Origin of the sequence: Bacillus cereus group sp. N11 (assembly GCF_016483605.1) — a bacterium.
In the GTDB taxonomy this organism is placed as follows: Bacteria; Bacillota; Bacilli; order Bacillales; family Bacillaceae_G; genus Bacillus_A; species Bacillus_A toyonensis.
In genome coordinates this window covers 1-57,322 of record NZ_JAEHBN010000014.1, presented here as the reverse complement: position 1 = coordinate 57,322, position 57,322 = coordinate 1, and the positions used below count along the sequence as shown (strand labels likewise).

Genomic DNA, 57,322 nt, shown 5'->3' with positions numbered 1-57,322 from the left:
CCTGTATATCCAAACCATTGTGAGAATATGTTAAACCAGTTTTCATCCATATTCTCTGCATCAAACGTATGAACACCTTGTCCACGCTTACCATCAAATAAATGGAATGCTCCTGTCTTCTCATTTTGAGCAATTTCAAATGATTGTCTAGCACCTAATACTCCGTAACCAAATCCTGTAATGTTATCTACAGCATTATATTTCTCAATCACATTTCCATTTGTTGCATCAACAAAGTAATGCCAATAGCCTGGAGCTGGTTTTGAAATCGATGCCTTAACTAAGTATGCAAGATAGTAGTTTCCATCTTTTTCATACACAAATAAATCTTTTTTCACACCATCATAATTTTTTACTTTACCAACTTCTTTTTCAATATCTGCCTTTGCAATTGTTTCTGCTTGTTCTGCACTAATACTTGCAAAGGTAGGAATATTTTTATCCTCTAAATTCGGAATAACTTGTCCGAAGAATGCTTTTACATTATTCTCTTTATCTAGTGTAACAGTTTGGTCTGAACCATACACAGGAATGTTATTATGTTTCTCAACTAACTTCACATGTGTCGTACCAGATTCAGCATCTTTTTCTTCCCCAACGACATTGAAATGTTTATCAATGTTTCCTGCTAATTTAAACATATCTTTCTTACTTTCTAAATATTGAAAGACCGTCTCTTTTTTATCTAGTCCTTCCGGTGCTTTCCATTCTTCACCTATGTATGCAGGTGTTTTAAATTCTTGATGATATTGAATTTTTTGTTCTTCCGCTTTCGTTGTCGTTGCTCCAAACGTTCCAAATCCCCCGGCGATAACAGTTAACGCTAATGCTGATGAAATGACTTGCTTTTTCACTATAACATTCCCCATTCCCATAAAGATTTTTGACACTTTTATAAAATTCTGAATTTTTAACCCGATACCTCTTCCGAAAATTTGAGAAACATTTTTCAGATAATTCCACACAAAAAGAGGACACCCTATCAGGTGTCCTCTTTTTTATAAACATTTTGTTATTTTTTTAGCTCAATTGCTAAATAGTGTGATTGCTCTTTCGCTTGAATATGAATATCTTCTTCTACTGCTTCTGCCGCATCGCGCATAACAAGTATCTCACCATTTATCACACTACTTCCTTCAATTTGTACAAGGTACAATTGACGGCCTTCTTTCACAGGAAAATGAATTTCTTTTCCTGCCTCTAACGATAAAGAATATAAATTCGCATCTTGGTGAATTTGAATTGGCGCATCACCTTCCACTGGGGAAACCATATGGAACCACTCATTATCACGTTTACTCCAATCAAATTTAAACTCACCATAGTTTGGTTTATGATCAGCACGGTCTGGTAAAATCCAAATTTGTAATAAACGCAATGTTTCATTTCCTAAATTATGTTCACTATGAAATACACCAGTACCAGCACTCATATATTGAACATGTCCACGCTCAATTGTTCCTCTATTCCCCATGCTATCTTCATGTGTTAAGGCACCATCTACAACGTAAGAAATGATTTCCATATCGCGGTGCGGATGCATATCAAACCCAGTTTGTGCAGCTACTAAATCATCGTTAATAACACGTAACGCTCCAAAACTCATATTATTTGGATTGTAATAATTAGCAAAGGAAAAATGAAAATGTGTATTTAACCAACCGTGATTTGCTCTACCCATATTTTTATGATCAACTTTTCTAAACATATCCTTCACCTCATATTATCTCGAATTCAAGATTTACTTTAAAATTGTTTCTTACTGTAATTTTTTTAGTAATTTTAATAATTGATTTTGTTCTTCTATATTTAATTTATGAAACTGCTCCGCTTGGAACGTTTCCTGGGGCGGGACGATCTCCTCATATAAAGCTCTTCCCGTTTCTGTTAACGAAATATATTTCGTAGTACCTTCTTGTTCACGCCCAATCCAGTCCAGCTGCTCCATTTTATTTAAAAGCTGCGTGACATTTCCTTTCGTAACAAATAGCTTCTTCCCAAGCTCTTGCTGCGTTAAACGATTATGTCCTCCAACTTGAGCTAGTACATCAAACTGAGCGGCAGATACATTCCATTTTTTCAAATGCTGATTCGTCTCACGAATACTCTTGTTATAAAAACGTGATAAACGAAACCATAATAGTAGTCCTAATCTATCTTCTGTTTTCATTTCATCACCTCGCTCGTTTCATACTATTAGTTTAGAACTAAACTTTATAGAAGTCAATTACTTATTTTTAGTAAGTGACAAAGAAAGCATAGCGCTATTTCTCCACTATGCTTACATCAATTTTCTATTTTTATATTCATCTAATTTCCTCTCCGCGAACTTCCTCGCATCTTTCTCAATCCATCTCTCTTCATACGATTCACTTCCAACATACAATACTTCTCTCTTATGCTGCATCGCATGGCGAAATTCATGCAGTAGTGTTTTAAGCACTTGCTCATACTCATCCCACATACAAACGAAAATTAATTGTTTTTCTTTATGATAAAAACCACCTACGGGGAATAAAAACTCCTCTTCCTCTTCCCCTAATGATAGAAGTACATGATTTGCATCACACGTATCACAAAAAATAACTGGCGTTTTACATACTTCAATAAGAGAAAATAAATCCTCTCTAATCCTTTTGACATCCCAAGGAAGCTCCGAATCCAACACATACCAATTCTCCACCTGTTGATATACATTTTGAAACTGGAGTTCCATTTCTTTTTATTCCCCTTTCCAAGCTCTCTTTTTCTATATGTATGCCACAATATGGTAAATATTAAACATACTCTTTCCCCCTTTGAAAAATGACAATAAAAAGAACCTATATTAGTATAGGTTCTTTTCCATAATTACTTTTTTTTCATAATTTTTTTTAGTACAAAATAACCAATTGCGCAAACAATAGCAGCAAGTGCAAAATATTTCACATATGGCCCAGCTACTTTATTAATACTTTCCCACTCTGTTCCTAATTTAAAACCTAAATATACAAACACAATTGACCACGGAATAACAGCTAATGTAGTTAGCGTAATAAACTTAGCATGTGACATTTTCGCAATACCCGCTGGTATGGAAATAGCATGACGCACAACAGGAATAAAACGTGCCGTAAAGATAACGCCAGTTCCGTAACGATTAAACCAATCTTCTGCATAATCAATATGCTTCTTCTGAATTAAAATATATTTTCCATATCGCTCAAGAACAGGTCTTCCTCCGTATCGACCAATCCAATAAATAAATAGTTGTGCGATTACACCGCCAATTGTCCCGAACGCAACAGCTCCCCAAAATGTAATGCTTCCTGTTGATACTAAATAGCCTGCATAAGACAATACGATTTCACTCGGAATAACTTCTAACATCAATCCAAGCATAATTCCCCAATAACCAAGTCCTTCTAGAAAAACTAAAACTGAATGAATCAACTCTCCTAACATCATTTACCTCTCTTTACTGTTTTCTTTACCAAAAATAAAAGTACAAGCAGTAAGTATCTTGTACTTTTATTTTTTAAAATTTAGTTAGTCTTCGTATCCCACTTAAAGATTTTATTTAAAAATTTATATACATTCTTTGACTCTTTTGTCAGAAGTGGACCTAAGATGGATAGTATAAGCACGTATAGTGCTGAGAATGGTTTTAACACTGACATTAAACCACCAGCGATACCGATATTAGCCATAATGATGGAGAATTCTCCCCTTGAAACGATTGTTAATCCAATATTTGTAGAAGCTTTATGAGATAATCCAGCTTGTCTTCCTGCAATCATCCCTGCTACAAAGTTACCGATTATCGTAAGAAGTACCGCACCTAGCGTTAACCATATTGCTCCGCCTAACGAGAACGGATCGATACTTAACCCGAAGCTGAAGAAGAAAATTGCTCCGAAAAAGTCTCTAAATGGAACAACAAGATGTTCAATTCGATCACTATGCTCTGTCTCAGAGAAAACTAATCCTAAAAGAAGTGCTCCGATTGCTTCTGCAACGTGAATTGTTTCTGAAAAACCAGCGATGAAGAATAACGAAGCAAATACTACAATAATAAAGATTTCATCTGAACTAATATGGAGCAATTTATTTAATAACGGCGTTGCTTTTCTAGCCACAATAAAGAATAGAAGCATATATCCTAAAGCAATTCCAATTGAAGTAAGAGCACCTAAGAAGGAAGCATGATCCCCAAGTACTAAACCAGAAACGACTGATAAATATACAGCAAGGAATATATCTTCAAACATAATAATTCCTAAAATTAGTTCGGTTTCATTATTACCAGTTCTTCTTAAATCCACTAATACTTTCGCAACGATGGCACTAGAAGAAATCGTAATAATACCCGCAATAATTAAGATTTCTAGTAATGGGAATCCCATGATAAACCCGTATAATAATCCAAGTGAAAAGTTAATTAGAATATAGATTGTTCCACCAATCGCAATAGAACGTCCGGATTTAATTAGTTTCTTCATCGAAAATTCTAGCCCTAGATAGAAGAGAAGGAACAGAACGCCAATTCTTCCAAGGAAGGATATTACACTTGCACTTTCAATAAATTTGAGATCGATTACACCTATTGTCGGCGCGTGCGGCCCTACTAACATGCCAAGAACAATTAGAAAAGGAATTACTGAGAACTTAAACTTTCCAGCGATTACTGCCGCAATTGCCACTAGAACTAAAGCTGTACCAACTTCAAAAATTAAAGTATCCATCTAGTCAGTCCCCCTATTCGAAAGTAACTCATTAATAATTTTTTTAATTTCTTCTCTCTCACCTGAAACTACTAGCATATCGCCTTCTTCAATTACTGTTTCTGGTCCTGGATTAAATAGCTTTTTCATATTCTTTTTCATAACTGCAATTATCGTTACGCTATACGTTTTTCTTATTTCAAGATCACCAATTGTTTTTCCGATTGCTGGAGCTGCATTCTCCACTTTAAACCACTCAATCGCTAAACCTTCAAAGACCATCTCAACATTTTCTAATGCCCTAGGCTTATATACCATTCCACCTAATATTGCTGCAACTTGTCTTGCTTCTGAGTCACGTAATGAAATACTAGAAATACTTTCTTCATGATCTGAATCAAAATGATACATTTCTCTACGTCCGTCATCATGAATCACAATCACCATTTTTTCGTTACCTTTCGTAACGATTTGAAATTTATACCCAATACCTGGAAGTTCACTTTCTCTAATATTCATATTTAGCTCCTCCTCAACAATTTTATTTGAATTTTCTGTTTTTCAGTCTTTTGTTCATCCAACCAATTTTAGAAATTCTAACCACTCCGGATACTTATGATTTGGAAATCTTTTATTGTAATAATAAGTGGCCCCTAGAAAAATACTTGAAGATGTAATGATAAAAAATACATTGCTTCTCATTTTTAAACTCTCAAGGCTTACTTTCAATAAAGTTTCTTCTTTCAAATTATCCCCACTTTCTCGCTTTACATTTAGTTTTTTAAAATGTAAATAATTCTAAAAATATTACGATGTAACATAATCATAACATAAAATACACTTAAGTAACATCATTTTTTAGAAAAATTGATTCTAGTATATTTTTTGCATATAATTTTCTTATTACAGAAAAAAGGAAGTGTATTATATGGTTGATATCTTTAGCAGATTCCTTGAGGTAACGAATAATATTTTATGGTCATATATTCTTATTGCAATGCTAATCGGCTTCGGTCTTTATTTCTCTTTCAAATTAAAATTTGTCCAAATTACTCATTTCAGTGAGATGGTCAGTTTAATTAGTAAAGGATTTAATCGAAAAGAAAAAAAGAAAGATAGCATCTCTCCATTCCAAGCATTTTGCTTAAGTGCAGCCGCTCGCATTGGTATCGGGAACTTAGCTGGTGTAGCATTAGCAATTTCAATGGGAGGACCTGGTGCAATATTTTGGATGTGGTTTATCGCGATTCTCGGAGCAGCTACTAGTTTTGTAGAATGTACGCTCGCGCAAATTTATAAAGTAAAAGATGGACGCAGGTTCCGTGGTGGCCCAGCATATTACATGGAAAAAGGATTAAACAAACGCTGGATGGGTGTCTGGTTTTCACTTCTTATTACAGTTGCGTACGGATTAATTTTCAATTCAGTACAAGCAAATACAGTAACAATAGCGTTTGAAAATGCTTTCGGATTAGAGCGAACGATCGTAGGAGCTCTACTAGCTTTACTAGTTGCAGTTATTATTTTTGGCGGTATTAAGAGCATTTCACGCATTACAGAAATGATTGTTCCCCCAATGGCAATTGTTTATATTGGTGTGGCTATTTTTGTCGTGATTAACAACTTCAATATGTTACCAAGCATTTTCATGGAAATCTTTAACGGTGCATTCGGTTTAGACCAAGCCATCGCTGGTGGTATTGGAGCAGCTATCAAGTTCGGAATCCAACGCGGTTTATTCGCGACAGAAGCAGGTATGGGGAGCTCTCCTAATGCAGCAGCAACATCTGATGTATCTCATCCTGTAAAACAAGGACTTGTTCAAGCATTAGGTGTTTTCGTAGATACATTCTTAGTATGTACATCAACAGCGTTTATCGTATTATGTTCTGGACTTTACAAAGGATCAAATTTAGAAGGTATTGAATTAACACAGCAAGCATTAAGTTCACAAATTGGACCGTGGGCAAGCACTTTCTTAGCGATTATTATTTTCCTCTTCGCTTTCAGCTCTTTACTAGGAAACTACTATTATGGTGAAACAAATATCGCATTCATTAAAGAAAGCAAAACATGGTTAATGATTTATCGCGTTGCAGTCGTCGGAATGGTGTTCTTCGGATCAATCGCTGCCCTTCAAACTGTTTGGAGTTTAGCTGATTTATTCATGGGACTAATGGTATTCACAAACTTAATTGCCATCTCATTCCTTAGCAAATTTGCCTATGCAGCATTATTAGACTACATTAAGCAAAAGAAACAAGGTAAAGATCCTGTCTTCCTTGCAAGTTCTATCCCTGGCTTACAGAATACAGAGTGTTGGGATGGGCAGGATGTAGAAGAAAAACAAAAGGCTGTTTAACAAACAAAGGCCCTATTACTTCACCGTAATAGGGCCTTTTATTTACAACAGTTCATAATTTGTTCAAATTAATTCCAGCAAAAGGGTTGATTTATACAAATTACTAGATTATAATAATTATAAATTAGTAATTGATATAACATAACAACTCAAAAGGAGATTGATCATAATGAACAAACAAGTAATCGAAGTATTAAACAAACAAGTAGCAGACTGGAGCGTTTTATTTACAAAATTACACAACTTCCATTGGTACGTAAAAGGACCTCAATTCTTCACATTACACGAGAAATTCGAAGAACTTTACACAGAATCAGCTACTCACATCGATGAAATTGCAGAACGCATTTTAGCAATTGGCGGCAAACCAGTAGCAACAATGAAAGAATACTTAGAACTATCTTCTATTCAAGAAGCAGCTTACGGAGAAACTGCAGAAGGGATGGTCGAGGCAATCATGAAAGACTACGAAATGATGCTAGTCGAACTGAAAAAAGGCATGGAAATCGCTCAAGACTCTGACGATGAAATGACATCTGACCTACTACTAGGCATCTACACAGAACTAGAAAAACACGCTTGGATGCTACGTGCGTTCTTGAATCAATAATAGATTAAAAGCGGAAGCGACTCTTTCAGAGTCGCTTTTTTATGTAATGGTTGCATTTAACGGTACACGAAATTATATCAACGATTTTTCAAATATATCGATCATAACTCGCAATATATCAACGATTTTTTCATTATATCGATCATTACAAGCAATATATCAACGATTCGACAAAGGATATCAATTTACCGACAAATCACGACAATATTAACACACCCCTCGCCCTACTTTTATCAATATATTACAATCTCATCTATGTTAAAATATAGGAAACACCTTTTAGTAAAATAGATCCAAAAAGCTTTTCCAAATTCATCATTTACTACTTAAATGGCGGGAGTGGTTCAGTTGAAAGACTACTTAATTAGAGCATTTTTTGCGTTAATAACAGTTGGAATCGTCTTACTTATAGCTAATATTTTCAATATACGTGTCGAGGTTAAAGACTATGCTTTCCTCGTTGTTGTAGCAATTGGTGGCGGCTGGGGTGGCTGGTACCTGTATAAAAAACAAAGTAATCAAAATGATAAAGGCATTCCAAAGTAATATGGAATGCCTTCTTTTATTTCCGTCTATAATAAATAACAAAATTCAAACCACTGATACAACCAATCGCTATAAACATACAAAACGATTGTCCATCTCCACCTAGACTATACTCATCAACGATAAATCCAGACATAAACAATGTTATCGCTGAAACACCAACACACAATATCGAAATAAACCAAAGCGAAAACTCATTAATCAGCTCTTTCTTCTGTCTTAAAACAATTAGCATAACAAGAATAGACGCTGCTAAAATACTTTTAAAAACAGGACGTAAATACACAAACTCCTCCATCTATTTCTCCTTTCCGAAAAACTATACATTCTAACATTAATATATTTAACTGAATTAAAAACACATGTCTTTTTACGATAAAAAAGACATGTGTTTCTATAAATCGCTATAAAAACGTACTATGATAATTGCTTCCACTTCGTCCCCAAGACAGGACGCTCGTAATTTTGGATTTCATGAATTAGTTTATCTGCCGTCTCAGCGGAAACAATTAACTCTTTATTCGATGGATTCATAAAGCCTTCTTCTGCTGCCCGTTCAACCATTTGCAAAATTGGTCCGTAAAAGTCTTTTATGTTCAATAAACCAACCGGCTTATTATGTATACCAATTTGTGACCAACATACTACTTCAAAGAGCTCTTCAAACGTTCCATATCCGCCTGGTAATGCAATGAAAGCATCCGCAAGCTCTGCCATTTTCGCCTTGCGCTCATGCATCGTTTCTACTTCAATTAATTCTGTTAATCCTGTATGTACGATTTCTCCTCGAAATAGACCACGCGGCATAACACCTGTTACACGTCCGCCTAAACGAAGAACTTCGTTTGCTACTTCTCCCATTAATCCAACGCATGAACCACCGTATACGAGCTCATAGTCGTTCTCAACAAACATTTTCCCTAACTGGATTGCCTGCTCTTTAAACTCTGGTCTCTCCCCTAAATTGGAACCTGCAAACACACAAATCTTTCTCATTCCTACACCCCGAAACTATATATTGTTATGATACAATTGACATTGTACAACATATTGAGGAGATGAGGAAGGAATGGATATCGTTGCATTTCAAAGATGGGTTGAGGAATTTTACGAAAAACGAAGCTGGTCACAGTATAATGCCTTTATTCGCTTAAATTTCTTAACTGAAGAAGTTGGAGAAGTTTCACGAGTTGTTCGCGCTATTGAAATCGGCCGCGATCGTCCTGATGAAGATGCGAAAACAGAAGAAGAGCTAAAACAAGAACTAAAAGAAGAACTTGGTGATGTACTATCTAACCTTATTATTCTTTCGCAAAAATATGATTTGGATTTACAAGACATTATGGACGCACACGTCACAAAGCTTTCGAAAAGGTTCGAAGCACTCAAATGAGAATATTATCAACTATGGTATAATATTCTTGTCACAATACTAAGGGGGATTTTATGTTATCTAAAAAATTGCATAACGCATTAAATGAACAAATGAACTTTGAATTTTACTCTGCCCACGCCTATATGGCAATGGCTGCTTACTGTACAGCTGAGAGCTATGATGGATTCGCTAACTTTTTCCTTGTACAAGCTGAAGAAGAGCGTTTCCACGCAATGAAGCTTTACAACTATATTAACGACCGCGGTGAGCGCGCTATTATTACTGGATTCGATAATCCAAATAACGAATACGAATCTGTATTGAACGCTTTTGAAGTCGCACTTGAGCACGAGCGTGAAGTAACGAAACGTATTTATCACTTATCTGATATTGCTTGGGATGAGCGTGAGCATGCAACAATTACATTCTTAAAATGGTTCGTTGATGAGCAAGTAGAAGAAGAAGCTTCATTCGATAGCATCATTCAAAAATTAAAACGTATTACAAGCGATTCAAACGCACTATTTATGCTAGATGCTGAATTAGAGAAACGTACATTTACGCCTCCAACTGAGTAGTATTTTAATCACCTTAATGAATGTATTAAGGTGATTTTTTTTATTTGCTTTCTATCTTAAAATCACCTTAAATTTCCTAGCATTTGACATAGAACTAGTTAATAAATGGTATTATTTTCAATATAAAGTGAAACTTTGATCCGTGGGGGGTTCGTTCATCCACCACGGATTATTAGTTGAACTAATCGGGTCTTTACAGGCAGTTGATCTCCCACCTAACCTCTTTGCCCCCGCCAAATTTTGAGGTGGGAGTCTTACTGCTCGTTAATGCGGGATAAAACAATATGTGAGGAGAGAAAAAATGAATCAACGTGTAGAAGCTGTTGATGCAATTCGTGGTTTCGCTTTATTTGGCATTTTACTTGTTAATATAACATTAATTCAATTCGGGTTATTCGCTAATGAAAAACCCACTTATATTTTCGGAAAACTCGATGAAAGTGCTAATTGGTTTATTCAATTTTTCGGCACACAAAATTTCATTTCCCTATTCTCTTTTTTATTTGGGCTTAGCATTATTTTGTTACAAAAAAGTATTATCGCAAAAGGAAAAAAGTTTTTCCCCACATATATAAGACGTATTAGCATTCTTTTACTACTAGGTTTCATTCACGGTACCTTTATTTGGTCCGGAGATATTTTATTTGCATACGGACTTATCGGGATTTTCTTAATGATGTTTATAAATAGAAAACCAAAAACATTATTGATTTGGGCAACTATTCTACTCGCACTCATTACACTTATGTCTTATCAAACTGATCCAAATACAAATATTAATGATTTTGCTCCTTATATTGAAAAAGAGCATAAAGTTCATGAAACTGGAAGCTATATGGATCATGTCAACTTTAGGTTAACTGAAAGTCCTTTCGATTATATTGGGATTAACGGTTTCTTCGGACTAGTTTTCATATCAATTTTCGCAATAATTTTTATGTCCCCACTTTTCTTACTCGGAATGTATGTAGGAAAAAAGGGCTGGCTATTTGAGATTGATAAACACATACCTTCTATCAAAAAGATTTGGCTTATCACTGGTATTTTCTCTTTTACAATTAAAATCTTAGCCGTGTTCGTAAAGCATCCAATTTTAATTATGTTACACGATGGCCTTACATCAGTAACCATGACATTCTTTTACGGAAGCACCATTATTTTATTATTCCATTACAAAAAAGCATCGCGCTTACTAACATATATGGCGAATATGGGGAAAATGTCGGTTAGTAATTACTTAGCTCAATCCATTATCACAACAACAATTTTTTACGCATACGGCTTTGACTTATTCGGTAAAATCGGATATTTCTTCGGTATTCTTTTGACCATTGGAATTTATACAATTCAATTATTCGTTAGCACCTATTGGCTACAGAAATACCGAATGGGCCCTATAGAATATGCGTGGAGAATGGGAACTTATTTAGAGAGACCACGATTTAAAAAAGACTTGGATAAAGCAAGTTAAACAAAAAAAGCAATGAGCCTACGCTCATTGCTTTTCTTAATTTATTAAAGCATAACCCCAACAATAATCGCTGATAATATACTTACTAACGTTGCACCGTATACAAGTTTTAGTCCGAATGATGATACAACATTTGCTTGTTTGCCATCGATACTCTTTGTTGCACCTGCGATAATTCCGATAGATGAGAAGTTCGCAAATGATACAAGGAAGATAGATAAAATACCTACTGTACGAGTTGATAAATCACCAGCTACTTTTCCAAGGTCAAGCATTGCAACGAATTCGTTCGTTACTAATTTTGTTGCCATAATTTGTCCCGCTGCTAGCATCTCTGATGTTGGAATACCCATTACGAATGCTAATGGTGAGAAGATATATCCTAAAATGCTTTGGAATGTGATTCCGAAAATTGAATCGAATACACCGTTAATTGCTGTAATTAATGCTACGAAACCGATTAACATCGCCGCTACTGTTACAGCGATAGAGAAACCAAGCATAATATATTCGCCTAACATTTCAAAGAATGTTTGTTTCTTATCTTCTTGTAATTCTAAAATATCGTCTTCTTCTTTCACTTCATATGGATTGATAATATGAACGATAATGAATCCACTAAATAAGTTTAATACAAGTGCTGTTACTACATATTTTGGATCAATCATTTTCATATAAGAACCGACGATTGACATTGATACTGTTGACATTGAAGATGCACAAAGTGTGTATAAACGATTTTTCGGTAATTTGCTTAATTGATCTTTTACTGTAATAAATACTTCACCTTGACCAACAATTGCAGCTGCTACCGCATTATATGATTCTAGTTTTCCTAAACCGTTAATTTTACTTAGTACGAAACCGACTGCACGAATGATAATCGGTAAAACTTTAATATGTTGCAAGATCCCAATTAATACCGCTAAGAAAATAATCGGTAATAATACTGTTAAGAAGAATGGTGCTTGTCCATCGTTCGCTAAACCACCAAATACGAAATTAACCCCAGCTTCCGCAAATTTTAAAATAGCGCCAAATCCATCTGCAATCCCTTTTACTAATACAAATCCGACCTTTGTATTTAATAAGAAATACGCAAGTACCAATTGAATGACAAGCATAAGTGCAATTGGCTTATATTTAATTTTCTTACGATCTGAACTTATAAGGAAACCTAGTACAAACACTACAAGTAAACCAACTAGAAACATTACTATTTTCATATGTGAATCCTCCACTTCTCCCACGAGTTATTGGTCGTATAACGTATAACGAATGACGTCTGACCATTGATGTTAAAAAAAATTTAAAACCCCTAAATACTATTCAACTGTTATCTAAAATCAGTAAGCGTTTACATAAATTGCAATTTATAAAAGGTAGCCTCTTCTCTCCTACCGTATTAAAAGTCTGAAATTGATACCACCTACAAATCAAATTGTAAGCGTTATCTAGAAGAAATGCAATATAAATTTTAAAAGATTTTCATATGTTAATATATTCCTAATTAATTGGTTTTTTTATGTAATTTAACCATAAAAAACGGCCCTAGCTATGAGCTAGAACCATCCTTTTTTATCCCGCATTAACTGGCAGTAAGATCCCACCTCAAAATGCAGCGAAAGCAAAGAAGTTAGGTGAGGGATCAACTGCCCGTAAATGCCCGATTGGTTCAACTAATAATCACTGGGGGATGAAGCCCCCCACTGATTAAAGTTTCACTTTATAGCATAACACCAACGATAATCGCTGATAATATACTTACTAATGTCGCACCATACACAAGGCGTAAACCGAATGATGATACAACATTTGATTGGTTTTCATCGATACCTTTCGTTGCACCTGCGATAATTCCAATTGATGAGAAGTTCGCAAATGATACAAGGAATACAGAAAGAATACCTACTGTACGAGCTGATAAATCACCAGCTACTTTGCCAAGATCAAGCATCGCAACAAACTCGTTTGATACTAATTTTGTTGCCATAATTTGTCCCGCTGTTACCATCTCTGCTTGCGGGATACCCATTACGAATGCTAATGGTGAGAAAATATATCCTAAAATAGCTTGGAATGTAATACCGAAAACTGAATCAAACAAGCTATTGATTGCTGTAATTAATGCTACGAAACCAAGTAACATTGCTGCTACCGTAATTGCAATCGTGAAACCAAGCATAATATATTCGCTTAACATTTCAAAGAATGATTGCTTTTTCTTATTTTCTAACTTCAGTGTATCTTCTTCTTCCGTAATATCGTACGGGTTAATAATATGAATAATAATGAAACCACTAAATAAATTTAATACAAGTGCTGTTACTACATATTTTGGCTCGATCATTTTCATATAAGAACCAACGATTGACATCGATACTGTTGACATTGAAGATGCACATAATGTATATAAACGATGTTTTGGGATTTTACTTAATTGATCTTTTACTGTAATAAATACTTCCGCTTGTCCAACAATTGCAGCTGCTACTGCATTATATGATTCTAATTTCCCTAAACCATTTACTTTACTTAACAAAGTACCAATAGCACGAATAAATATCGGTAAAATCTTAAAGTGTTGTAGAATTCCGATTAATACTGCGAAGAATACGATTGGTAATAATGCAGTTAAGAAGAATGAAACTTCTCCTTTATTAACAAGGCCACCAAATACGAAAACGATTCCAGCTTCCGCATACCCAAGAAGTGCGCCAAACCCATCTGAAATTCCTTTTACTAAAATATAACCCACTTGCGTATTTAATAAGAAATACGATAATGCTAACTGAATTACAAGCATGAGTGCGATTGGTTTATACTTAATCTTCTTTCGATCGGCACTTATAAGAAAACCTAGTACGAATACAACGAGTAATCCTACAAGAAACATAACAAACTTCATTAATAAAATCCTCCATTTAACTCTTCATTAACGTTGAACGTCTGACCATTCAAAACAAGAAATAATCCGAACTTTCCATTTCTCCACCAAAACACTTTACTGGATATGAAAAATCATAAAACCTCTTGTATCAAAGGCATTTTCCATTCTATCATAAATCCCAACTCATATCCGCACTTTTCTAAAAAAAATTACATTTTAATATAAAACCCTCATTAATGTTCGTCTTTTGCCCCTTTCTCCTATTTTATAGCTACACAAAAAACGAGCATCAAATTTCACTGATGCTCGTTCCATCTTTTATCCGCTATTTGCCGGGCAGTAAAACTCCCACTGATTAAAGTTTCACTTTATTATACAGCTTTTTCTTTCTCTGCTACTTCCGGCTTATCCCAACACTCTGTATTGTTCAACCCTGGAATAGACTCCGCATAAAAGACTGGATCTTTTCCTTGTTTCTTTTGCTTTACGTAATCTGATAACGCTGCGAAGGCGTACTTTGAAAGGAATACAATTGCCACTAAGTTAATAACAGCCATAATCCCCATAAATAAATCTGCTAAGTCCCAAACGATTTGAATTGTTGCTACAGACCCTAACATAACCATACCAAGTACAGCAATGCGGTATGCCGTTAATAACACTTTACTTCCATTTAAGAACTCAATATTTGTTTCACCATAGTAATAGTTACCTACTAATGAGCTGAATGCAAACAAGAAGATTGCAACCGCTACAAATACAGATGCCCACGGTCCGATATGTTGGCTTAACGCTTGTTGCGTTAATTGAATTCCATTTAAATCAGCTGCACCAGGTACATCAGATAATAAAATGATGAACGCTGTACAACTACAAATTAATAATGTATCTGTAAATACCCCTAAAGTTTGAATGAAACCTTGTTTAACTGGGTGCGTTACGTTCGCAGTCGCTGCTGCGTTCGGTGCACTACCCATACCAGCTTCATTTGAGAATAATCCACGTTTTACTCCTAGTAAAATCGCAGCTCCTAGTCCCCCACCAACTACTTCTTTAATTCCGAATGCATGTAAGAAGATTTCTTTAAATACATACGGAATTGCCGTAATGTTTGTTACAACAACGAATAATGCAACTGCTACATATATAATTGCCATTACCGGAACAATCATTTCAACTGCACGTGCAATTCGCTTAACCCCACCGAAAATAATAATTGCAAGTAAACCAGCCATAAACAGACCTACAAGTCTACTATCCATTTTAAATGCGCCATCAAAAGCTGCCGCTACTGTGTTTGACTGCACTGCATTAAAAATCAATCCGAAACTCACTGTTATTAGAACAGAGAAAACAACACCTAACCAGCGTTTCTTTAAACCCTTTTCCATATAATACGCTGGGCCCCCACGGAATGCGTTCCCATCTTTTACTTTATAAATTTGCGCTAATGTGCTCTCTACAAACGCAGAAGCACCCCCAATTACCGCAATTAACCACATCCAAAATACAGCACCTGGACCACCTGCTGAGATTGCAATAGCTACACCAGCTAAGTTACCAGTACCTACACGAGAAGCTGTACTCATACAAAATGCTTGGAATGATGATACACCGCTTTTTTCTTTTTGCGCTTTTCTTGTCTTTGAACTCGCCCCGTCCCCAAGTAGGCGAATCATTTCTCCGAAGTAGCGAATTTGGACGAATTTCACACGAAATGAAAAATAGAGTCCTAATCCAATTAACATCGCAATAATAATATATGACCAAAGGACATTATTTACATCCCCAATTACTTTAGCTAAAAAATCCATAATCGAATTGCCCCCTCTTCCTAACAATAAGAAAATTATATTCTAAAAACTTTTAGTAATCAAGAACTTTATGTTAGGTTTTATGACATGGATAAGTTATATTCCTTAACATATATATGTTTTTCACTTAAAACTATAGCCAATACGTGCATTTATCCACTACTCAATCACTCATCCTATTCGACCAATCATACTTTTAAGACAGTACGTTACCTACAAATAACGAGAGAAATGAACAAACAAAAATTATATTAATAATTACCTTTCACCCTTCTCATCATTTACTGCAACAAAAAAGGCGAGCATCGAATTCCTCTCGATGCTCGCCTTTTCTTATACCGCTTTTTCTTTATCCGTTACCGTTGGCTTATCCCAACACTCTGTGTTCGTTAAACCCGGAATAGAATCTGCACTGAATACTGGATCTTTCCCTTGTTTCTTTTGCTTTACATAGTCTGCCAACGCAGCATACGCAAATCGCCCAAGAAGTGTAATCGCAATTAAGTTTGTAATTACCATTAGACCCATAAATAAATCTGCCATGTTCCATACGACTTTAAGCGTCGCAACAGAACCGAATAATACCATTGCAACTACCGCAATACGGTAAATTGTTAACCAAGCTTTACTTTGTTTAATGAATTCAATATTCGTTTCACCATAATAGTAGTTTCCTAGAAGTGAACTAAATGCAAATAAGAAAATAATAATCGCTAAGAAGCTACTTGCCCACGGGCCGATTTGTGAACTTAATGCATTTTGTGTTAATTCAATACCTTCTAAATTCGTTGCTTTATATGCACCAGAACATAATACGATAAAAGCTGTTGATGTACATACTAAAAATGTATCTACTAAAACCCCGATTGTTTGAATAAAACCTTGTTTCGCTGGATGCGTTACATCAGCTGTTGCTGCCGCATTCGGCGCACTACCCATACCTGCTTCGTTCGCAAATAATCCGCGCTGAATACCAAATTTCATTGCAGCACCGATACCGCCACCTACAGCTGAATCTAAACCGAATGCACCTTTAAAGATTTCTGTAAATACATCTGGTATTAAATAGAAGTTTTTAATAACAACGAAAATAGCTACTGCAATATAAATAAGTGCCATTGGAGGAACAATCATTTCTGACATACGCGCAATACTTTTCACACCGCCAAAAATAATAACCGCAACTAATACCGCTAATACAATCCCAACAACATAACGCTCTAAACCGAATGCATTTTCAAATGCTAACGTAACTGTATTTGCTTGTACTGAGTTGAAAATTAACCCGTAACTAATTGTGATTAGAATAGAGAACCAAATTCCCATCCAACGTTTATTTAAACCTTTTTCCATATAATAAGCAGGACCACCACGGAAGCCACTGCCATCTTTTATTTTATAAATTTGCGCAAGCGTACTTTCCACGAAACTTGAAGACGCCCCGATAATCGCAATAACCCACATCCAAAATACAGCTCCTGGTCCTCCCATAGAAATAGCTAGCGCTACACCAGCTAAGTTTCCGATACCGATACGAGCTGCTGAACTCATACAGAACGCTTGGAAAGAAGATACGCTACCCTTTTTACGTGTCTTACCAGTTAGTCCATCACTCATTAATCGAACCATTTCTCCTAAATGAGTAATTTGTACGAATTTTAATTTAATAGAAAAATAAAGCCCTAAACCAATTAGCATTGCAATAAGAACATATGACCAAAGAATCGTATTCGTTGATGAAACGAATTGATCTAAAATATTCATACAATTAACCCCTCCTTTTCTCCATAAATCGAATTATATTCAAAAAATATTCAAAAATCAACATTTTTCGACACCTTGCGACTTCCAAATATTAGGTTACTCTACATAAATACATCGTTCTTTTATGACTCCACTTTCAGTAGCTGTGCATACTAAAACAAAAAATAATTTCATAAACAACACCATTGACAAAAATATATAACTGTAACTATAATGGTTACATCAGGTTGTAACTAACCTAATTACATTACATTCATTCATTTCAGATATACACTTTAACAAAACACTTTGGAGGGATTTATTATGAAAATCGGAATCATTGGAGCAACTGGTAAAGCTGGAAGCCGTATTTTAAAAGAAGCATTAGATCGTGGACATGAAGTTACTGCAATTGTAAGAAATGCTGCAAAAATTACAGAAGAAAATGTAAAAGTTTTAGAGAAAGATGTATTCACTCTTACATCTAACGATCTACAAGCATTCGATGTAGTTGTAAATGCATTCGGTGCTCCAGCAGGACAAGAACACCTTCACGTAGATGCAGGAAATGTACTGATTGAAGCTGTGAAAGGTGCACCAAATACAAAATTACTTGTAGTTGGCGGAGCTGGAAGCTTATTTGTAGACGAAGAGAAAACAACACGTGTATTTGATACACCAGGTTTCCCGGACGAATACCTTGCAACAGCTCAAAACCAAGGTAAAAACTTAGAAATCTTGCAACAAACAAATGACATCACTTGGACATTCATCAGCCCTTCTGCACTATTCGCATTAGGAAAACGCACTGGCTCTTACACAGCTGGTAAAGACAATCTTCTTGTTAACTCAAAAGGCGATAGCTATGTAAGTTACGAAGACTTCGCAGTAGCAGCACTTGATGAAATCGAAAATCCAAAACATGTGAACGAACGCTTCACAGTAGTTTCTGAAGCTGAATAATAAGAAAAAGCTCGTAAAACATAATGTTTTACGAGCTTTTTTATTTTTAAGCTTTTACCTCTTGTATACCTTCTATTCTTTCGAAACCTTGTTTCGTAATTTTAAAGAATACGTCATGTATACCATACTCAAATAACATACCATTAAATTGTTCTGTCAATGCTTTCGTATTTTCCATTCCTTCTAATCCATGTATATAAAAAGCATCGGCAAATGCCAATGCTTTTTATACTATCTTTTAATTTGATTTGGTTTATGTGGTTCGTTTGGAGTATACGGTTTATTCGGTTTCTGTGGTCCTTCAGACTTTTTCCAACTCACCGCTAATTCCGGACTTGTTTTCTCTTCACTACGTTCTAATAATACAACCGCATTTTGAATCGTCGGTGTTCCTTTATGCGCAATCCCTTGTAATTTCGTTAAATTTCCTGATACTTTAAAGCTAAATCCACCTGCTGGTGTTTGTTTTGGAATTAAAATGCGGAACTTTTCTCCTACATTAAATTCATTTTTTGCTTCGCCTTTTTCATTTACAAATTTCACACCAGCTGGTGCACCTGTTGCTTGCACTTTATACGTTCCGCTTTTTGCATTCGTTTCTACTGTATATAAACCTGTTTCAAAGAAATCATTTTTCAATACTGCTTCTTGTTCTTCTGTAGGAGTTACACTCATCGTAATTTCTTGTAACTCTTCACTCGCATTTGCCTTTGCAACTATGTCTTTCGTTACTTTCTCTACGTTTTTATTACGGAAATCTAAATCGTTAATATCGATTTGTTTTAATGCATTCCATACTGCAAGCTGTGTTGCGTAATGTGCTTCTCTCCAATCGGAAACGCCTAATTCTTGCGGACTCTTTTGTGGATATCCATTTAATAGTACACGGTATACGTTAATATCCACTTTTCCCATTTCCGGTAAATCTTGACCACTTGGAGATTTCAAATCTACATTTAAGCAAAATGCAATTTTTCCATCTGCCGTTTTAATAAGCTCTGTTCGGATTGGTCTTTTCTTTGACTTACTATAACTCCAATCCATTTCATACTTTGTATGGTCCATAACTTCTGCAAATGCTTTTTGAAGTGGGAATAATACAAATAAGACACTTAAAAACACAGCTAAAAGTTTGAACGATTGCTTTATATTCATGTTCACAGCCCCTTAATAACAAACTTAATACTAAGTAGTATTTAATTAGAAAATATTTTTATGCACACAAAAAAAGAGTGCAATAAAAGCACTCTTTTTTCTTTCCTACTTTAATCTTAGAAATCGAAGTTATCAGGATCTGGACCAACGCGGTGATTTTGGTTTAATGCATCGATTTTTTCCATATCTTCTTTTGTTAATTCGAAGTTAAATACATCAGCATTTGCAATAATACGGTGTTCTTTCGTTGATTTTGGAATTGTAATTACTCCATTTTGTAAGTCCCAACGTAAAATAACTTGCGCTGTTGTTTTGCCGTGTTTATCAGCAATTTCTTGTAATGTTTCGTTATCTAATAATTGACCTTGCATAAGTGGTGACCATGCTTCCATTTGAATACCTTGTTCTTTACAGAAAGCTTGTAATTCTTTTTGTGTTAAACGAGGGTGATATTCTACTTGGTTAATCATTGGCTTAATTTCTGCATCTTTCATTACATCTTGTAAGTGATGGATTTGGAAGTTACTTACGCCAATTGCACGTACACGCTCTTCTTTATAAAGTGTTTCTAGCGCTTTCCATGTATCTTTATATTTTCCTTCTACAGGCCAGTGAACAAGGTATAAATCTAAATAATCTAATTCTAATTTTTTTAAGCTCTCTTCATATGCAGCAATTGTTTCGTCATATCCTTGATCTGCGTTCCATACTTTTGAAGTGATAAATAATTCTTCTCTTGAAATACCAGTCGCTTCAATACCTGCACGGATTCCTTCACCTACAGCTTTTTCATTTCCGTAAATTGCAGCTGTATCGATGCTACGGTATCCTGCTTTAATCGCTGATTTAATTGCTTCTACAAGTTCTGGTCCTTCTTCTACTTTAAATACACCTAAACCGAACCAAGGCATTTCTACACCATTATTTAATACTGTTTTACTTTGTAAGTTTTTCATTTTATTTTCTCTCCTTTTATTTTACTTGATCTCTTTTTTCTAATGTCATACTCCATGCTGTTAAAATAACAGCACCTACTACCATAAGGCCGCCTACCCAAGCAGTATGGATTAACCCTAACGAATTCGTTACAAGGCCACCTATATAAGAACCTAAAGCGATTCCTCCGTTAAATGCGGCAATATTAATTGCTGAAGCAACATCAACCGCACTTGGAACAAAGCGCTCTGCCAATATAACTACATATACTTGTAGCCCCGGAACATTCATAAACGCGAATAGTCCCATGAAAATAATTGTGATTAATCCAGCTACTTTAAACGGCGCTGTAAATGTTAAAACAAATAATATAATCGCTTGAATAAGGAACATGTAGAATAGCGCTCGAATTGGATTATGATTCGATAATTTTCCGCCGACCATATTCCCTATCGCAATGGCGATTCCATACACTAATAAAATGATGGTAACGGTACTTGCTTCAAATCCTGTTACTTCTTGTAATAACGGTGATAAATACGTAAATGTTACGAATGTACCGCCGTATCCTAGTGCAGTAATAATGAAAACAAGTAACAGTCTTCCATTTTTAATTAGTTTAAATTGATCACGAAACGATACAGGTACACCATTTTTTAAATTAGATGGGACGAGTATACTATTTGCGATGAAAGCAATAATTCCAATTACAACGATCGCCATAAATGACGCTCTCCAGCCAAACTCTTGACCGATAAATGTTCCAATTGGCACACCAGTAATAGTCGCGACTGTTAATCCAGTAAACATAATCGCAATTGCGCTAGCACGTTTATTCTCTGGTACGATTGCAGCCGCAATTGTAGATCCTATCGACATAAACACACCGTGTGCAAATGCAGCTACAATCCTTGCGATAATTAATACAGTGAAGCTTGTTGCTACCGCCGCAATGCCATTACCAATAATGAAAATAACCATAATCCACATTAATAATGTCTTTCGTGACATACGAGCCGTTAACGCTGTTAAAACAGGAGCTCCTACTGCCGCTCCTAACGCATATAAGGAAACCGTTAAACCAGCTGTTGTAACCGAGACATTTAAATCTTTTGAAATAGATGGTAGTAAACCGACACTAATAAACTCGGTCGTACCAATCCCAAACGCACTAATTGCTAGTGCTAATAAAGCAAACATACTTCTTCGATTCGTCTGAACTTCCGAAGATGGTACTGTATATGAACTCAATTGAATTCCTCCTTATTACAAGAAATCCAATCATAATAGTATGATAAAAGGGCCCTTCTATCTTCTAAAACATATATTTCATACTTACAAATGCTATTATGAATGGTTTCATTCTTTTTTTGAAGAACGCACTTTAAAGTACGATAGGCACCAAAAAGTAACATAGTCACTTTTCAGTACCGTACTACTCATTTGCCTCTTACATGTGCTATTATGAAACATATTTAACATAATAAAAAGTACGTACTTTAAAGTGCTATAGGTACTAAAAAGTAACATTTATATTATTTAACTTACTTTGCTCACAAAAGGAGGGTTTCATATGAAGAAATACAATATTCCTGTAGAGGCGACTTTAGAAGTTATCGGCGGCAAATGGAAAGTTGTTATTCTTTGTCACTTAACGAAAGGTACAAAGAGAACGAGTGAACTAAAACGCTCAATGCCTGGTATTACACAAAAAATGTTAACGCAGCAATTACGTGAATTAGAAGACGACGGCGTTATTCAAAGAAAAGTATACAATCAAGTCCCACCAAAAGTAGAATATTCTCTTACTGATTACGGTTGGTCTTTAGAATCGATTCTTGATTCTCTTTGTTCTTGGGGCGAATGCCATCTTGAAAAAGAAGGTAACACATCGATGCTAATTGCGGAAGGTGAATAATAGGAAAAAGGAAAAAACGAACATGAATTTGTTCGTTTTTTCCTTTTTTTCTATATATATATGTACATTTCTAACTGAAACAAAATATTTTATACGCTTTCATACCTTGTCAGCACTACGTTATACACTCAATATCAAATAATTAGGAATCATTTTTATGTTAACATAGGTGTATATAGTATATAATATAGGATATATATTATATACACTTTCCGGTAACGGAGCTTTTCCATTATGCGGACAAGCCATATATCGGACAGTTCATAAATAATAAGTAAGACGTTATGGTTTTAGATTTATGTTTGCAGCTTAGTTGCTGTCATAAATTTAAAGGCATTTTATTGTGTTTTGTGAAACTTTGTATAAAGTTTCGTAAACGGTTACTATCTTACTTATAAAAAATAAGAGTATTGCTATCGTAAAGGAGAATTGGAGATGCCAGAAACTATGACTCAAACAAAGCCAGAACAAGAAACTGTACAAATTTCTGCTAGCCAAGGACAACTTGATGTACTTGATCAGTTGTTAAAACCTGAGGTACAAGAATCATTAACAACACTAGTAGAACAGCTTCCAAAATTAACTGAGCTTGTTAACATTTTAACTAAGTCTTATGACTTTGCTCAAACTGTTGCTACTGATGAAGTATTAAAAAGCGACACTGTTGGTGCAATCACAGAGCTTGTAGAGCCTGTAAAAGATACAGTGAAAAGCATGGCTGCAACTGCAATCGAAGCGAAAGATCGTGCTGACGAAAGCAACGAAGTTATCGGCCTATTCGGTCTATTAAAATTACTAAAAGACCCACAAGCACAAAAAATGTTCCGCTTTGTGAACGCATATCTTCAAATTAGTGCAGAACGTAACAATAAATAATTTAACTTATAACAACAATTAGTAAAGACGGGGGATATCATACTATGTCAAAACAAATTGTCATCTTAGGCGCTGGTTATGGCGGTCTTCTTGCCGCTTTAAACGTACGTAAATTTTACAGCAAATCAGAAGCACAAGTTACAGTGATTAACCAATACCCAACACACCAAATCATCACTGAACTACATCGCCTTGCAGCTGGTAACGTTGCTGAGCAAGCAATTGCAATGCCACTTACAAAGCTTTTCAAAGGTAAAGATATCGATCTTAAAATCGCAACAGTTGAGTCATTCTCAGTTGATAGCAAAGAAATCAAACTAGCTGGTGGCACTACATTATCTTACGATGCACTTGTAGTTGCTTTAGGAAGTAAAACTGCTTACTTCGGTATTCCAGGACTAGAAGAAAACAGCATGGTATTAAAATCTGCTGCTGATGCAAACAAAATCTACAAACACGTTGAAGACCGTATTCGTGAATACGCGAAAACGAAAAACGAAGCTGATGCTACAATCGTAATCGGTGGTGGCGGATTAACTGGCGTTGAGCTAGTTGGTGAGCTTGCTGACATTATGCCTAAACTTGCAAAAAGCCACGGCGTAAATCCAAAAGAAGTTAAACTTCTTCTTGTTGAAGCAGGTCCAAAAATCCTTCCAGTATTACCAGACCACTTAATCGAACGTGCAACTACTAGCCTAGAAGCACGCGGTGTTACATTCTTAACTGGTCTTCCTGTAACAAACGTTGCTGGCAATGAAATCGACTTAAAAGACGGTCAAAAACTTGTTGCTAACACATTCGTTTGGACAGGCGGCGTACAAGGTAACCCATTAATCGGTGAATCAGGTCTTGAAGTAAACCGTGGTCGTGCAACAGTTGATGCATACCTACAATCTACTTCTCATAAAGACGTATTCGTTGCTGGAGACAGCGCTGTTGTCTTCGCTCCAGACGGACGTCCATACCCACCAACTGCACAAATCGCTTGGCAAATGGGTGAGTTAATTGGATACAACTTATACGCAGCACTAGAAGGCAAAGCATTCGAAGAGTTCGCACCTGTAAACTCTGGAACACTTGCTAGTCTAGGACGTAAAGATGCTGTTGCTACAATTGGAGCAAGCAATACTCCACTTAAAGGCTTACCAGCATCATTAATGAAAGAAGCAAGTAACGTTCGTTACTTATCACACATTAAAGGTCTATTCAGCTTAGCTTACTAATCTGAATATAAGCCCGAATCATGCCCGGCATGGTTCGGGCTATTTTTATCCGTAATATTCTCTACTTACTTATATTCGGCAAAGAGATACTATAACCCTTTTTAATTATCTAAATATACTGACTTTTTTGTGTCGGAATTGTGTATATGAAAAGAGTGAAAGCATCTTTCTTACTTCCACTCTTCCACAAAAATTATTATCCCAATTTCACTAAGCTGTAGTTCTTCTTCCCTTTACGAATAATAATAAATCTTCCATCAAATGAATTTTCTACAGTAACATCCGTACCTACATCCGTTACTTTCTCACCATTCATAGAAATCGCACCGTTATTAATGTCTTCACGAGCTTGACGTCTAGATGGTTCAATCCCTAAATCAACTAGCCACTCTACAATATTTTTCGTCTCTTTGGAAGACTGGAATGTCGGCATCTCTTTAAAGCCTTGTTCAATTTCATCAGCTGTTAACGATTTAATATCTCCGCTAAATAATGCCGAGGTAATTTTCACAGCTTGCAATAATGCCTCTTCTCCATGAACGAATTTCGTCATTTCTTCGCCTAACACTTTTTGCGCTTCACGTTTATGAGGCTCGGCTTCTACCTTCGTTGCCAATTCATCAATTCGCTCTTTCGCTAAGAATGTAAAGTATTTCAAGTATTTAATTACATCACGATCATCTGTATTCACCCAGAACTGGTAAAATTCAAATGGCGTTGTTTTTTCAGCATCAAGCCAAACCGCACCACCTGCTGATTTTCCAAATTTCGTACCGTCTGATTTTAATAATAACGGAATTGTTAGTCCAAATACTTTCGCCTCATGCCCTTCTAACTTACGAATTAAATCTAACCCGCTCGTAATATTTCCCCATTGGTCACTACCACCAATTTGCAGTTGAACATCTTCTTTCGTGTATAAATGATGGAAATCCATCGCTTGCAAGATTTGGTACGTGAATTCTGTAAAAGAAATGCCTGTATCTAAACGACTTGCTACAATATCCTTCGCTAACATGCTATTGATGCTAAAGTTTTTCCCGTAATCACGTAAAAACTCAATAATGTTTATTTCATGTGTCCAGTCGTAGTTATTTACCATCTTCACTTCGCTATTTCCGCCGAAATCAAATAGCTTTTTCATTTGCGCTGTTAACGCATCTACATTATGCTGCACTACTTCTAAAGTTTGCAGTTGACGCTCTGATTGACGTCCACTTGGATCACCAATTGTTCCTGTTGCCCCGCCAATTAAAATAACCGGATGATGACCAGCTAATTGGAATCTCTTCATCATCATAAACGGAATCAAATGTCCGATATGCATACTATCACCAGTCGGATCAACTCCGCAGTATAGTGAAATCTTTTTCTCTTCTACTAACTTACGTAAACCTTCTTCATCCGTCTGTTGATTCACAGCACCGCGCCATTCTAATTCATCAATAATATTCATCTTTTGTCATCCCCTTTATTTTTTAAAAACAAAAAAGCCCCTATGTCTATGACATAGGGACGATTATTCACCGTGTTACCACCCAGTTTGCATAAATAGCATAGCTATTCATACCACTCTTAGCAATAATATCGATTGCTACTCCGCTTAGCGTTACCTAAGATACTCCAGAGTGTAATTCACAAGTTTGTTTGTGCTAGGTTCCAGCAATCCCTAGCTCTCTTTGATAACAGTGACAAACTGCTACTGGGCTCTTTCAACGTATGTTATTTGTTAAATTATTAGCCATTATATTGAATTGAAAACAAATTGTCAACAATACCCAAATGTTATTTTAAAATAATTCATACTTTTATACGCTTTTAATTCAAAAATTATTGTAGATCTTCTCCAATAATCCTTACTTCTCTCTCTAACTTCACACCGAATTTTTCTTCAACTGTCTTTTGTACGAAGTGAATTAAATCGATGTAGTCTTGTGCTGTTCCATTATCAACATTCACCATAAATCCAGCATGTTTTAATGAAACTTCTACTCCGCCAATTCGCTTTCCTTGTAGTCCTGATTCTTGAATCAACTTACCAGCAAAGTTATTTGGTGGGCGCTTAAATACACTACCGCATGAAGGATATTCTAAAGGTTGTTTCGATTCACGCTTATACGTTAAATCATCCATTTTTTCTTTAATCTCTTCATGTACACCTTCTTCAAGTTCAAATCTCGCTTCAAGAATAATGTAATGATTGTTCGCAAATACACTCTTACGATATCCAAATTCAAATGCTTCTTTCGTTAAAGTGCGTAACTCTCCATCACCTGTCATTACGACAGCTTCTGTTAATACAAACGATACTTCACCACCGTAGGCACCAGCATTCATATATAATGCTCCGCCAACTGAACCTGGAATGCCACAAGCAAACTCAAGCCCTGTTAAATTGTGGTCTAATGCAATACGTGATACATCAATAATTGCTGCACCGCACTGTGCTACAATCGTTGTTCCTGTTACAGTAACACCTGTAATATGAATTAAACTGACCGTAATTCCGCGAATCCCACCATCTTTAATAATGACATTTGATCCATTTCCTAAAAACGTAACTGGAATATTATATTGGTTAGCATACTTAATAACTTCTTGAATTTCATCATAATTCGTAGGCGCAACGAACACATCTGCTTTTCCGCCAACTTTAATATGCGTATGATTCTTTAACATTTCATCTTGTGTAACATGACCTTCAGGCAATACCGTACTTAAATATTTATAAACCTCTTGCATATTCATTTTACGATTCCTCTATTTCTATATTCTTTTTATCCCGCTATACGGGCCCATAATATCCCCACATACATGAAATGAAACTAAAGTGGTGGATACAGTGTACCCAAAATCAATTCGAGACACCTATAAACCTCTTAAATTATAAGAGGTGCCACTCATATTAAAATATATATTGCATAATAAAGCAACCCAAATGGACTACTAAACTTGACATGTCATCAGAAAGACAACAATTTGTAAAATATATAACTTTTATAAAACACTATCCTTCAGTATCTTACTATACCACACGAAAATAAAGTGGTATTTTTTTGTAATCTTTACTTTATTTTCTTCAATATAAAAAAAGAGCACATCCCACAGAATGCGCTCTTTCTATACTCTTTATATTACTTTTCGTTCTCTTCTTTTTCCTTATCAAACCATAATAGTTCATCGTCATCAACTTCACCATTATAATTGATTAAAATTTCTTCTCCAGCTTTTATATCCTTATAAGCAAAGAAGTTAAACGTATGGTTCTCGAAGACGATATCATACGTTGCATTCGGCTTATATGAATGATTAAATAACATGCCGTATCCTAAAAGGAATGCCGTATGATTTACCCCATACTCAAATGCGTAGTCAGCAAGTAACGTTTTCTCAATATGTTCATGCTGTTCATTCGGATAAGAGATAACTGGTGCAGAATGTATCAACTCACCCTTTTTAATATCACGAGTTGCAAATACACCTCTATTAAATTCTCCATCACTAAGTTCAGAAGTCTTAACTTCGATCATATGCGTCACCTATATAATTCTTTCTTTGAAGTATTTTATCTCGCTATCTGCGAGGTTCAACTAATAATCAGTAGCTATTAGTTAAATTTTATCTCCTTAAGCTTGGCAGAAAACTCATAGAAAAGCAATTAAATTCCTATCAAGTATTCGCTCAAATGAAAAAGAGCACATCATTTGTGCTCTTTTTCAGCGATATTATTTTTCTAAAATATCTTCTAGCAACTTCACTTGCTCACTAACAGTATGTAGCGTCTTCACCGACGTATCATTTCGATTCTTTTCTTCTTCAATACTTGCTAACACTTCTTCCGTAGCTGCAGAAGTTTGCTGAATTACGTTAGAAGCATGTGTCACATCTTTAACGATATTCGTCGTTTTAACTTGGAAATTTTCTTGATGACCAACAATCTCTCTCATTACATCATTAATCGTATCAATAAACTTCCCTAAGTCCGTTACATTCGTTAAAACACTTGCTAACATTTCGTTACACTCTTCTTGTACTCTTTCTGACTTCTCTACCTGCACTTCTACTTTACTTGCTTGATTACTAAACTCCTTCAAAATCCCTTGAATTCTCCCCGCAGAACGATTCGATTCTTCAGCAAGCTTTAACACTTCATTCGCTACAATAGCAAAACCTTTTCCATGTTCTCCTGCCCTTGCAGCTTCAATATTTGCATTTAAAGCTAGCAAACTCGTCTGACTTGAAATATTCGTTATTACATCTACAATTTCATTAATTTGTTTCGATTGTGTCATTAATTCTCTAAATATCGTTCCTGATTGTGAAACAACATCATTTAAACTTTTCATGTTAGCTTCAAAATTTCTTAAAATGTTTACACTACCCTTTGAGATTTCCAAACTTTTATCAACACGCATCGAAGCATTTCTTACTTGAGAGATGATTTGGTCAATATTTCCCTCCATATCATTCAATACTTCTACTGAACGTGACATCATCTCTGATTGTGATTGAGTACCAACTGCCACTTCTTCAAAAGCAAAATTAATTTCACTCATCGACTCCATCGACGTGTTCATATTCTGTCTTAAATGATTGAAATTACTATCTAACTTCACAACAGTTTCCTCAATAAGCCTTTGCGTTTCTTCTAACTCCTGAGCTTTCTTCATCACTGCTTGCTTCTCATCACTTAAACGAGCCAAAAGATTAGAACCAATCTTTGTGACACCCCACATTGCGATTGTTACAATCGCTAACAAGCTTGCAAAATTTGCAGCTTCAGATGATGCTGTATAAGCAAAAAATTGATTTGGCCAATAACTACAAAGTATAAATGTAACAACAACTGCTACCCCGCCAAGAATTAAAATAAGACGTTCACTCAAATAAATAAGTGAAACCGCTAATGTAAAATAGACCATTTGAAATACAGCTGGGCTTTCATTAAATGCTTGTACCATAATGAAAGACATAATAAGTAGCATACATGTCATGATGTATTTATACATCGCTTCCATACTTTCTATAAAAGTAAGCAGCGTTCCAAATACTACGATAGAAATACCACACATCCAAAATGCTATTGCTCTCTCTGTAAAAATATATCCGTAATACCCAATCGCGATTACCCCAAGGAAGAAACTGCAAATCGTGATAAACAGCAATAAATGATTTTTCTGTGATTCTTTCTCAAGGTTAGAAAAACAAGTTCTCTTTAACCACTCCATATATGAAGTCCCACCTTCTCATACGTATCGATTACTTCAGCTTGAATACCGCACTCACTGGGTTATGATCGCTATTTTCAAACTTCAAATCTTTCCCTTGTACATTTACAATTTCAACATTCGGTGAAACGATAAAGCCATCAATAATCGTGACAAAGTTTTCACCTTCCACGTATTTCTTCACATCATCTCTCACAGTCATAACAGACGGATCTACAGCCCACTTAAAGCCACCATCAGTAAAGTCCTTCGGTAACTCTACTAACCACTCAGGACGCTCCTTCACGAACTTCGGATCACTTAACTGAGCGTTAGAAATTAATTGATTCCAGTCTCCGCCCATTATTACATAATCACCATTTTTATAATGTTTGTTCATATATTCTTTTAAATACTCCACTTGTTGCTTTCTAATTTTTCCGCCTTCATCATAAGCAGACAAATGTAAATTTACGAGTCTAACAAATTTTCCATTATTAACAGGAATTTTATGTTCAACAATCGCTCGGTCTAAATCAAATAAACGCTTTGGCCACGGCTCCATTCCTGGTAATTCGAACCTCTTCGCTGTTTGAACTGTATATTTAGAAAACGTACTTAGTCCAGCATCAGCATATCCCATTGGACTTGTGATTGGCACCGGAACCCATTTTGTATCATAGTTCTTTCCGAACGAAGAAGCATAATCAGGCAGTCCTTTTTTCAAAAATTCATGCCCATTTATATCAAATGATCTCATTGATTTTATATCTACTTCTTGTAATAGCGTAAAATCACTATTCTCATTTTGTAAAAACGAAAGCATATTCTTTAAATTCGTTTCCGTTTGTTCTTTACTACTTGAACCAGACCCTTTTCCCCCATCCATAAAGAAGTCTTGATCCTTATCTAGTCCAGCATATCCAATATTAAACGTTGTAACTTTAAATTCGTTTCCATGCGCAATTACGCGCTCCTTATTGTTTTCCACCTTCAAGCTTATAACATCAGCTGGCTGTTCTTTTGTAAGTGTCATATACGCTAAAAACCCACCTACAACTCCCACACCTACTAAAATACATATAAGTACTATTTTTAATAACTTTTTCAAACAAACGACTCCTTTTCTAAAACATACGATTTTATTTTTCTTTATTTTCAGTCAAATAAAAAATGACAGATATACGAAACATTTTATCACACTGAAAACCTTATATCACTATATTTAGTTTATAAGTAATTATTCCCTATCTTAAACGATTAGAGAACTACAAAATACACCAACTTCTTCACTGGAAATCAAACGCAATTTTTAGTACACTATATGTAATAATTATAGGCGATGGAGTTCGCCATAACCGCTGCTTAGCTAATGACTCCTACCAGTATAACTACTGGTAGGAGTCTATTTTTTTGAGCAAGCTATTTAAAGAGGTGAGGAATTTGATTTATATTATCGTCGGTATAGCCGGTATATTAGGAGCCCTTTCTCGTTATTATTTAGGTCTTACTATTCATGAATTTTGGCATCATTCATTTCCATTAGCTACATTACTCATTAACTTAATCGGCTGCTTCTTATTAGCATGGCTGACTACATATGTTGCACGGCTAAACATCTTACCTTCGGAGGTTATCACAGGCATCGGTACTGGATTCATCGGTTCTTTTACGACGTTTTCAACATTTAGTGTAGAAACCATGCAATTAATTAATCATTCTGAATGGAGCATGGCTTTCCTATATGTATCATGTAGCATACTTGGCGGTCTCATTATGTCTGGAATTGGCTATACACTAGGTGATTTCTTAATTAAGAAATCAGTTACGGAAGGAGATCACTTATGATGGAAGCTTTATTAGTGGCAACTGGAGGTTTTTTCGGTGCGATTACACGATTTGCAATTAGCAATTGGTTTAAAAAAAGAAATAAAACATCCTTTCCAATTGCTACATTCCTTATTAATATAACAGGAGCATTTTTACTCGGGTATATAATTGGCAACGGAGTCACTACAGGCTGGCAATTATTATTAGGAACTGGATTTATGGGCGCATTCACAACGTTTTCGACATTTAAATTAGAATCCATTCAGCTTCTCAATCGCAAAAAAATTTACACATCCCTTTTATATGTAAGTACTACTTACATAATCGGTATCCTCTTCGTATTCCTTGGAATGAAGCTCGGTGGAATATAAAAAAGCGACTCTATTGAGTCGCTTTCTTTCATAAGAAGTAAGTCCCGCCATATGGAATGGAAAGTAAACCCGCTGGATACACATCATAATGCACACTTTGCATTGGAAATTGTGAGTATTGCATATACTGTCCTTGCATCATTTGTGCAAAATATGCTTGTTGCTGCATTTGAATCACTTGATTCACAGCATGAATTGTCCCCTGTGCCCCGGCTAGCGTTATAGCCGCCCCTACTTGTCTACCATTATAAAAATAATGATTCATCATTATTCAGCTCACTTATTATTTTTCTTCCATATGGTATGTTTCTATTTCATAGTGAGTATTTTGTCCCGATTGGGAAATCCATCACTAATTAAACTTCACTTTATCTATTACTTTTTCTCAGCTTTGAAGTAATACATCCAAATAGTAATACACCAATACCACTAAAGAACAATACATAACTTACTGGTACTAGGAAAAAGAAAGGTTCTTCAAGAAATCCATCCGCTCCGACTTTACTGTTTGAAGCATGTATAGTTAAAGAAATAATCGCTAAGATCATGAAAGAAATAGCTACTACGTATTTATTTTTCATTTTACATTCTCCTCTATTCATATAATTCTTCTTAATTAACATCATATTATCCAAAACAAAATCATTAGTCAATAATATTTTATCGTTTTACAATAAATTATTATTGACTAAAATGAAAAATAAAAGGTTTATGAAGCATCTTAAATTGCCTCACAAACCTTTTATAGACAATAAATATTTACACTTCAAACTTCCTGCTTAATACAACATACATTGCGCAAAATAGTACGAATATCCCAGCATAAATTAACAAAACCTCTACACTAAACACATCAGCCAAAGGACCAAATATAATCATCCCTAAAGGTAAAGCACATGAATTCGCAATCTGTACGAGGCTAAACATTCTGCCATGCATAACTGGATCTACTTTCTCCTGCAATAACACAGTAACTGGCGTATTAAAACATGGCATTGTTATACCAATTAAAAAATTAAAGACTAAATACATAATAAATACCGGTGCAATTCCTAGTCCTACCATAAGCAGACCATATAACGCACAGGCCAGCGCTGTTGTATGCATACGATTACGGAAACCACCCCATACTGCAATCAGTACGCCACCAGCTGCTGCACCAGCACTAAAGGTCATCTCACTAGCAGTAAGTCTCCACATTTCCGCCCCGAAGGAACGAGTCACCATTAAAGGTGTTAAAAAGGCGGCTGGACTTATTAAAATCATAATAATGATTAATAAAACGAGTAGCCTTTTCATACATACATTTTCTTTTAAATAAGCAAACCCTTCTTTTATACCTTGTAGATTAGATTTTTGCTTACCCCCTACATTCACATGTCCTTCCACTTGAATGATAAACATAATACTAATTCCGATTATAGCTGTAATAACATCAATAAAAAATGTTGTTTCAATGCTAGTAACAGAAAGAATTGCGGCACTTACCGCCGGTGAAAGAAACATAATTAAAGATGTAATACTACTATTTATCCCATTTACTTTCATAAGATAATCTTTCGGAACAATTTGTGGAATTAACGCATTCACAGCCGGCGTTTGTACACCTGTACCAGCTGAGCGAATGAGTAATACTATAAACAGCATCCAAATACTTTTATATCCTGTTAAAAATAAAATTGCCAAAATTAACGTAGCAATCGCTATAATCCCATCCGATAACATAATCATCTTTTTACGGTCATAACGATCAATCCACACACCAGCAAATAAAGATATCGCAATTTGTGGTAGAAAACCGCAAACAGTTGAAATGGTCAACATCGCCCCTGATGATGTTGTAAGGGTGATATACCATATAATCGCGTATTGCACGAGAGATGAACCGAACAACGAAATAGTTTGAGCGGTCAAAAATAATATAATGTTCATTCTCCAATTATTTTCATGCATATGTTTCACACCCCCTTAACTAATCCCGTCTCTATATTGAAAATACTATCCGCCCAATCAAGATAAAAACTCGCTTCATGAGATACGAGTATAATGCTGCCCTTAAACTGTATTAACGCCTTTCGCAAAGCTTCCTTCGCTTCTGCATCTAAATGATTCGTCGGTTCATCTACAATTAAAAAATTACAAGGTGATAATAACAATCCACACAGTTTCACCTTCGATTGTTCACCACCACTTAACGTACGAATTTCTTGCGAGACATGAGTATCTTTCACACCACACGCAGCTAAATGATGGCGTATTTCCTTCATATTCAGTTTAGGAAACTGTTCTGAAATAATTTGAAGCAGCGTTAAAGAATCATTGCTCCAATTTAAATCTTGCTCATAATATCCAATCTTTATTTGCTCTGAGAAGTGAAATTCTCCAGCAATACTAGCAATAGTGCCAACAATTGTTTTTAATAAAGTAGATTTCCCTACTCCATTGAATCCTGTAATAACAAGTTTTTGCCTACCCATTACTGAAAAATTCAATTTTGGTAAGAGAGCAAAGTCATAACCAACTTCGAGATTATTAACCTCAAGAACTGTTTGAACTGAAATAGGAAGTTCCCGAAAATGAATAGACGGTTTATGGGTAAAACTTGGTGGCGCAATTCTTTCCATACGTTGCAACTGCTTTCTACGTCCTTGTGCTATTTTTGAATTCACTCCAGCAATATTTCTACGAATATACTCTTCCGTTTTTTCAATTTTCTTCTGTTGTGCATGGTATTGGCGAATATAATCTTTTCGCAAATGCTCCTTTTGTCTTACAAAATCTGAGTATTTTCCGTAATACTTCTTAACTGTTCCAAACTCTACATCACATATGCAAGAAGTCACTTTTTCCAGAAAATCAAAATCATGTGACACTACAATAAACGCCCCTTCAAAATTCATTAAATAATTAGCAAGCCACTCCACATGCTCCTTATCAAGAAAATTCGTCGGTTCATCTAGTAATAAAATAGTCGGCTCTTCTAATAAAAGCTTCGCTAAAATTACCTTTGCACGTTGTCCTCCGCTTAATTCACCAATAATACGATCCATCCCGATAGCATCAATACCTAAACCAGCTGCCACCTTATTCGTTATACTGTCTACCGAATAAAAATCACGAGCCTCAAGCTGTTCTTGAATCTCTGCCGCTTTTAATAGTTGATTCTCATCTCCAGTCCTAGCACTTTCTTCATATAACTTGTTCATTCTATCTTCCATTTCATACAAATCATAAAAAGCTCTCTTTACATATTGTGAAATGGTATAGCCCCCATCAATTTCTGCGTATTGATCCAGATGTCCAATTTGAATATTAGGTTGCCACTTTATATCTCCTTTATCAGGAATGATTTCTCCAATCAATATTTTCATTAACGTGCTTTTTCCTGCACCATTCTGTCCAACAATCCCCATATGTTCTCCTTTATGCAAACTAAAAGAAGCATTTTCATATAAGGCTTTATCTATAAAACTATGTGATAAACTTTCAACTTTAAGTAAACTCATTCGTATTCCTCTTTTCCTGAAATTAAAAAAAGCAGAGAGATAGCGTCATTCGACACTAGCCCTCTGCTTCGTGGTTTTTCCTATACTACTCCAATTTATAGTAAAAGCTCATTGGAATAATATACACAAAGGGCCATAGACAAAGCATTGTCTATGGCCCTTAATCTATTTTATACATCGACTTACAAACCGTAACCAAATAAGCATAGATAAACTATACTTTTTTAGAAAAGTTATTCAGCCGATGAATATAGGGGATTTATGCCCCTTGATTAAGCTCCGTACAACGCTTCACCGTATACATTTGTGCGGAGCAAAGTTTTCTAATGAGTTTTACAAATTTTATATAAAGCATGTTCTGCACCTTCCTTAATACTTAAAAGGGATTTTAGCATACGGTTTTGCGAAGCGTCAACATTACTTCCAAATCATTCAACTACTTACTTTCAAAATATTGCTTCTGAAACATACACATTCTTATCGCATTATGATAGTTACCATCAACGAAAAACTCGTCGAGAAGCTCACCTTCTACCATAAATCCAACCTTTTTATAAACATGCACAGCCTTTTCGTTTTCTTTATCGACAACTAAATATATCTTATGCATATTTAAGACAGCAAAGGCATAACCCATCGCTAAACGCGTCGCTTCTGCTGCGTAACCATGCCCCTGATAATTTGGATCAATAATAATTTGGAATTCTGTTCTTCGGTGAATATAATCAATCTCCACTAACTCAACCAATCCAACCATTTCATTATCTTTCTCAACGATAAATCGGCGTTCACTTTGATCGTGTATATGTTTATCATACAAGTCCTGCAATTCTACAAAGGCCTCATAAGGTTCTTCAAACCAATACGACATAATATGCGCGTTATTATTCAGTTCGTGTACAAACTTTAAATCTTCTCGTTCTAATGGACGTAACTTCAATTCCTGACTCATTTCTATAACCTCCAAGTAAAAGAAACCTCTTCACTTAATTTCTCAATTTTTTTCAATTTCAAACGCCCTAATTTCATTGTAAACTTTCAAGTAACTTGAAGGTCAAGGTGAAAAGAGTAGTAGTGCAAACTTATGTCTGCACTACTACTCTTTTCTCAAATCTCTCATATTCGATATGTATAAAGCAATGACTAAAACAAGAATGGATCCCGCATATAATAACGTCTCCATCGGTTCCTCATGAGATACAATAATTAACCGAATTAATGCCGTAATTCCGATATAAATAAAATAACGTAACGGGAAATGATAGTTCGATTTAAAATACTTAATAATTAATGCAATAAACTCGAAGTATAAGAAATATACGATGATACTTTCAACCAATTTATACGATGTATATTTCTTTGTTGAAAAGATGTATTGAATAAATGTGATAGTCTCATTAATTAAAAAGATAGATAAGACAATGGATAATATAATTAGCGCTATATTTAATATCCATTGCAAAACACTAGCTATAAGATGATCGATATTAAATGACTTCATTTTCTCTTTAAACTCCCCTTCGTATACGTACGTATTTATTATAGCAAAATTATCATTGGAAAGAAGTTAAATCATATATTCGTCCTTTGTTGTTGCCAGTGTAGGGAAGATTTAGTGTGTGGAGAATTCTGTTTACAACCATACCCGACGAAACATGGAGAAACTCTTTCAAATTACCGTTCGTACATGTCGTACTAATGAGCAATGCATAATCTCGTATAGCATCCTCATGTGCCACTTTTGAAAAATCTTTACAACTTGTACAACGCCAGCCCTTCTTCACTTTAACCATTGGAATAACTAAGCATTTCTCACATTGTACTCCATTTAACAACTCCTCTTTTTCTATTTTATATTGCTCAAGTGTATTTTGTTGAAGTGGAGAATGCTCCGTTATTATTTGATGAATGAGCCTATCTACATTATCTATAACTTTTCTTTTATATTTACTTTCAAACCACTTTATTTTATGAGGTAAATTTGCACTATGAATAATTGTATGAAGAAGATTGTCATCTGAAGATTTTATAATGGTACGAGGCGAGCTAATAACAACAAGGGACTCAATTGGAAGACTAGAGGAAAATCCATGTAAGCTTAACCATTTTTTTAGTTGTATTTCTTGCCTTTTTATTTGTAAAACCGGATCTGGAAATCCCTCTGAATTTCCTTCTGTTATTCGGATAAGTTGATTAAACTTTGTATCAAATATTAATGTACCTGCTATATTTTTTATCTCAAGAAAAAGAAGAAACTTTGTGGAAAGGATAATAGTATCAATTTGAAAGTATTTATCATAATTAGATAAGCGAACATCATGTAAAATACTATACTCTTTCTCAGAAATAAAACTAAGTGGATAATCAATCGATTGCTCCCCTTTATACCCCGCCATGTGTTTTGCCAAGTTTTCTCCAATTAAATTTCGTTTCGGATGATGTACAGGTAACCTTCTAAGAAGTGCTTCTAACTGTCTTATATAAATCGGCATTTTTCTTTCTTTCACAATCACCTCAAACACCCCTTTACAAATATATCAACGATTTTTTCAATATATCTATCATAACTCACAATATATCAACGATTTTTCCAATATATCGATTGGTCGACAATATCCGACAATACCTCACTCCAATTACTCACAGCATATCCTAGAAAAACACCTTCAGCAAAAACTTAAAATCGCATTTCCTCATAAAAAAACCATAACCTGCTCCTCCAGCAAAGTTATGGTTTTTACCTTATAATGCCACTCTACCTATAACTTTGCCGTGAATTCCACAAAATCCATTTGTACTTATACCAACTTTCACTTTTTTCACACTGAAACTATATACCTCAAAATCGTTTCATAATGTTATTACTTCAGCATAGCTACAATTTATATAATAACGGTACAGTACAAATAACGTGCTGAATCACTAAGTATGGGGGAATAACGATGAACGAAGCATTACTATTAGTCGACATACAAAATGATTACTTTAAAGGCGGCAATATGGAATTACATCTACCTGAAAAAGCCATCCAAAAAGCGAAAGAAGTATTGAGAGTGTTTCGTGAAAAACATAAAACAATTATTCATGTACAACATATTGCGAACAATGAAGGAGCTACCTTCTTCCTCCCCGAGACAGTAGGTGCTCAAATTCATGATGATGTACAACCGATCGCTAATGAAAGAGTCATACAAAAACACCACCCTAACAGTTTTTTAAGAACAAATTTATTACAAACATTAAAAGAAGAGAAAATAGACCAACTAGTCATTTGCGGTATGATGACTCATGTATGTATTGATGCAACAGTACGGGCTGCCAGTGATTTAGGATTTCAATGTATTGTAATTGAAGATGCTTGTACAACAAAAGATTTAGAATTCCAAGGAAATCTAATCCCAGCAGTACACGCTCATCAATCGTTCATGAGCGCATTAGAGTTTGGTAATATTTACGCAGAAGTCATGTCAGCAAAATGTTTTATAAACAAAAACAAATAAAGAATTACAGTTCCATATGAAAAAAAGAAAGAATAAATATCTTATTCTTTCTTTTTTTCATATGTCTTAATGACAGTGTTTATACGATAATCACCATAATGTAAAACATCTGCAAGCGTCTCTTCTAATTGCTGATGCGAAGATGTGTGAAGAATCATGATATAACACCCATCGCCACTTATACGATACATTTCAGTAATTACGTCTGTTTTTTCGAAAAAACTTTGAATTTGAATATGATAATGTGGTGCATACAAAAATAGCGTAACAAACGTCATAATGGATCCTTCCAGCTTAGCTCTGTCGATATCTATCGTATATTTTTGAATGACACCTGCCTCTTCTAATTTGTTAATTCGTTTTCCAACGGCTTGGCCAGTCAAATGTACTATCTCTCCAATTTCCCTCCAGTTCATTCTAGCGTTTTCTTGTAGTAACTGTATAATTTTAAAATCTGTTGAATCAAACATGGACATCCCCTTCCTATATGAAGCGACTTCTATAAAATCTTCATTTCCCATACAGTTCAGCTCAAAAATTTTGCACTACAATCGATTAACTCTATTAGGAATTACATTATTGTTAACGGCTTTCCTTCTTCTTTACAATGTATTTTTTTGATTACTCGTAGGCATCAGAAACAACTTTGGTAAATATTCGAAAGATCCCTGCAGCAAGCTAGCGATTGCTTTTTTATAAATATGAAAATTTTTTAGGAATTAGTTTATCTTTTTTTAATGTTTTATTTAGAGGGAGTTTATACTCTGGGATTAACATAATAAACGTAGCAACTAAGTTCATTGATTCAACCTAAATCTTTTCATATAACAAAGATTCAGAAGGATGAACTACTACTATAATCACAAACCGTACTACTTAAAACCATGTGAATAACATGAAAATCATACAATGAGGAGACGATAAAAAATGAACAAAAAAACGAAAGCACTATCATCAATACTGCTCGGATTCACATTAGCATTAACAGGGTGTGCTGGTACTAAAGCCGAAGAAAATCACGGTAAACAAAAACAAGAACAAGCTGCTAAAGAGACGAAAAAGGAAAACAAGTTAACGAAAGGCCAAAAAATGGCTAACATTCTTAGCGATACTAATTGGCAAGGTACAAGAGTATATGACAAAGATAAGAATGACTTAACAAAAGAGAATGCAAACTTCATTGGCCTTGCAAAATATGATGCGAAGTCCGGCAGATATGAATTCTTTGATGCTAAGACAAGTGCAAGTCGTGGCGATAAAGGAACTTTCTTCGTCACAAATGATGGGAAGAAGAGAATATTAATTTCAGAATCAATGAAGTATCAAGCTGTTGTTGACATGACAAAACTAAATAAAAATGTATTTACTTATAAACGAATGGGGAAAGACGCTAACGGTAAAGATGTAGAAGTTTTCGTTGAACATGTTCCATATAAAGAAAAAGAACTTTCTTTCACTGATCCGGACAAGCAACTGAACACTACTACAGGCGATATTGTTAAAAATGTTGATGGAGATAAAATTTTAGGCGGCACCCTTTGGCATGGAACAAAGGTATTAGATGAAGCTGGTAATGATGTAACACAGTTTAATTCTAATTTTATAAGTCTAGCAAAATTTGATGACAAGGCTAATAAATACGAGTTCTTCAATAGCGAAACAGGTCAAAGCCGCGGTGACTATGGTTACTTCGATGTTGTACACGAAAATAAAATAAGAGCTCATGTATCAATTGGAAATAATAAATATGGTGCGGCTCTTGAACTTACTGAACTGAACAATAAGAAATTTACGTATAAAAGAACTGGTAAAGACCAATCTGGTAAAGACATAACTATATTCGTTGAACATGAACCTTATAAAGGTGATGTTAAACCACAATTTAGTTTTTAATTAGTTTGATTAAAAATCCTGTACTGAACTACAGGATTTTTCTTATGAGTCTACTTTTTATATTCGAAACATGAATTAGCTGTAAACGAAAAGAAGCATAAGCTAACCAAAACGGTCATCTTATGCTTCTTGTTACAACTAGGATCAACCACTACAGCTCTCCAATTACTTTCGTTAGCTTTTGAAGCGCTGATAAAAAATTTGTTAATTCTTCAGGTGATAAACTTGCATAATATTTTTCAGAAACTTGTTGCATATATGCATCCATTTCTTTTTTATATAACAAGCCTTTCTCCCCTAATTCAACTGAAAATGCACGTTTATCTTCTGCATGCTGCCTTCTGAAAATGTATCCGTCCATTTCAAGTTTTACTAACTGTTGACTAATGGCACTCTTCGTTACATTCATTTTTTCTGCTAGCTCTTTAGGGGTGGATGATGGATAACGAATAATTAATGTTAATAACGTATATTGCTGATTATTTAAATTGAAATTCGTATAGGATCTTTCTTTCGTTTCAAGTACTATCCATAGTTCTTCAAGTGTTTGATTGATTTCCTCAGCTATATTTTTATTTATCATACTTGTCTCCCTCACCTTTTCTTCTCCAATTTTTCGGGTTTAAATACTTTTTATATTTTGCCACCACTTCTTTCCCGACAAAGACAGCACCTATTAAAAATAGAATTTCTCCTATTACTATACATCCTGGAATGACAACGGCCTTTATCTGAGTCGAAAGTGAAGTAAATGGTATGATTAAAGCACTCGCCCACAGTAGAACGTATATGATTAGAAGCCCTATTCCAAATTTAAAAAGAAATGGCTTTTTTGGCTTATTTTCGTTTGAAACTATTTCTTTTCCCATTTCAAAACCTCCAAATATAGTTTAGTTTAGTTTAGTTTAGTTAACTAAACTAAACTATATATTAATATTGGTTCCATTGCAAGACTTTAAATTGCATCTAATAAAATTAAACTTTCTGGAAGCGTAAGTTGACTGTAAATAAAATGTATTTTGAACTGTAATATTGCCATAAAGCATAGTTAGAGCACTACTATACCTCAAGCACTGCTATCCTTTTTCATCTTAACCGATGAATGTTTTTTCGTGCATAATAAAAAAATAAAAAATTTCTGTCACAAAACTCGCTGTTCCGGGTTCTCTATAATATAGGCATCAAATGAGAGTGAGGTTTTAACTGACATGTTAAAAATAAAAAAGGAAGAAAGGCCTGTTTCGGATGTGACATTTGAAGATTTGTTTAAACAAAACTATGTTTACGTTGTGAAACAGATCGTATGGATTGTCAAAAGTCAGACTATCGCTGAAGAATTAGCCCAAGAAGTATTTTTACAGCTATATCGCAACGATTGGAAGAGTATTGAACACTTACCTGGATGGCTAATAAAATCTTCTACTTATGTAGCCTATAAATATCTACGATCTGAAAAACGGCATCAGGCGAGAGTAGATAAAACCATACAATATCATGAAGTACAACATATTTCATCATTAGATGATGACTGGATTAGAAAAGAGGAAATTACAAAGGTCCAAATGGTACTCAGTAACATGAATGAACGAGATCGAACCATTTTATTGATGAAATTTTCTGGTTTTCAGTATAAGGAAATTGCAGAAGTGCTTCAAATCGACATATCTTCTATTGGAACATTATTGGTCCGAGCCAAACAAAAGTTTCGTAAGATTTATAAACAATTAGAGGAGGCTTAATAAATGAATTGTTATGATGTGGGATTTATTCAAGCATATATGGATGGGGAATTACCTTATGAGACAAGAAAAGAATTCACAAAACATTTAGATACGTGTAACGCATGCCAAGACTTATTACTAGAAATTAGTAAATTAAATCAATGGGAAACTGTCATGTTAGAGGAAGAAATAGTACATTCATCAAAAGAAATCAAAATTGATGTAGACCAAGCGTGGCAAGCATTTGAAAATCGCGCAAAATTAGAAAATGTTTCTTATATCAATCAAAAACCTGAACAGAAGAAGGGATTATTTACAAATATGAATAAAAAATCAAAACGTTTCATGTATATAGCAGTAGTGGTAGCAGGGCTTTTTTCAACAGCCATGATTCCACAAGTGCGAGTAGCAGCTACGAATGTTGCCTCCTATTTTTCCAATGAAATTTCAAATGATACGATTATAAACGAAGGAAGAGACATTGAAAATGGTCAATTCATTCCGATTGATGAAAAAATTACAGATCAAGGTGTTACGGTACATTTGAAAGAATTATATGTAGCAGATTCACGTATATCCATTCATTACAAAATTGAAAAAGAAAATGGAAATGTAGTACCGTTTGAATTTGATACAACGGGGTTACAACTTGAAGATGACGGCAAAGTAAATGGTCAACAAGATTACAACCCAACTTATAAGGAAAATGAATACTTCTCACAATTAGCATTTATTCAAGGAGCAAATGGTGGACCCTTCGAGCTAAAAGCATCAGGTGAAGAATTAAAGCATATAGGTGTTCGTGATAAGGATAGACCAGAAGGTGTTATTACATTTATGGAAGGTCCTGAAGGGAAAGATTCCTTCAAACAACCACTTACATTAGATGTCAATATAAGCAGGATTGGAAAAGTAACTGGTTCTTGGAAAGGTCAACTTCAAATTGATCCTACCAAATTGAAAAAATAAATTAAATTCAAATGAAAAAAAGAATAGAACGATGCGTATCCAATACCATGCTTATATTCTTCCTTGTGTTACTTACATTTATTTCATACATGATTTCTACTCTATCATTTTTAATTTCATAATCATAAAAAGGTAGTATAGAAAGTAGCTGGTTCCTTAACATACAGGGAATCAGCTACATTTTGTCCAAACGCACAATGTTCTTTTTTCGTATGATGCCCCTACATGCAAAACTTACATAAAATCTAGATGAACTCCAAATAAACTCCAGATACTTATTTTATGCTAAATATAATCTTAAGCAAGGAGGTAATAAAAAATGTTTAAAACATTATTAGCAGGAACACTTTTAAGTACAGGATTATTAGCGGGTGGTGCAGTAGATACAGAAGATGTGAAAACGAGCAAACTAGAATCGAATGAAAAAATAGAATGGAGACAAATAAATAAAAGTGAAAAAGAATCCGCAAAAAAGATGGACAAAGGTACAAAAATTGATCAAAATCAACCAATGTCAGTTACAACAAGTGTAGATGGAACAACAACTTCTTCGCCAATCCATAATTCACCTGAAGACGCAGTGCCAGCAATTCCTAACGAAGATGTGAAATCTAACTATAATCAAATCTTTGAAATGCCTGAGGACACTAAATCAAAACCTGCACATGATTCTTCTAAATAAGCTATAAAATGAAATAGGATCATACCCTCAAATAAGTAATAATAGAATCCCTGTTGCATACAGCGCAGGGGTTTTGATGTTAAAAAATTTCCCTTCACTAGTCAAAGGCAAATAATGAAAAAAGAAAAATCAGATGTAAAATAATCAATAATTATTAAAAACAAATAAAAGGAGTATCTCTTATTTAATAAGAGATACTCCTTTTATTTTTGGAAACATGTCTTAGCCACAAGCAAAAAGAACTATAAACTTGCATAAAGTTTATTTTAACTTCCCTATTGATAGGTTAACACGGTAATTCCCATATTTTAATAGTCGTCCTAGAAAGTTATCCAATTCTTCATTGGAGGCAAAATGTGTTTTTAATAAATAACATCCGTCACCACTTATACGATGTACTTCAGAAATCCCTTCTTCTCCTTGAAAGAAATTCATAAACTCTTGATGGTTAGCTGTTGTTACGAACAGAGTAACAAACGCAGTCACTACTTGTCCTAATTTGATTCGGTTTATTGCGATTGTGTATTGCTCAATAATCCCTAAATCCTCTAACCTTCGAATTCGATTTCCTACCGCCTGTCCCGTCATATGTATTTTTTGACCAAGTTCTTTCCATTGTATTCTTGAGTTTTCTCCTAATAATTTCAGTATCTCAAAATCTGTTTGATCAATGATATAAACCAATCCTTTCACCGTGAAAGTAGAAAGCCAGAAAGTGTTTCGCCAGCTTATTCTGCTTATCGATACAATTCACTATACTTAGTTTATCCTCTTACATCACATTGTTTATCAGTTATATTCACTTATAACATAGAGGACGCAACAAAAAAATACATCTAGATTTAAAGGAGGTTACAAATATGTTATTACAAGAAATCCTATCGTTCAATGAACAATTTGTAGAAAATAAGGAATACGCTCCTTTTGAAGCGACAAAAATGCCTAAAAAACGTATGGTTGTTGTTTCTTGCATGGATGCTCGTTTAATTGAGCTACTTCCAAAAGCTTTAGATATACACGATGGTGATGCAAAAGTTATCAGAAATGCAGGTGGTAAAATTGCTTCTCCTTTCGATAGCGTTATGCAAAGTGTTATAGCATCAGTATATGATCTAAATGCAGATGAAATCTTTCTTATCGGACACCATAAATGTGGTGCAAGCCAAACTAATCCAAAAGGAACAATTCAAAAAATATTAGATCGTGGAGTAGCTTCATCCGAAATTTTATCAGCAATTGAATATGCTGGTGTTGATCTTGAAAAGTGGTTATTTGGATTCGATGATGTCTGCGATTCAACTCAAGCTAATGTTGATTTAGTAAGAAATCATCCACTTATTCCAAAAGATGTTCCTGTACATGGTTTAGTCATTGATCCTCACACAGGTAAATTAGATTTAGTAGTTGATGGATATAAAACATTAAATGGTATGAAAAATTAATTATTACTCAAATGAAGGGAAGTTATTAAATATGAATAGACAAGAAGCTACGCAAAAAATTATGGAAGCAAAAATTGCAAAAGGTTTAACATGGGAAGAACTTTCAAAAGTAAGCGAAAACTCTGAGACTTGGGTTGTAACAGCATTATTAGGACAAGCTACAATGACACGTCCGGAAGCAGAAAAAATCGGTAAATTATTAGAATTAGATGAGGAAGTGGTTCAGGCATTAACAGTAGTTCCACTTAGAGGTCAAGTAATGCAAATGCCTCCTACTGACCCAATCTTATATCGATTATATGAAATGATGTTACAATACGCACCAACTCTTAGAGAATTAATCTTAGAAAAAGCTGGCGAAGGTGTAATGAGTGCAATTAACTTCAATCTAGGTGTGGATACACAAGAAGATCCAAAAGGTGGCGATCCTCGTATCGTTATTACACTTAACGGTAAATTCTTACCATTCCGTACATGGTAATTAATTTTAAATCTATATATATATTTAAAATAATTTTATAGATTTACAAAATCCATCCTTTTTAATCTAACTGTATAGAGAGGATGGATTTTTACTATGAGATTCTTTTTCGACAAAGGAGAATAATATGAACAAAAAATACTTTAATACGAGCTTTAGTATTCTACAGTGGTTTGTGTTTCTATTAGCAAATGCAATTGCATTGCCTATCATTATTGGTGGCATATTTCATTTATCAATAGAAGATATCTCAACATTAATGCAGCGAACTTTTTTAGTCGTGGGAGTAAGTTCATTTATACAAGCATGGTTTGGGCATCGCTATCCCATAGCAGATGGTCCAGCAGGTTCATGGGTAAGTATATTTGTCATACTGGGACAAGTAGCTATGCATCAGGGACAAAGTGCAAAAGACGTGTTGCAACTTTTAGAAAGCGGGTTAATTATTGCCGGTATATTACTCTTCGTACTTGGTATAACAGGGCTTGTGCATCGAATCTTACGTTTATTTACCCCTTTAGTTACAGGAACTTTTCTTTTAATCTTAGCACTTCAGCTTAGTGGTGTGTTACTAAAAGGAATGATGGGATTACAAGAATCTGTAACTCATCCTGATTATACAACAACTACTATTGCACTCTTTGTTTTTACCATGATTACCTTCTTATCAATTAAAGGGAAAGGCTGGATGAAAAGTTACGCTGTGTTACTTGGCATTTCATTTGGTTGGCTTTTGTATGCTTTATTAGGAAAATCGTCTCATATGCCTTCACACACACCGTTAGTTAAGTTACCACAGATATTTGCTTGGGGCATGCCTAGATTCGATATTGGAATGACTCTAACTGCAATTTTATTTACATTTCTTTTAGTTGCAAATACGATTGCTGCTATTTCGGCTGTAAAACAAGTGGCTCCATTATCTAAAGAAAATGAAAAGCAAACACTGAACCGTGGTGTATGGGTCGGAGGTATATCACATATTATCTCGTCGTTGTTTTCTACAATTGGAATTGTACCATTACCTGCATCAGCAGGATTTATTCAACTAACAGGACAAAGAAAAGTGAAGTCATTCCTTATAGCAAGTCTCATATTAGCAGGAATTTCTTTTATTCCCTCAATTGTAAGCTTTATATCCTTACTTCCAGGCCCTATTGCTAATGCTGCACTTTTAGCAACATTTGTCCAAGTAATAGGCCTTTCATTTCAATCAATTTTACGTGAAGAATTAAATCAACGCCGATTAACTATATTAGGAATTACATTATTAATCAGTTTAGGAATAATGTTTCTTCCAGAAAGTGCATTTAGCGGTATTCCTTCTTCCTTACAATATGTTTTAAGTAACGGATTACTCGTAGGCACTATGATCAGTATTCTGCTAGAACAGTTTTGGAAAGAGTAAAGGGTTTATACAATGCAATAATACTCCTTGCTCAGTCCTAACAAAAAGGGATCACACCAGACGGTTGATCCCTTTGGTTTTATAATAATCTCTCTTATTTTTCTACAATATCTTTTGCTTATAAAGCTTTATGTTAACACAGCTATTGGTTAGCTTGTCCTGACATATTATGAATTTCCGTTCAATTTATCTAAGATACTCTTATCTATTTTTGTTTGATCCACTTTAGCTATTTTAGAAACAATCCCACGGCGATCTTCCCAATCAATCAAATAATATTGATTTTTTTCCAATTTATTTTGCACGGAAACTTTCAGTTTTCTTTCTTCCCCTTTTTTATCGTACACCTTCTCATCGTAAACATGATACGTAAGAATTTCTCCATTACTCAATTTTTCGTTTTCTACTGTAGAATCAGTCATTACCTTTACATAATATTCTTTAGTTGAATAGTACCCATTACCTGATTTCAGATAGTAGAAAGCACCTCCTATTATAGCTAATAACACAAAAATCCTAATGATCCATTTCATATGATAATACCTAACCTTTCTATCCTACTTGTAAAATTTATATTCATTCACATATAAATCTTCCTTACTTTAAGTATGCTTTATCTAAAAAGAGGGTACAATCCAGTTTCCTTACACCCATATTACACTTTTGTAATCCTATCATTTTGGATTAAAACATTTTTATCATTTTACAAAGCAAGCATAATTTTTTCGCAAGCAAAAAGAACCATACCCCTGCCAACCTGGAAAAGTTATGGTTCTTATCATATAAAATTGTAATTTGAATATTATTGCCGTAAACGCCAATCTCACAGGATTATTTGCATAAGGTGTTCAGCAATTTTGTCTCCACTTATCTTTTTATTTTTTTCTTTTCTACCAGGGCTGCCGCCCACATTTTAACGAAAATATACGCTAAGGATTATCTTGCAGCGTAACAAGCTACTTCTCCCTTAAATGTAGACACACTATACCGAATCTTAACTACATCACAACTTCTTATATGAGAACGGACGAAACCTACTTTGTCTAACACAATTGTGTTAGCTTATGAGTGGATAACCAAACCAGAATATAATGATTCCCTTACATTCACCGTCCGAGTGTTCAACACGTCGCTGGATTGGGAGTAATGACATATCTGTGGAGCTATTACCAACAGCCAGAAAAATTAAGAGTTATCATGATGGGCAATCGCATAAAAAAAGCTGCTGCCTATAAAATACAGACAGCAACTTCAACTAGAGTAGCTAGCATAATTTACGCAAGCTACAGTATACATTTTGTAACTAATAAACAGCGATTGGCCCATAGGGACCATTGATAATTTCTATTTTTGTTTCAAAAATATCTGTCAAAAGTGTTGGGTCCATAACCTCTTCTACTGTTCCAAAAGCAGCAATTTGCCCATCTTTCATAGCACAAATTTTGTCAGAGTATTTAGCAGCAAAATTTATGTCATGCATAACAGTCAAAATTGTTCTTCCGAATTCATTAGCTGCACGTCTCAAATGCTCCATCATTTGAACAGAACGAGCAACATCAAGGTTGTTCAAAGGTTCGTCCAAAAGTACATATTCCGTCTCTTGGCACAATACCATCGCTACATATGCCCTTTGTCTTTGACCACCAGAAAGCTCATCTAAATATCTATTCTCTAAATTAGTTAAATCCAAGAAATCGATATATTTAGAAATAATAGCTTCATCCTCTTTCGTTAATCTTCCCTTTGAATAAGGAAAACGCCCAAATCCAACTAGTTGCCTAACAGTAAGCCTAGTTACAAAATGATTTTCTTGTCGTAATATAGTCAAAACCTTTGCTAAGTCTTTTGATTTGGATTCAGAAACATCCATATTTGCTACTTGAATGTGACCTTCATCCATATCTAAAAGTCTTCCAATCATCAAAAGTGTCGTGGACTTTCCAGCGCCATTTGGTCCAATTAAAGAAGTAAAGCCTGCTTTTGGTATTTCAATATCCAAAGGTCCTATTTTTACCTTATCACTATAGAACTTTTTAACGTTATCAATTTTTATCATAAAGCCCTCTTCCTTAAAACTATAGTTAAGAATATGATTCCACCAAATAATTCAATAATAACTGAAACCACACCTTGAGCATGGAATACATGATACATTAAAAAGTATGCACTCGTCATTATCAAAAATCCTATAGCAAAAGCCATTGGAAAAATATATCTATGATCATAAGTTGACGCCGCCTGATAACTCAAAGTTGCTACTAAAAAGCCGTAGAAAGTAAGTGGCCCAATTAGAGCTGTTGAGATGGACATTAAAATAGCTACTAATACAAGCGTATAAATTACACTAGGTTGATATTTAACCCCGAAAGAAGTAGCAACATCCTTTCCTAGTGACAAAACATTCAAATTCTTAGAATGAGCAAAAATCAATACTGCTACAATTATGATCATAGGAATTACAATAGGAAAATATGCAGGATCTGCATGATTAACAGAACCAAATAATCTTGCTTGTAAAATATCAAATTCTGAAGGCGCAAGTAGTTTTCTCATAAAAGTTGACACAGAATTTAGCCCGGTACCAATAATAATTCCAACTAAAAGCATAAGTTGTAAATTCCCGTATTTACCGGAAAGTAACCATCCATAAAGTATCAAACTCATGAAGACCATAACAACAACTTGGAATAAAAATGATCCAATTCCATTAAAATTTATTAACGCACTAGCACCAAAGAAGAATACTGTACTCGTTTGAATTGCTGAATAAAGTGATTCGAAACCTAAAAGTGAAGGAGTAATAATTTTATTATTCGTAATAGATTGGAAAGCAACTGTCGACAAGCTATGGCAAACCGCAGCAATAATCATTGCAACAATAGCTACTATCCTTCTCTTAACAACTGGGATAAAAGAAGGTGAATCTATCGGAACTGGATTGTTATACACTAAAAGTCCATATGAAGAAAGGAGACCTAAACCAATCAATGTTATCAATAAAATCCAATAACGTCTTGCTTCCTTCTTAGAACGAAAAGCGCTAGCTGATCTACTTTCATTATGAAGGCTAGAATCGATTTCGACATTTTCTTTATTTCTATATTCTAATGTGATCATCGTAGCCTCCTTGGTTTTCTTTGTCTCAATAAAATAGTAATAAACACGACTGCTCCCACTGTTGCAAGTATTAAAGAAACAGGTAATTCAAAAGGCTTTATAATTGTTCGAGAAATGATGTCACAGGCAGTTATTGACCCCATTCCGATCACACAAACCCAAGGTAAATTACTCCTAAGATCATCACCTCTAAACATTGAAACGATATTTGGCACAATTAATCCTAAGAAAGGTAAGTGTCCAATAACAGCTGCAACAATTCCAACTGCAACAGAGATAAGACCAGTCCCACAAAGAACAATTCTATTGTAATTAACTCCAAGGCTTGTTGCGACATCTTCTCCTAGTCCAGCTAAAGTCAATCTATTAGCATACATAAAAATAAGAAAAGTAATGATAACAATCAGCCATAAATATTCATATCTTCCCACTTGAATGTTAGCAAATGAACCTACGAACCAAGTTTCAATACTTTGTGTCTTTTGAAAAAGGAGTCCCAAAAAAGTAGACACTGCAGAAATAACTGCTCCAAGCATCAATCCAATAATCGGGACAATTAAAGACGAACGAAGTTTAACTCTTCTTAAAAATAAAAAGAAAATCATAGTTCCTATAAAAGAAAAAATGATTGCACCAGTCATTCTTTGCACTAAAGTCGGGGCAGGGAATAATAAATATACAAAAAGCAGGCCTAAGCCTGACCATTCAATAGTCCCCGTTGTAGTAGGTTCAACAAAACGATTCTGTGTAATAAGTTGCATGACGAGCCCTGCCATCGCCATTGCAGCTCCAGTAAGCATTAATGCAACTGTTCTCGGAACACGAGTTATGAAAAACATCTCCATTCCGTCCTCTTGTCCACGTATATCATAAACTCCAGTAAACAGTGATATAATCCCTAAAATTATAACAACTATAATCGCTATTATAAAAGATTTTGTCCATAATTTATTGTGATTATAAAACTGGGGTTGAGAAATATTCTCAACCCTAGAAATTATATTTTTTGACACTGTTTCGTACTCCTTTACACTACTTAGCTAAAGTTTTTGCAAGATTTCCAAACAACTCTATATAAGTCTGAATTGATTCATTTGTGTAAGTATCTTCTGGTGCATAAACAACTTGTTTTTTAGAAACAGCAGTTGTGTTTTGAAGAGCTGGTGATTTAGAAATAACATCCTTAGCAGGTGTTGAAGTAGCTGCATCAGATGTTGCAGCATCACGATCTAATACGAAAAGCCAATCAGGATTTGTTTGTGCAATAGCTTCAACAGAAACGTCATCACCTTTATGACCTGCAGTAGAATTTGAAACTTCTAGTGCTGGAACCCAACCGAAAATTTCATACATTGGTCCCCAAACACGACCAGAATGTGGAGCAGCAAAACCAATATTCCCACCAGTAACGATAACACTCATAACTTTATCTTTTCCGTTATAAGCAGATTTTGCAGTTTCAATAGATTTATCAAAATCAGCCACTAATTTTTTAGCTTCTTTATCTTTATCAAAGATTTTTCCTAAAGTAATTGTAGAATCTTTAAGTCCTTTTACTAAGTTTTCTCCAGGCTTAGTAGCCTTCTCTGAAACATCAAAATTAAGATCAATAACTGCTGCATTTGGTACTAATTTTTTGATTTCTTCGTAATGGTCAGCAAATCTTTGACCAACGATTACAAGGTCAGGGTTTGCAGCTGCAATAATTTCAAGATTTGGCTCACGGTGATTCCCAATATTTTGAACTTTTTCATCCTTTTTATATGCTGAATCAGCAGGCATGATATCCTTTGGAGCAGCCGCTAATTTAATTCCCCAATCAGCTAAAGTTTCAAACGTTCTATTATCTAAAGCAACTACATTCTTTGGATTTACAGGAACTGTAACTTTTCCATGCGCATCAGTGATTTCAACCGTTTTTGTCTTATCACTACTATTATCTTTAGTAGCCTTCGAAGTTTCTTTACCTGAATCTGAGCAAGCTACTAACATTAAAGTGAAAATTGCTAGAATACTTACTAATTTTAAAAGCATAGTTTTTTTCATATGTATACTCCTTATAGTGTGATTTATTTCGAAAATGATGACATCCATAGATTGAATTAGAAAGTGACTTTTATTCAATCGAATCGCTATTGATAATCATTTTCATTTGAACATCCTGTTAATTAGTATAGTCATTAATTCTGTGAAAATCTTGTGAATGGTGCGAATTCATAAAATCAGGTATAAAAAGTAATATGTGAAGTCGGGCGTGTTGATTAACCATGATTTCCTCTACAAAACACGCTCATTAATAGCTAATATTTTCATAATCCATTTTTTCACGTCTTTTAATACTTCTAAGAAACTATTTGATTATCATATTTAATAAAAAAATGAGTAAAACCGAATGAAATAATTTTACTCATTTTTTATTATCTTATTTTTATCAGTCAATCATTGAATAGCCTCTGCCATGTATCGTTTGAATATATCTGTCTTTCTTCTCGCACTTTAACTTTTTTCTTACATACCCAATATATAAGTCTACTACATTTGGATTTACTACTACGTTATATCCCCATACTTGATTCAAAAGCATTTCACGGCTCAATATTGTGTTTTTATTCTTGATTAAAAATACAAGTAAATCATACTCTCGCTTAGTAAGCGAGAGGTTTTCGCCACCTTTTTTCACAATATTGCTAGATGCATCAACAAAGAGATCTTTAAACTGAAAAAAGTTTATTTCCTTTTGCTGGTTACAATCACTTCTCCTTAAAATTGCTTGAACCCTTGCTACTAATTCTTCTTTCGCAAATGGTTTTCTGATATAATCATCTGCTCCTGCTTGTAACCCTGCTACGCAATCCTTGCTAGAAACATTGTCGGTCACAATAATGATCGGTGTCGTTTTAACTAATCGTATTTGTCTACAAATTTCTGGTCCGGATATACTTAATGAATCCCAATCCAATATGATAATATCCCAATCTTGTTCATATATTATATTTAAACCTTCGTTTTCATTGTGAAGTTTTAAAATGAAATAGCCTTCTTGCGTTAGACCGCTTACGATTTTCTTCGCTAAAGACCGTTCATTCTTAATTACTAAAACCTGCTTCACCGATGGTTCACCTCTACTTCAATATAACTTAGTTAGATAAAAAATTATCCCAAAAAATAATTTAAGATTTATAAATTTTAAATTCCTAAAAAATCCGTTATAACAGCTTATTAGGAGAACTCTATATAATCTTACAATAGGTATGGATAAAAACACAAAACATATAAAGATTTGAATAAAGTGAAATTTTAATGAAATCTCACCAATTGGGCGTTTACGGTCAGCTATAGTATCTATCTGCTTATCATCAATAACTAGTTCTTCATTTTCTGTTTCAGGGGTACCGCCCGATTCCCATCAACTTAAGCATTTTATAAAACCACAAAATGAAAAAATGGCATTCTCTCTATTACTTTAAATCTAGAAAACAAATCACTTCAATATTTTCTGAATATTATGGGAGGATGTAAATACTGTGAACACTGTATATTTAGTGTTTAGTTGACCTTATAATAAAAAAAGCGCGCTAAATTGAATTGAAAGGTGCAAAAACATGATTACAAATCAACAACTAGTAATAAACAATTTGGAAGAAAAATTAAAAGTATTTACTCATACAGTTAGCGGAAAACTTACAAAGGAAGAAGATTTCATCATAGCAAATACAGAAATTCCTACTGATACATTCAATGTAGTATTGCCGAAATCTCCAAATATCAAAAATGCAGTTAAGATTAGAGATGGAATCAATAATTTTTCATATAAAAAATATCCCTTTAGTATTTGGATTGATGCTCAGCATTTAACTGAGGATTGGACAAAACTTATGCAAGAATATGACCTAAAAGAAGCGGAACGTAATGTAATGATGAAACTTGAAAATACTCTTAATGTTGATCAAAGAATTTCCCATCAACTTATGATTACTAATGTGAAAAATAATGAAGAACTTTTAAAATATATAGACGTATTCATGAGCTTATTCGAGGGTACACCAGAAAAAGATGCATTAAAAAGTTATTTTAATAAGTTTTCACAAGTAAAATTAGGTTCAGAAGTTCAAATGTTTATTGGATGCATAGATGACATGCCTGTAACTACTGGTTTATTAATAGAAAGCAAAGATAGTTATGGTATTTATGATGTGATGACAAAAGAAACATTTAGAGGTAAAGGAATTGGCAGTGAAATGTTTCAATTTCTTCTAAATCAAACAACGGATAAACAAAAACCAGTTGTATTACAGGCTTCAGATGATGGGAAAAATATCTATAAGCGATTTGGATTTATAGATGTCGGAGAAATGGTTGTATTTGAATAAAAGGTTTTCTTATTAAGCTATAGGGCGGAATTGTTGAGCAACATAGATAGGAAATGATCCAACTTTTTATAAAAGAATAAACCAATTGAAAATATTAAGGGCGTGTTTTGAACAATCTTTTTTCAAAACACGCTTTTTTCTTTTTGTTTGTTTATCAAGGTTATTTGCTTAACTTGAACAAACTTTATTCTAAAACAACATGAATTATTAATTAAAATCACTTTGAAGAAGCATATCTTTACATAACAAAAAAGAAGCATAAACCTGCACATTATGCAAAGTTATGCTTCCTGTTATACAAAATAAAAAAACCACCAAATATGTATTGGTGGAGACGGTGGGAGTCGAACCCACGTCCAAAAATATCGGCACTTAAGCTTCTACGAGTGTAGTCGATATATTAGCATTTCGCAAACTCTTCGGCCTATCGACAGGCTTCCAAGTTGCTAGTCTGATTGTTCTCTTCCTTCGCCCTCAGACGGCGAACTCCGGCGTAGTCCACTTAGTTTGAGTCCCTTACCCTACCACATGGACGATGGAGGGAGGAACCTTTAGTGCAATTAAGCAGCTAAAGAAAGATTGTTTTGTTTGCCAATTATAGGCTTTGACGTTTTAACGAGGCCGATCCCCTCGACTCGCAACCTAAGCTCGAACTATCCCTGTCGAATCCGTAACGTCCCCATGATAAAAATGGAGCATACGAAGAAAATATCGTGATAGCTACTAAGAGCTGTTTTTCAATGTGCAACAACCTTACATAAGTTATTATATCATACGCGCGCCGTTTTACAAATGTAAATATCTGTATTACATCTTTTGGCGATCACGGAACACGCGTGCAATTTCACGTTTCGCTTCTTTCTCTTTTAAATCATGACGTTTATCATATTGTTTCTTACCTTTTGCTAAACCAAGTGCCATCTTTGCAAATCCATTTTTCAAATAGATTCTAAGTGGAACTAATGCGTAACCTGTTTCTTTTGCAGCTCCCGCTAGTTTATCAATTTCTTTTTTATGAAGAAGTAATTTTCTCGTGCGAAGCGGATCATGGTTGAAACGATTCCCTTGCTCGTACGTATTAATATGCATATTATGAACCCATACTTCACCATTATGTATACGTGCAAACGCATCTTTCAAGTTCACGCGACCAGCGCGAATCGACTTAATTTCCGTTCCTTGAAGGACAAGCCCTGCTTCGTATGTTTCTTCGATGAAATAATCATGAAATGCTTTTTTATTTTGTGCAATAACCTTACCTGTACCTTTTGGCATATAACGTCCCTCCTCTATTTTTACTATTGTAACAAATGTTACTAAAAAGCGAAAGTGGCTCGCTTAGAATCTTTGGACATTGGAACTCCCGACAGAGAAGCGCTTTTTGCTTCGTCCGAGGGAGTGAAATGGCCAACAGATTCTAGCCACTGTAGCTGGATTCCATTAAAAAGCGAAAGTGGCTCGTTCAGAATGTGAGGTGGATGGAGCTTCTGACCTTGAGGCGCCCTTTGCCTCTGGGGAAGAAGCGAAGCCGCCAAACATTCTAGCCACTGTAGCTAGATTACATTAAAAAGCGAAAGTGGCTCGCTCAGAATGTGAGGTGGATGGAGCTTCTGACCTTGAGGCGCCCTTTGCCTCTGGGGAAGAAGCGAAGCCGCCAAACAT

Annotated in this window: 61 protein-coding genes, 1 other RNA gene, 1 riboswitch and 1 other annotated feature (1 of these 64 cut by a window edge); of the genes, 21 read left to right on the top strand and 41 right to left on the bottom strand. The window is 34.8% G+C overall.

The genetic code is table 11. The features are described from left to right. The 7 genes from nprB to JDS98_RS21525 all read right to left on the bottom strand — a co-directional run. A protein-coding gene (nprB, locus tag JDS98_RS21555) for a neutral protease NprB (protein WP_000745149.1) crosses the window boundary here: on the bottom strand, nucleotides 1–854 show its 5' portion. 796 nt of this gene lie to the left of the window's left edge; 854 of the gene's 1,650 nt are visible here — the first part of the coding sequence; it begins with the start codon at nucleotides 852–854; the stop codon falls past the left edge of the window. Between the two features lie 158 nt (nucleotides 855–1,012). Then, nucleotides 1,013–1,708: a pirin family protein gene (locus JDS98_RS21550; protein WP_097957462.1), complete on the bottom strand. Its 696-nt coding sequence runs from the start codon at nucleotides 1,706–1,708 to the stop codon at nucleotides 1,013–1,015. Nucleotides 1,709–1,759: 51 nt separating this feature from the next. Then, nucleotides 1,760–2,170 (bottom strand): MarR family winged helix-turn-helix transcriptional regulator, encoded by a 411-nt coding sequence (locus JDS98_RS21545; protein ID WP_000845485.1) that lies wholly within the window; start codon nucleotides 2,168–2,170, stop codon nucleotides 1,760–1,762. A gap of 111 nt (nucleotides 2,171–2,281) precedes the next feature. Continuing rightward, nucleotides 2,282–2,716: a DUF3920 family protein gene (locus JDS98_RS21540; protein ID WP_000422812.1), complete on the bottom strand. Its 435-nt coding sequence runs from the start codon at nucleotides 2,714–2,716 to the stop codon at nucleotides 2,282–2,284. Nucleotides 2,717–2,850: 134 nt separating this feature from the next. Beyond that, complete coding sequence (gene uptA / locus JDS98_RS21535; protein WP_097954405.1) at nucleotides 2,851–3,444, bottom strand: undecaprenyl phosphate transporter UptA; 594 nt, start codon at nucleotides 3,442–3,444, stop codon at nucleotides 2,851–2,853. A gap of 80 nt (nucleotides 3,445–3,524) precedes the next feature. Then, the gene (locus JDS98_RS21530) at nucleotides 3,525–4,724 is read right to left on the bottom strand and encodes a cation:proton antiporter (protein WP_097957458.1); all 1,200 of its coding nucleotides are present in this window, start codon (nucleotides 4,722–4,724) and stop codon (nucleotides 3,525–3,527) included. Continuing rightward, the gene (locus tag JDS98_RS21525; RefSeq protein WP_001026079.1) at nucleotides 4,725–5,222 is read right to left on the bottom strand and encodes a cation:proton antiporter regulatory subunit; all 498 of its coding nucleotides are present in this window, start codon (nucleotides 5,220–5,222) and stop codon (nucleotides 4,725–4,727) included. Nucleotides 5,223–5,631: 409 nt separating this feature from the next. Between JDS98_RS21525 and JDS98_RS21520 the strand changes: the two genes are divergently transcribed. The 3 genes from JDS98_RS21520 to JDS98_RS21510 all read left to right on the top strand — a co-directional run bounded on the left by JDS98_RS21520 (nucleotide 5,632) and on the right by JDS98_RS21510 (nucleotide 8,221). Next, on the top strand, nucleotides 5,632–7,065 hold the full coding sequence (locus JDS98_RS21520; RefSeq protein WP_199634308.1) for an alanine/glycine:cation symporter family protein: 1,434 nt from the start codon (nucleotides 5,632–5,634) through the stop codon (nucleotides 7,063–7,065). A 169-nt stretch (nucleotides 7,066–7,234) separates the two neighbouring features. Continuing rightward, nucleotides 7,235–7,675 carry a Dps family protein gene (locus JDS98_RS21515; protein WP_001041895.1) on the top strand — a complete coding sequence of 147 codons (441 nt, stop codon included), beginning with the start codon at nucleotides 7,235–7,237 and terminating at the stop codon, nucleotides 7,673–7,675. 348 nt (nucleotides 7,676–8,023) lie between these two features. Next, a complete protein-coding gene (locus JDS98_RS21510) occupies nucleotides 8,024–8,221 on the top strand; it encodes a hypothetical protein (RefSeq protein ID WP_000656329.1) in 198 nt (65 codons plus the stop codon). 16 nt (nucleotides 8,222–8,237) lie between these two features. Here JDS98_RS21510 and JDS98_RS21505 read toward each other — a convergent pair whose 3' ends face one another. Together JDS98_RS21505 and JDS98_RS21500 are read right to left on the bottom strand one after the other, a co-directional pair. Beyond that, nucleotides 8,238–8,519, bottom strand: a complete 282-nt coding sequence (locus tag JDS98_RS21505; RefSeq protein ID WP_000390905.1) for a hypothetical protein — start codon at nucleotides 8,517–8,519, stop codon at nucleotides 8,238–8,240. Between the two features lie 119 nt (nucleotides 8,520–8,638). Next, a complete protein-coding gene (locus JDS98_RS21500; protein WP_001225748.1) occupies nucleotides 8,639–9,217 on the bottom strand; it encodes an LOG family protein in 579 nt (192 codons plus the stop codon). Between the two features lie 73 nt (nucleotides 9,218–9,290). Here JDS98_RS21500 and JDS98_RS21495 point away from each other — a divergent pair, with 73 nt between their 5' ends. From JDS98_RS21495 to JDS98_RS21485, 3 genes are all read left to right on the top strand, one after another. After that, nucleotides 9,291–9,614: a MazG nucleotide pyrophosphohydrolase domain-containing protein gene (locus tag JDS98_RS21495; protein WP_000355745.1), complete on the top strand. Its 324-nt coding sequence runs from the start codon at nucleotides 9,291–9,293 to the stop codon at nucleotides 9,612–9,614. A 53-nt stretch (nucleotides 9,615–9,667) separates the two neighbouring features. Beyond that, a complete protein-coding gene (locus tag JDS98_RS21490; RefSeq protein ID WP_000949410.1) occupies nucleotides 9,668–10,174 on the top strand; it encodes a ferritin in 507 nt (168 codons plus the stop codon). A gap of 301 nt (nucleotides 10,175–10,475) precedes the next feature. After that, on the top strand, nucleotides 10,476–11,645 hold the full coding sequence (locus JDS98_RS21485) for a DUF418 domain-containing protein (protein ID WP_097957453.1): 1,170 nt from the start codon (nucleotides 10,476–10,478) through the stop codon (nucleotides 11,643–11,645). A 44-nt stretch (nucleotides 11,646–11,689) separates the two neighbouring features. On the opposite strand, the gene JDS98_RS21480 is transcribed toward JDS98_RS21485, so the two are convergent. From JDS98_RS21480 to JDS98_RS21465, 4 genes are all read right to left on the bottom strand, one after another. Further along, nucleotides 11,690–12,871, bottom strand: coding sequence for a NupC/NupG family nucleoside CNT transporter (locus tag JDS98_RS21480; RefSeq protein WP_000706852.1), 1,182 nt, complete (start codon nucleotides 12,869–12,871; stop codon nucleotides 11,690–11,692). Nucleotides 12,872–13,371: 500 nt separating this feature from the next. Then, nucleotides 13,372–14,553 carry a NupC/NupG family nucleoside CNT transporter gene (locus tag JDS98_RS21475; RefSeq protein ID WP_000673857.1) on the bottom strand — a complete coding sequence of 394 codons (1,182 nt, stop codon included), beginning with the start codon at nucleotides 14,551–14,553 and terminating at the stop codon, nucleotides 13,372–13,374. Nucleotides 14,554–14,906: 353 nt separating this feature from the next. After that, nucleotides 14,907–16,349 (bottom strand): alanine/glycine:cation symporter family protein, encoded by a 1,443-nt coding sequence (locus JDS98_RS21470; protein ID WP_000346395.1) that lies wholly within the window; start codon nucleotides 16,347–16,349, stop codon nucleotides 14,907–14,909. 333 nt (nucleotides 16,350–16,682) lie between these two features. Continuing rightward, entirely contained in the window at nucleotides 16,683–18,113 is a 1,431-nt protein-coding gene (locus JDS98_RS21465) for an alanine/glycine:cation symporter family protein (protein WP_001022883.1), read from the bottom strand. Between the two features lie 303 nt (nucleotides 18,114–18,416). Between JDS98_RS21465 and JDS98_RS21460 the strand changes: the two genes are divergently transcribed. Then, complete coding sequence (locus tag JDS98_RS21460; RefSeq protein ID WP_098637282.1) at nucleotides 18,417–19,055, top strand: NAD(P)-dependent oxidoreductase; 639 nt, start codon at nucleotides 18,417–18,419, stop codon at nucleotides 19,053–19,055. Between the two features lie 46 nt (nucleotides 19,056–19,101). Here JDS98_RS21460 and JDS98_RS21455 read toward each other — a convergent pair whose 3' ends face one another. From JDS98_RS21455 to JDS98_RS21440, 4 genes are all read right to left on the bottom strand, one after another. Continuing rightward, a complete protein-coding gene (locus JDS98_RS21455; RefSeq protein WP_097957450.1) occupies nucleotides 19,102–19,233 on the bottom strand; it encodes an enterotoxin in 132 nt (43 codons plus the stop codon). Nucleotides 19,234–19,286: 53 nt separating this feature from the next. Then, nucleotides 19,287–20,210, bottom strand: a complete 924-nt coding sequence (locus JDS98_RS21450) for a thioester domain-containing protein (RefSeq protein WP_001022548.1) — start codon at nucleotides 20,208–20,210, stop codon at nucleotides 19,287–19,289. A 116-nt stretch (nucleotides 20,211–20,326) separates the two neighbouring features. Further along, complete coding sequence (locus JDS98_RS21445) at nucleotides 20,327–21,166, bottom strand: aldo/keto reductase (protein ID WP_000793554.1); 840 nt, start codon at nucleotides 21,164–21,166, stop codon at nucleotides 20,327–20,329. 16 nt (nucleotides 21,167–21,182) lie between these two features. Continuing rightward, nucleotides 21,183–22,346 (bottom strand): MFS transporter, encoded by a 1,164-nt coding sequence (locus JDS98_RS21440; protein ID WP_176518743.1) that lies wholly within the window; start codon nucleotides 22,344–22,346, stop codon nucleotides 21,183–21,185. A 373-nt stretch (nucleotides 22,347–22,719) separates the two neighbouring features. Here JDS98_RS21440 and JDS98_RS21435 point away from each other — a divergent pair, with 373 nt between their 5' ends. The 3 genes from JDS98_RS21435 (at nucleotide 22,720) to JDS98_RS21425 (ending at nucleotide 25,163) form a co-directional block, all read left to right on the top strand. After that, complete coding sequence (locus JDS98_RS21435) at nucleotides 22,720–23,064, top strand: winged helix-turn-helix transcriptional regulator (RefSeq protein ID WP_000760481.1); 345 nt, start codon at nucleotides 22,720–22,722, stop codon at nucleotides 23,062–23,064. A gap of 435 nt (nucleotides 23,065–23,499) precedes the next feature. Continuing rightward, on the top strand, nucleotides 23,500–23,940 hold the full coding sequence (locus JDS98_RS21430) for a DUF1641 domain-containing protein (protein WP_001115309.1): 441 nt from the start codon (nucleotides 23,500–23,502) through the stop codon (nucleotides 23,938–23,940). A 44-nt stretch (nucleotides 23,941–23,984) separates the two neighbouring features. Further along, nucleotides 23,985–25,163 carry an NAD(P)/FAD-dependent oxidoreductase gene (locus JDS98_RS21425; protein ID WP_000043190.1) on the top strand — a complete coding sequence of 393 codons (1,179 nt, stop codon included), beginning with the start codon at nucleotides 23,985–23,987 and terminating at the stop codon, nucleotides 25,161–25,163. Nucleotides 25,164–25,359: 196 nt separating this feature from the next. Here JDS98_RS21425 and tyrS read toward each other — a convergent pair whose 3' ends face one another. From tyrS to JDS98_RS21400, 5 genes are all read right to left on the bottom strand, one after another. Further along, nucleotides 25,360–26,619, bottom strand: coding sequence for a tyrosine--tRNA ligase (gene tyrS, locus JDS98_RS21420; RefSeq protein WP_097837641.1), 1,260 nt, complete (start codon nucleotides 26,617–26,619; stop codon nucleotides 25,360–25,362). A 52-nt stretch (nucleotides 26,620–26,671) separates the two neighbouring features. Then, nucleotides 26,672–26,888: a binding site (T-box leader), on the bottom strand. A 105-nt stretch (nucleotides 26,889–26,993) separates the two neighbouring features. Further along, entirely contained in the window at nucleotides 26,994–27,911 is a 918-nt protein-coding gene (gene murB, locus JDS98_RS21415) for a UDP-N-acetylmuramate dehydrogenase (RefSeq protein WP_001057110.1), read from the bottom strand. Nucleotides 27,912–28,297: 386 nt separating this feature from the next. Further along, nucleotides 28,298–28,693: an SET domain-containing protein gene (locus tag JDS98_RS21410; protein ID WP_000573656.1), complete on the bottom strand. Its 396-nt coding sequence runs from the start codon at nucleotides 28,691–28,693 to the stop codon at nucleotides 28,298–28,300. A gap of 195 nt (nucleotides 28,694–28,888) precedes the next feature. Beyond that, the gene (locus JDS98_RS21405) at nucleotides 28,889–30,391 is read right to left on the bottom strand and encodes a DUF4077 domain-containing protein (protein ID WP_199634307.1); all 1,503 of its coding nucleotides are present in this window, start codon (nucleotides 30,389–30,391) and stop codon (nucleotides 28,889–28,891) included. 31 nt (nucleotides 30,392–30,422) lie between these two features. Continuing rightward, complete coding sequence (locus tag JDS98_RS21400) at nucleotides 30,423–31,481, bottom strand: endonuclease/exonuclease/phosphatase family protein (protein WP_097958703.1); 1,059 nt, start codon at nucleotides 31,479–31,481, stop codon at nucleotides 30,423–30,425. Between the two features lie 218 nt (nucleotides 31,482–31,699). Continuing rightward, a riboswitch (Fluoride riboswitch) is annotated at nucleotides 31,700–31,759 on the top strand. 54 nt (nucleotides 31,760–31,813) lie between these two features. Here JDS98_RS21400 and crcB (JDS98_RS21395) point away from each other — a divergent pair. Both crcB (JDS98_RS21395) and crcB (JDS98_RS21390) read left to right on the top strand, forming a co-directional pair. Next, nucleotides 31,814–32,218: a fluoride efflux transporter CrcB gene (gene crcB / locus JDS98_RS21395; protein ID WP_000639321.1), complete on the top strand. Its 405-nt coding sequence runs from the start codon at nucleotides 31,814–31,816 to the stop codon at nucleotides 32,216–32,218. Further along, nucleotides 32,215–32,571 carry a fluoride efflux transporter CrcB gene (gene crcB, locus JDS98_RS21390; RefSeq protein WP_098711558.1) on the top strand — a complete coding sequence of 119 codons (357 nt, stop codon included), beginning with the start codon at nucleotides 32,215–32,217 and terminating at the stop codon, nucleotides 32,569–32,571. Before crcB (JDS98_RS21395) ends, crcB (JDS98_RS21390) begins: the two co-directional genes overlap by 4 nt. Nucleotides 32,572–32,599: 28 nt before the next feature. On the opposite strand, the gene JDS98_RS21385 is transcribed toward crcB (JDS98_RS21390), so the two are convergent. The 7 genes from JDS98_RS21385 to JDS98_RS21355 form a co-directional block, all read right to left on the bottom strand. Then, the gene (locus JDS98_RS21385; RefSeq protein WP_000980960.1) at nucleotides 32,600–32,839 is read right to left on the bottom strand and encodes a DUF3947 family protein; all 240 of its coding nucleotides are present in this window, start codon (nucleotides 32,837–32,839) and stop codon (nucleotides 32,600–32,602) included. 100 nt (nucleotides 32,840–32,939) lie between these two features. Then, on the bottom strand, nucleotides 32,940–33,152 hold the full coding sequence (locus tag JDS98_RS21380; RefSeq protein WP_000792613.1) for a DUF3955 domain-containing protein: 213 nt from the start codon (nucleotides 33,150–33,152) through the stop codon (nucleotides 32,940–32,942). Between the two features lie 178 nt (nucleotides 33,153–33,330). Then, complete coding sequence (locus JDS98_RS21375) at nucleotides 33,331–34,524, bottom strand: MFS transporter (RefSeq protein WP_199634306.1); 1,194 nt, start codon at nucleotides 34,522–34,524, stop codon at nucleotides 33,331–33,333. A 5-nt stretch (nucleotides 34,525–34,529) separates the two neighbouring features. Then, nucleotides 34,530–36,077 carry an ABC-F family ATP-binding cassette domain-containing protein gene (locus JDS98_RS21370; RefSeq protein WP_199634305.1) on the bottom strand — a complete coding sequence of 516 codons (1,548 nt, stop codon included), beginning with the start codon at nucleotides 36,075–36,077 and terminating at the stop codon, nucleotides 34,530–34,532. Nucleotides 36,078–36,513: 436 nt separating this feature from the next. Beyond that, complete coding sequence (speG, locus tag JDS98_RS21365; protein WP_000076822.1) at nucleotides 36,514–37,029, bottom strand: spermidine N1-acetyltransferase; 516 nt, start codon at nucleotides 37,027–37,029, stop codon at nucleotides 36,514–36,516. A 144-nt stretch (nucleotides 37,030–37,173) separates the two neighbouring features. Beyond that, nucleotides 37,174–37,578 (bottom strand): phosphate-starvation-inducible protein PsiE, encoded by a 405-nt coding sequence (gene psiE / locus JDS98_RS21360; protein WP_000834705.1) that lies wholly within the window; start codon nucleotides 37,576–37,578, stop codon nucleotides 37,174–37,176. A gap of 52 nt (nucleotides 37,579–37,630) precedes the next feature. Then, a complete protein-coding gene (locus JDS98_RS21355) occupies nucleotides 37,631–38,584 on the bottom strand; it encodes a nuclease-related domain-containing protein (RefSeq protein WP_199632447.1) in 954 nt (317 codons plus the stop codon). A gap of 435 nt (nucleotides 38,585–39,019) precedes the next feature. Between JDS98_RS21355 and JDS98_RS21350 the strand changes: the two genes are divergently transcribed. Further along, the gene (locus JDS98_RS21350) at nucleotides 39,020–39,577 is read left to right on the top strand and encodes a cysteine hydrolase family protein (protein WP_097958709.1); all 558 of its coding nucleotides are present in this window, start codon (nucleotides 39,020–39,022) and stop codon (nucleotides 39,575–39,577) included. A gap of 41 nt (nucleotides 39,578–39,618) precedes the next feature. On the opposite strand, the gene JDS98_RS21345 is transcribed toward JDS98_RS21350, so the two are convergent. After that, complete coding sequence (locus JDS98_RS21345) at nucleotides 39,619–40,053, bottom strand: Lrp/AsnC family transcriptional regulator (protein WP_176549961.1); 435 nt, start codon at nucleotides 40,051–40,053, stop codon at nucleotides 39,619–39,621. A 451-nt stretch (nucleotides 40,054–40,504) separates the two neighbouring features. Between JDS98_RS21345 and JDS98_RS21340 the strand changes: the two genes are divergently transcribed. After that, nucleotides 40,505–41,470 (top strand): DUF4822 domain-containing protein, encoded by a 966-nt coding sequence (locus JDS98_RS21340; RefSeq protein WP_199632441.1) that lies wholly within the window; start codon nucleotides 40,505–40,507, stop codon nucleotides 41,468–41,470. A gap of 151 nt (nucleotides 41,471–41,621) precedes the next feature. On the opposite strand, the gene JDS98_RS21335 is transcribed toward JDS98_RS21340, so the two are convergent. Together JDS98_RS21335 and JDS98_RS21330 are read right to left on the bottom strand one after the other, a co-directional pair. After that, nucleotides 41,622–42,053 (bottom strand): MarR family transcriptional regulator, encoded by a 432-nt coding sequence (locus JDS98_RS21335; protein ID WP_199634304.1) that lies wholly within the window; start codon nucleotides 42,051–42,053, stop codon nucleotides 41,622–41,624. Then, nucleotides 42,043–42,339, bottom strand: a complete 297-nt coding sequence (locus tag JDS98_RS21330; protein ID WP_199634303.1) for a transporter suffix domain-containing protein — start codon at nucleotides 42,337–42,339, stop codon at nucleotides 42,043–42,045. Before JDS98_RS21330 ends, JDS98_RS21335 begins: the two co-directional genes overlap by 11 nt. 339 nt (nucleotides 42,340–42,678) lie before the next feature. Between JDS98_RS21330 and JDS98_RS21325 the strand changes: the two genes are divergently transcribed. The 3 genes from JDS98_RS21325 to JDS98_RS21315 all read left to right on the top strand — a co-directional run bounded on the left by JDS98_RS21325 (nucleotide 42,679) and on the right by JDS98_RS21315 (nucleotide 44,842). Continuing rightward, nucleotides 42,679–43,209: an RNA polymerase sigma factor SigX gene (locus JDS98_RS21325; protein ID WP_000912781.1), complete on the top strand. Its 531-nt coding sequence runs from the start codon at nucleotides 42,679–42,681 to the stop codon at nucleotides 43,207–43,209. A gap of 3 nt (nucleotides 43,210–43,212) precedes the next feature. Then, nucleotides 43,213–44,160: a DUF4179 domain-containing protein gene (locus tag JDS98_RS21320; protein ID WP_097958714.1), complete on the top strand. Its 948-nt coding sequence runs from the start codon at nucleotides 43,213–43,215 to the stop codon at nucleotides 44,158–44,160. 319 nt (nucleotides 44,161–44,479) lie between these two features. Further along, on the top strand, nucleotides 44,480–44,842 hold the full coding sequence (locus tag JDS98_RS21315; RefSeq protein ID WP_199634302.1) for a hypothetical protein: 363 nt from the start codon (nucleotides 44,480–44,482) through the stop codon (nucleotides 44,840–44,842). A 261-nt stretch (nucleotides 44,843–45,103) separates the two neighbouring features. Here JDS98_RS21315 and JDS98_RS21310 read toward each other — a convergent pair whose 3' ends face one another. After that, nucleotides 45,104–45,535 (bottom strand): Lrp/AsnC family transcriptional regulator, encoded by a 432-nt coding sequence (locus JDS98_RS21310; protein ID WP_002039967.1) that lies wholly within the window; start codon nucleotides 45,533–45,535, stop codon nucleotides 45,104–45,106. A gap of 167 nt (nucleotides 45,536–45,702) precedes the next feature. Between JDS98_RS21310 and JDS98_RS21305 the strand changes: the two genes are divergently transcribed. The 3 genes from JDS98_RS21305 (at nucleotide 45,703) to JDS98_RS21295 (ending at nucleotide 48,173) form a co-directional block, all read left to right on the top strand. Continuing rightward, a complete protein-coding gene (locus tag JDS98_RS21305; RefSeq protein ID WP_000926483.1) occupies nucleotides 45,703–46,284 on the top strand; it encodes a beta-class carbonic anhydrase in 582 nt (193 codons plus the stop codon). 31 nt (nucleotides 46,285–46,315) lie between these two features. Continuing rightward, complete coding sequence (gene cynS, locus JDS98_RS21300; RefSeq protein ID WP_199634301.1) at nucleotides 46,316–46,765, top strand: cyanase; 450 nt, start codon at nucleotides 46,316–46,318, stop codon at nucleotides 46,763–46,765. 127 nt (nucleotides 46,766–46,892) lie between these two features. Next, nucleotides 46,893–48,173, top strand: a complete 1,281-nt coding sequence (locus JDS98_RS21295; protein WP_098711560.1) for a purine/pyrimidine permease — start codon at nucleotides 46,893–46,895, stop codon at nucleotides 48,171–48,173. Between the two features lie 167 nt (nucleotides 48,174–48,340). On the opposite strand, the gene JDS98_RS21290 is transcribed toward JDS98_RS21295, so the two are convergent. From JDS98_RS21290 to JDS98_RS21265, 6 genes are all read right to left on the bottom strand, one after another. Beyond that, nucleotides 48,341–48,706: a YxeA family protein gene (locus tag JDS98_RS21290; RefSeq protein ID WP_097958718.1), complete on the bottom strand. Its 366-nt coding sequence runs from the start codon at nucleotides 48,704–48,706 to the stop codon at nucleotides 48,341–48,343. Nucleotides 48,707–49,476: 770 nt separating this feature from the next. Next, nucleotides 49,477–50,229 carry an iron ABC transporter ATP-binding protein gene (locus JDS98_RS21285; RefSeq protein WP_097958719.1) on the bottom strand — a complete coding sequence of 251 codons (753 nt, stop codon included), beginning with the start codon at nucleotides 50,227–50,229 and terminating at the stop codon, nucleotides 49,477–49,479. After that, nucleotides 50,226–51,290: an iron chelate uptake ABC transporter family permease subunit gene (locus JDS98_RS21280; protein WP_000631250.1), complete on the bottom strand. Its 1,065-nt coding sequence runs from the start codon at nucleotides 51,288–51,290 to the stop codon at nucleotides 50,226–50,228. Before JDS98_RS21280 ends, JDS98_RS21285 begins: the two co-directional genes overlap by 4 nt. Continuing rightward, on the bottom strand, nucleotides 51,287–52,303 hold the full coding sequence (locus JDS98_RS21275) for an ABC transporter permease (RefSeq protein ID WP_097958721.1): 1,017 nt from the start codon (nucleotides 52,301–52,303) through the stop codon (nucleotides 51,287–51,289). Before JDS98_RS21275 ends, JDS98_RS21280 begins: the two co-directional genes overlap by 4 nt. A 19-nt stretch (nucleotides 52,304–52,322) precedes the next feature. Further along, on the bottom strand, nucleotides 52,323–53,336 hold the full coding sequence (locus JDS98_RS21270; protein WP_199632439.1) for a siderophore ABC transporter substrate-binding protein: 1,014 nt from the start codon (nucleotides 53,334–53,336) through the stop codon (nucleotides 52,323–52,325). A 385-nt stretch (nucleotides 53,337–53,721) separates the two neighbouring features. Further along, on the bottom strand, nucleotides 53,722–54,399 hold the full coding sequence (locus JDS98_RS21265; RefSeq protein ID WP_000815803.1) for a response regulator transcription factor: 678 nt from the start codon (nucleotides 54,397–54,399) through the stop codon (nucleotides 53,722–53,724). A gap of 493 nt (nucleotides 54,400–54,892) precedes the next feature. Between JDS98_RS21265 and JDS98_RS21260 the strand changes: the two genes are divergently transcribed. Next, a complete protein-coding gene (locus tag JDS98_RS21260; protein WP_097958724.1) occupies nucleotides 54,893–55,660 on the top strand; it encodes a GNAT family N-acetyltransferase in 768 nt (255 codons plus the stop codon). Nucleotides 55,661–55,986: 326 nt separating this feature from the next. Here JDS98_RS21260 and ssrA read toward each other — a convergent pair. Beyond that, nucleotides 55,987–56,341: a transfer-messenger RNA gene (gene ssrA / locus JDS98_RS21255) on the bottom strand. Between the two features lie 126 nt (nucleotides 56,342–56,467). Then, nucleotides 56,468–56,935: an SsrA-binding protein gene (gene smpB / locus JDS98_RS21250; protein WP_001123917.1), complete on the bottom strand. Its 468-nt coding sequence runs from the start codon at nucleotides 56,933–56,935 to the stop codon at nucleotides 56,468–56,470. Between the last annotated feature and the right edge of the window lie 387 nt (nucleotides 56,936–57,322).

What these genes read in the sequence shown, in the direction of transcription:
- JDS98_RS21425 (WP_000043190.1), top strand. Translation starts at nt 23,985, where the DNA reads ATGTCAAAACAAATTGTCATCTTAGGCGCTGGTTATGGCGGTCTTCTT.
- smpB (WP_001123917.1), bottom strand. Translation starts at nt 56,935, where the DNA reads ATGCCAAAAGGTACAGGTAAGGTTATTGCACAAAATAAAAAAGCATTT.
- JDS98_RS21385 (WP_000980960.1), bottom strand. Translation starts at nt 32,839, where the DNA reads ATGATGAATCATTATTTTTATAATGGTAGACAAGTAGGGGCGGCTATA.
- tyrS (WP_097837641.1), bottom strand. Translation starts at nt 26,619, where the DNA reads ATGAATATTATTGATGAATTAGAATGGCGCGGTGCTGTGAATCAACAG.
- JDS98_RS21500 (WP_001225748.1), bottom strand. Translation starts at nt 9,217, where the DNA reads ATGAGAAAGATTTGTGTGTTTGCAGGTTCCAATTTAGGGGAGAGACCA.
- JDS98_RS21460 (WP_098637282.1), top strand. Translation starts at nt 18,417, where the DNA reads ATGAAAATCGGAATCATTGGAGCAACTGGTAAAGCTGGAAGCCGTATT.
- JDS98_RS21485 (WP_097957453.1), top strand. Translation starts at nt 10,476, where the DNA reads ATGAATCAACGTGTAGAAGCTGTTGATGCAATTCGTGGTTTCGCTTTA.
- JDS98_RS21285 (WP_097958719.1), bottom strand. Translation starts at nt 50,229, where the DNA reads ATGATAAAAATTGATAACGTTAAAAAGTTCTATAGTGATAAGGTAAAA.
- JDS98_RS21530 (WP_097957458.1), bottom strand. Translation starts at nt 4,724, where the DNA reads ATGGATACTTTAATTTTTGAAGTTGGTACAGCTTTAGTTCTAGTGGCA.
- JDS98_RS21495 (WP_000355745.1), top strand. Translation starts at nt 9,291, where the DNA reads ATGGATATCGTTGCATTTCAAAGATGGGTTGAGGAATTTTACGAAAAA.
- JDS98_RS21465 (WP_001022883.1), bottom strand. Translation starts at nt 18,113, where the DNA reads ATGAATATTTTAGATCAATTCGTTTCATCAACGAATACGATTCTTTGG.
- JDS98_RS21540 (WP_000422812.1), bottom strand. Translation starts at nt 2,716, where the DNA reads ATGGAACTCCAGTTTCAAAATGTATATCAACAGGTGGAGAATTGGTAT.
- JDS98_RS21325 (WP_000912781.1), top strand. Translation starts at nt 42,679, where the DNA reads ATGTTAAAAATAAAAAAGGAAGAAAGGCCTGTTTCGGATGTGACATTT.
- JDS98_RS21450 (WP_001022548.1), bottom strand. Translation starts at nt 20,210, where the DNA reads ATGAATATAAAGCAATCGTTCAAACTTTTAGCTGTGTTTTTAAGTGTC.
- JDS98_RS21480 (WP_000706852.1), bottom strand. Translation starts at nt 12,871, where the DNA reads ATGAAAATAGTAATGTTTCTAGTTGGTTTACTTGTAGTGTTTGTACTA.
- crcB (WP_098711558.1), top strand. Translation starts at nt 32,215, where the DNA reads ATGATGGAAGCTTTATTAGTGGCAACTGGAGGTTTTTTCGGTGCGATT.
- JDS98_RS21410 (WP_000573656.1), bottom strand. Translation starts at nt 28,693, where the DNA reads ATGATCGAAGTTAAGACTTCTGAACTTAGTGATGGAGAATTTAATAGA.
- JDS98_RS21550 (WP_097957462.1), bottom strand. Translation starts at nt 1,708, where the DNA reads ATGTTTAGAAAAGTTGATCATAAAAATATGGGTAGAGCAAATCACGGT.
- JDS98_RS21505 (WP_000390905.1), bottom strand. Translation starts at nt 8,519, where the DNA reads ATGGAGGAGTTTGTGTATTTACGTCCTGTTTTTAAAAGTATTTTAGCA.
- JDS98_RS21280 (WP_000631250.1), bottom strand. Translation starts at nt 51,290, where the DNA reads ATGATCACATTAGAATATAGAAATAAAGAAAATGTCGAAATCGATTCT.
- JDS98_RS21270 (WP_199632439.1), bottom strand. Translation starts at nt 53,336, where the DNA reads ATGAAAAAAACTATGCTTTTAAAATTAGTAAGTATTCTAGCAATTTTC.
- psiE (WP_000834705.1), bottom strand. Translation starts at nt 37,578, where the DNA reads ATGAAGTCATTTAATATCGATCATCTTATAGCTAGTGTTTTGCAATGG.
- uptA (WP_097954405.1), bottom strand. Translation starts at nt 3,444, where the DNA reads ATGTTAGGAGAGTTGATTCATTCAGTTTTAGTTTTTCTAGAAGGACTT.
- JDS98_RS21520 (WP_199634308.1), top strand. Translation starts at nt 5,632, where the DNA reads ATGGTTGATATCTTTAGCAGATTCCTTGAGGTAACGAATAATATTTTA.
- cynS (WP_199634301.1), top strand. Translation starts at nt 46,316, where the DNA reads ATGAATAGACAAGAAGCTACGCAAAAAATTATGGAAGCAAAAATTGCA.
- JDS98_RS21320 (WP_097958714.1), top strand. Translation starts at nt 43,213, where the DNA reads ATGAATTGTTATGATGTGGGATTTATTCAAGCATATATGGATGGGGAA.
- JDS98_RS21370 (WP_199634305.1), bottom strand. Translation starts at nt 36,077, where the DNA reads ATGAGTTTACTTAAAGTTGAAAGTTTATCACATAGTTTTATAGATAAA.
- JDS98_RS21335 (WP_199634304.1), bottom strand. Translation starts at nt 42,053, where the DNA reads ATGATAAATAAAAATATAGCTGAGGAAATCAATCAAACACTTGAAGAA.
- JDS98_RS21440 (WP_176518743.1), bottom strand. Translation starts at nt 22,346, where the DNA reads ATGTTTGCTTTATTAGCACTAGCAATTAGTGCGTTTGGGATTGGTACG.
- JDS98_RS21490 (WP_000949410.1), top strand. Translation starts at nt 9,668, where the DNA reads ATGTTATCTAAAAAATTGCATAACGCATTAAATGAACAAATGAACTTT.
- JDS98_RS21545 (WP_000845485.1), bottom strand. Translation starts at nt 2,170, where the DNA reads ATGAAAACAGAAGATAGATTAGGACTACTATTATGGTTTCGTTTATCA.
- JDS98_RS21350 (WP_097958709.1), top strand. Translation starts at nt 39,020, where the DNA reads ATGAACGAAGCATTACTATTAGTCGACATACAAAATGATTACTTTAAA.
- JDS98_RS21470 (WP_000346395.1), bottom strand. Translation starts at nt 16,349, where the DNA reads ATGGATTTTTTAGCTAAAGTAATTGGGGATGTAAATAATGTCCTTTGG.
- JDS98_RS21340 (WP_199632441.1), top strand. Translation starts at nt 40,505, where the DNA reads ATGAACAAAAAAACGAAAGCACTATCATCAATACTGCTCGGATTCACA.
- JDS98_RS21260 (WP_097958724.1), top strand. Translation starts at nt 54,893, where the DNA reads ATGATTACAAATCAACAACTAGTAATAAACAATTTGGAAGAAAAATTA.
- JDS98_RS21330 (WP_199634303.1), bottom strand. Translation starts at nt 42,339, where the DNA reads ATGGGAAAAGAAATAGTTTCAAACGAAAATAAGCCAAAAAAGCCATTT.
- JDS98_RS21345 (WP_176549961.1), bottom strand. Translation starts at nt 40,053, where the DNA reads ATGTCCATGTTTGATTCAACAGATTTTAAAATTATACAGTTACTACAA.
- JDS98_RS21305 (WP_000926483.1), top strand. Translation starts at nt 45,703, where the DNA reads ATGTTATTACAAGAAATCCTATCGTTCAATGAACAATTTGTAGAAAAT.
- JDS98_RS21455 (WP_097957450.1), bottom strand. Translation starts at nt 19,233, where the DNA reads ATGGAAAATACGAAAGCATTGACAGAACAATTTAATGGTATGTTATTT.
- JDS98_RS21445 (WP_000793554.1), bottom strand. Translation starts at nt 21,166, where the DNA reads ATGAAAAACTTACAAAGTAAAACAGTATTAAATAATGGTGTAGAAATG.
- murB (WP_001057110.1), bottom strand. Translation starts at nt 27,911, where the DNA reads ATGAATATGCAAGAGGTTTATAAATATTTAAGTACGGTATTGCCTGAA.
- JDS98_RS21315 (WP_199634302.1), top strand. Translation starts at nt 44,480, where the DNA reads ATGTTTAAAACATTATTAGCAGGAACACTTTTAAGTACAGGATTATTA.
- JDS98_RS21295 (WP_098711560.1), top strand. Translation starts at nt 46,893, where the DNA reads ATGAACAAAAAATACTTTAATACGAGCTTTAGTATTCTACAGTGGTTT.
- JDS98_RS21435 (WP_000760481.1), top strand. Translation starts at nt 22,720, where the DNA reads ATGAAGAAATACAATATTCCTGTAGAGGCGACTTTAGAAGTTATCGGC.
- JDS98_RS21405 (WP_199634307.1), bottom strand. Translation starts at nt 30,391, where the DNA reads ATGGAGTGGTTAAAGAGAACTTGTTTTTCTAACCTTGAGAAAGAATCA.
- JDS98_RS21475 (WP_000673857.1), bottom strand. Translation starts at nt 14,553, where the DNA reads ATGAAGTTTGTTATGTTTCTTGTAGGATTACTCGTTGTATTCGTACTA.
- speG (WP_000076822.1), bottom strand. Translation starts at nt 37,029, where the DNA reads ATGAGTCAGGAATTGAAGTTACGTCCATTAGAACGAGAAGATTTAAAG.
- JDS98_RS21430 (WP_001115309.1), top strand. Translation starts at nt 23,500, where the DNA reads ATGCCAGAAACTATGACTCAAACAAAGCCAGAACAAGAAACTGTACAA.
- JDS98_RS21290 (WP_097958718.1), bottom strand. Translation starts at nt 48,706, where the DNA reads ATGAAATGGATCATTAGGATTTTTGTGTTATTAGCTATAATAGGAGGT.
- JDS98_RS21380 (WP_000792613.1), bottom strand. Translation starts at nt 33,152, where the DNA reads ATGAAAAATAAATACGTAGTAGCTATTTCTTTCATGATCTTAGCGATT.
- JDS98_RS21515 (WP_001041895.1), top strand. Translation starts at nt 7,235, where the DNA reads ATGAACAAACAAGTAATCGAAGTATTAAACAAACAAGTAGCAGACTGG.
- JDS98_RS21525 (WP_001026079.1), bottom strand. Translation starts at nt 5,222, where the DNA reads ATGAATATTAGAGAAAGTGAACTTCCAGGTATTGGGTATAAATTTCAA.
- JDS98_RS21375 (WP_199634306.1), bottom strand. Translation starts at nt 34,524, where the DNA reads ATGCATGAAAATAATTGGAGAATGAACATTATATTATTTTTGACCGCT.